Raw genomic sequence first — 57,671 nt, 5'->3', positions numbered from 1 at the left:
ATATGCTGATGTATCTTATACCATTCAAACAGGAATAAATTCTGAATTAGCTTTTGGACTAAAAGGTGGCGTTACAGCTTACAATTTAGATGCAGATTATCAGCAATCACAAGCTAACGACCCATTAATATTTGGTTTTCAAGACCGTTTAGATTTTAATGTTGGTGCTGGTGTTTATTGGCATAGCGAAAGATGGTACTTAGGTTTATCAGCTCCAAGAATATTAAATAATGATTATTCTGGAGATGGACAGTTTGAAGCTTTAGAACGTGTAAGTTATTATTTTACAGGTGGCTATGTCTTTGACTTGTCTGAAAATATAAAGTTAAAACCATCCGCTTTAGTAAAGGCTACAAATGGTGCACCTCTTTCATTTGATGTATCTGCAAATTTTCTATTTAATGAGAAATTTTGGATTGGTGGTGGATACCGAATTAACGAACAAACATCGGCTCTAGGTGGAATTATAGATTTTCAAGTTTCAAAACAATTTAGAGTTGGTTATGCTTACGAATATGAACTTAGTGATTTAAGAAATTTCAATTCTGGTACTCACGAAGTTTTAATAATATTCGAATTATGGAAAAGTCGTAGAATTAAATCACCGAGATACTTCTAAATATGCAGTTTAATATGAAAACAAGATTAGTTCTTATAGTATTTACCCTTTGTTTTTCTTCGAGCTTCGCACAGTTGAAGTTAGCAGATAAATTCTTTAAAAGTTATAGTTACATAAAAGCTATAGAGCTTTACAAAGAAGTTGTAAAAGAAGGTGACAGTTCAATGCACGTTTTAACACGTTTAGGCGATGCACATTATAACAATACACAAACAAAAGAGTCAGCGCTTTGGTATGGCTTAGCTGTAAACAAATACGAACGTAAGATAGACCCAGAGTATGTGTTTAAATATATTCAATCTCTTGTAAGTATAAAAGATTACGAAAAAGCTGAACTTTGGGCAAACAAATTAAAAGCTATGCAGGCCGAAAATCCTGCTGATACCAAATATATTGGAGATAAGTTTGATGTTTACAAAATTTCGGAAGAAGCAGACCCAAGAAGGATTGTAAAACTTAATAATTTAGATTTTAATACAAAATATTCAGATTTTGGTGCATTTGTAATAGACGATGTCATGTATTTTGCTTCCGCTAGGGACGACTCAGAGCGCATTTATGATTGGAATAAAGAACCATTCTTAGACATTTACCAAACAGAAATTATTAGAAATGGCGAAACCATTAGCTTTGATAATGTTGTAAAAATTAAGGCGAATGATGTTAACTCTAATTATCACGAATCTTCTGTAGCTATTACAAAAGATGGTAAAACTATGTATTTTACTAGAGACCATTTAACCAAGAAAAGAAGGCTAGATTACGATAAAGAAGGAACAACACACCTAGAGTTGTTTAGAGCAACTTTTAACGAAGAAAATCAGCAATGGGACGATTTAGAAGTCTTACCATTTAATGACGATGTATTTTCGACGGGTCACCCAGCTTTAAGTCCAGATGACAAACAACTTTACTTCGTATCAGATAGAAAAGGTGGGTTTGGAGAAGCAGATATTTATGTCGTAGATATCAATGACGATGGTACGTTTTCTGAACCAAGAAACCTTGGAGAAAACATCAACACTCCAGGTCGTGAGTTGTTCCCTTCAATAGATGAAGCTGGAACACTCTATTATTCCTCTGATGGATCAGTAAATTATGGACTATTAGATATTTTTAAATCAGATATTATTAATAATCCTAATGCGGTCAGTGAAAACATTGGTGAACCCTTTAACTCTAGCTATGATGATTTTGCATACATCTTTAATTCTGAAACAATGGAAGGTTATTTATCTTCTAATCGTGAAGGCGGAAAAGGAAGTGATGATATTTACAGCTTTAATACATATTTGTGTGAACAAAGCATCGAAGGTGTCGTTACAGACGAGTTGACAGCAGAACCATTGCCAGAAGCTACTGTTAGATTAATAGATGAAGATGGTAAAGTCATTTCTGAAGTAATATCAGATGCTCAAGGTCGTTACCAGTTCCCTAACCTACTTTGCGAAAAAACATTTACAGTCGTAGGAAGCAAAAAAGATTATAAAAACGACCAAAAAACGGTAACTACAACTGATGAAAACAAGAAAATAAATAATGCTGACTTGGTGCTGATTCCTTTAATTATAGATAACCAAATTGTAATTAATCCAATTTTCTTCGATTTTGATAAGTGGAACATACGTACGGATGCACAGTTTGAATTAGAAAACATTGTTGACGTTATGAGAGAACACCCTACTATGGTCATTAAAATTGAATCTCACACAGACAGTCGTGGTAGCGAAAGATACAATATGAGATTATCTGATAGACGTGCAAAATCTACAAGAGATTATATCATCTCTCGTGGTATTGAAGCAGAACGAATTGAAAGTGCTATAGGTTATGGAGAGTCTCAGTTACTAAATAGATGTTCTAATGGTGTGCCATGTACCGCAGAAGAACACCAGCTCAATAGACGATCTTACTTTTACATCCTAAAAGAGTAAATGGAATTTAATAGTATATAATATAAAAAGCTCAGCAAAAATGCTGAGCTTTTTTTTGGAATTATTTCTAAGCTTTTAAAACGAATATTAAAGCAATAACGCTTCAGTGTTTGTAGGTAAAAATCAAAAGTATTTTAATACAAAATTACTTTTAGCACATAATTGTAACCAATTTTAAATAACTGTTTTTAAAACATATGAGCAAAGAAATATCAATTCAACTAGTAATGAGAATCCTATTTATAGTGTTTGAATTATAACAATTAACAAGTTGGCTTACTTTATGCTTAAAGGATTTTATAATGTTTTATCTTAAATAGTTGAATACATCTAGCATATTATTTATGAAGTTTAAAATTATAATACAAGTTTTATAAATTTTAAACACATGCTGATTCAAAAACCTAATCAAATATTATTTAACAAAAAAAGACCGCAACAATGCGGCCTCTAATTACATAATTAAAACTCAATATAATTATCTCTTAATGAAAATGTTTGTATAGTACCAATCGCCTTCTTCGTCTTGCTCTGCTGAGATATCAAAGTGTGTATAATCTCCCTCAATATTACTTCTATGAGATGGACTATTAATCCAAGCATTAACAACAGATTGTGCAGATGTATAACCATAGGCTACATTTTCTGACACGATTTGAGCGTTTTCGTTTTCTTGTAGGCTTTGCTTTCTTACATAAAAATTATGATGAGAGACATCATTAGACTCTCTCATATAATCTGAATGTGTAAATGCTACAGCTTTTACTGTATTATTATTAGATAAAGAGTTAAGACCTTTTTCAATTCTATAGGCATTTATTAATTCTAAAACTTCAATTTCTAATGGCTTAGCCATTGGAGCTTCTCCAATTTCAGCAGTAATAATTTCGTCTTCATTGAGACTGTCTGTAGAACATGAGGTCAGTGTTAAGAATACACAAAACATAACAATTGGTGCTAATGTAGAAATTTTCATAAGTAGGTATTTTTGTTTGGGATTACTAATCTAAATACCTACGTTTAAAAACAATGTTAATAAAATGTTAAAATCGATAAAAAACATGCATTTTAACGATTTTATATACGTTTTATCTGATTTGAGTGTTAAAATATAATTTTTTACCGAACAAATATGCATTTAAACGATTATAAATTATGTATTTTTTAGGGTGCTAACCTATCTATACTCCAATCAAAATTGTTTCCTAACTTATACCGGATTCTATCATGTAAACGATTTGGTCTTCCTTGCCAAAATTCTATTTCTACAGGCTTTACAATAAATCCACCCCAATTTTTAGGTCTTGGAATTTCTTTGCCTTGAAACTGCACTTCTAAATCTTTTAATTTTTGTTCTAATACTTCTCTACTTTCAATAACTTCACTTTGGTTAGACACTATAGCTCCTAAGCGACTTCCACGTGGTCTAGATTCAAAATAGCCATCGCTTAAATTTTCAGCTATTTTTTCAGCTTTACCTTTTATAATTACTTGCCGCTCAGCAGCTGGCCAAAAAAACGATAATGATACATTAGGGTTATTTGATATTGCCTTTCCCTTTTCGCTATGGTAGTTAGTGTAAAATATAAATCCTTCTTCGTTATATTTTTTTAAAAGCACTACTCTACTCTTAGGATAGCCATCTATACCTATTGTAGAAACTGTCATTGCATTGGTTTCTCCTTGGTTAAAATGCTCGTCAACCTCTAAAAACCAATCTCTAAATAATTCTATGGGATTATCTGAAACGTTTTCTTTAAGAAGCTCTCCTTTTTCGTAAGATTGTCTGTAATTGCTTAGGTCTTTTTCCATAATAACTTTTTTGTAAAGTTACTATTTTGAAAGTACTCTTATTTTAAAATAAAGTAAAAATTAAAATTCAAAAACCTTACCGTCATCGGCGAGTTCAACATTTTCAAAAACGGTTTGTGCTTCTTTTTTAAATAACGACAAATCATCGTAACGTGTAGAATAATGTCCTAAAATTAGTGTACCTGCTTCTGCTTTTTTTGCAATGGTTGCTGCCTCAATGGCAGAACTGTGTTTTGTAGGCTCGCAAAGATTTGCATTTTTTTCTAGAAACGTAGATTCGTGATACAAGACATCTACATTTTTAATTATTGGCAACTTTGCTTCATCATACTTAGTGTCACTACAAAATGCATAGCTTTTTGGTTTATCAGGCGAGTTTGTCATTAATTCATTTTTAACGATTTCTCCTTTTTTATTGACAACATCAAAACCCTGCTTCAATTTCCTGTAATAAGCAACTTCTATGTCCTCGTTAAGAACAGCATTCATATTTAATTTACGCTCGCCTGGTTTTTCTTTAAATAAAAATCCGTTGGTATAGATACGGTGCTGAAGCGGAATTGTATGCACTTCAACTTTATCATCTTCAAAAATTAATTCGGAGGTCTTAGAGGATAATACGTGAAAATATAAATTATAATTGGTCCAAGAATCGGATAATTTTAGTTGCAACGTGATGACTTCCTTTAAACCTTTAGGACCGTAAACATGTAAATCTGTTTCGCGTTTTAATAGTCTAAAAGTTGAAATTAAACCAACCAAACCAAAATAATGGTCGCCATGCAAATGCGAAATAAAAATGTGCTTAATTCTTGAAAATTTGATTTTGTTTTTTCGCAGCTGTACCTGCGTTCCTTCACCACAATCAATTAAAAACAAATGATTTTTAATTTCTAAAACTTGAGAAGTAGGGTTTGTAAATGTACGAGGTGTTGCGCTGTAGCAACCGAGAATATTCAATTTCATATTAAAAACCTAAATCGCGCTCTATTTCTTCCATTTCAATAATATCGTATGCTTCTTCAATTGTAGGTACGACTACTATTTCATCTGGCATTTCATCAATATTTACTTGACTAGATACTACAACAAAAGACTTTTTGTCTGCTCTGTGGTTATTGCTTAAGCGTAAGAATTCAATAATATCGTGAAGTTCAAAATCTTCTAAACTAGATAATCTTACAATTATATGGTAGGCTTTGTACTTATTGTAAGCTTGCTCGATATTATTTACTAGCGTTTTTACGGATGCTTTTTCTTGAGCTATGATAACCGTATTTTCGTTTTTATCTATAATCATTTTACTGCTTTATTTTAGATGCCAATAAATATATAACTGCCATACGAATAGCAACACCATTTTCTACCTGATTAAGTATTATGGATTGATCAGAATCTGCCACCTCACTAGTAATCTCCACTCCTCTATTTATAGGACCTGGATGCATTATGGTAATTTTTTTATCCAAGCTGTCTAACAGTTGTTTTGTTACGCCATATTGCTGCGCATACTCTCTAGTTGAAGGGAAATAACTTATATCCATTCGTTCATTCTGCACGCGAAGCATATTGGCTACATCGCACCAATCTAAAGCTTTTTTGAGATTGGTTTCTACTTTAACTCCCAAATCTCCGATGTATTTTGGTAGCAATGTTTTGGGTCCGCAAACCATGACATTAGCACCTTGTAGTTTAAGCGCATAAATATTAGATAGCGCTACACGACTGTGTAATATATCGCCAACAATTACCACATTTTTACCCTTTACACTGCCTAGTGCTTCTCTTATTGAATATGAATCTAGAAGAGCTTGTGTCGGATGTTCGTGTGCACCATCGCCAGCATTGACAATACTTGCATTAATATGCTTAGATAAAAATACACCTGCGCCAGGACTTGGATGCCTCATTACTACCATATCTACTTTCATTGAAAGTATATTGTTAACAGTATCTATTAAAGTTTCTCCTTTCTTTACTGAAGATTGTGCAGCTGAAAAGTTAATAACATCCGCAGATAATCGTTTTTCGGCAAGCTCAAAAGATAATTTAGTACGTGTAGAATTCTCGAAAAATAAATTAGCAATAGTGATGTCTCTTAGTGAAGGTACTTTTTTAATAGGCCGATTAATAACTTCTTTAAACTGGTCTGCAGTTTCGAAAATAAGCTTAATGTCTGAAGTTTTCAGATATTTAATTCCTAGTAAGTGATTAACACTTAATTGACTCATGCTCTTATTATTTGCTTTACTTATTTATAAGGTAAACGGTGTCCTCGCCTTCGTTTTCTTTCCAGTTTACAATTACTTTTTCTTTATTTATGGCATCTACTTGTCTGCCTCTATAATCTGGCTGAATTGGTAAATGTCTACTAAAACGCCTGTCTATTAACGTTAATAATTCTATATGTTTTGGTCTTCCAAAAGACTGTATAGCTGTTAATGCTGCTCGTATACTTCGTCCTGTATATAAAACATCATCAACAAAAACTACATTCTTGTCTTCTACAATAAAATCTATATTCGTTTTATTAGCTTCTAACGGTTTATCGCCACGACGAAAATCATCTCTAAAAAAGGTGATATCTAAATCGCCATAATTGAGGTTATTAATATTATAATCGTCTTTAAGAATTTTAGCTAAGCGTTGAGCTAGATATTTACCTCTAGGTTGTAATCCTATTAGTGCGGTATTTGAAAAGTCGTTATGGTTTTCAATGAGTTGACAAGCCAATCGATGAAGAATGATATTTACTTCTTTAGAATTAAGTAATATTTTTTGACTCATATAACTTCCAAACGTATTTGGGATGCAAAGTTAAACTAAATAAATTAAAGATCAAATCACTCTTTAATGATTTTAATAGTAGCAATTGTTTCAAAACTATTTTTAATATTCATAAAATAAAGCCCTGATTTAGCATTTAAATGAATTTCAAATTCTGAAACATCATTATATCTTTTATTTAATAAGACTTCTCCAATAACATTAACGATAGAGACTTCTAATTCATCATAAACCTCTTGTAGTTCAACATTATAGCTATAACTAGATGGATTTGGAGAAACAAAAATATTTTGAAATCTAAAATTATTTGAAGATAAATTTGAATTAATTTCAAACGCATAGGCCGACCCAGCATTGAATACCACCGAATTATCATTCGGATTAAGACCTTCACTAGCAAATGCTCCTACTATTATTTGCCCTAAATGAAGGTCTAAATCATAACCAAATATATCATCTTCTTCTCTATCACTAGCTTCTATTGTTTCCTGAAAATTCCATTGATTTAAAGTATCTCTATTATATATGTAAACGAGTCCAGAATTTGATAGAAAATTAGTTCCATTTATATCCTTATCATCCAAATGTGAACCTATTGCAATATAATCTTGACTTACAGCCACGCTTTTCCCAAAGTCATCGGTAAGATTAGAAATATTTGGTAAAAGTTTAGAAGTTTCTGACCAATTTCCGGTAGTCAGTTTTTCAAAAACATAAGCTGCACCAGTAGCTTGGGAAGAATCGTCTGTACATCTTACACAACCTATAACAATACTACCTTCAAATATAGAAACATCATCTCCAAAACTCATATCATTAACTCTATCACTTGGGGTAAGCTTGATAATTTGGTTCCAAATATTTAACTCATCTAATTCAAATACATATACTGCTCCAGAGCCAAACAGTGTATTTGTCTCGTTTGCATCTTGATCCTCACCTCTTGCTGCTATGACAATTGTATTATTATACAAGCTTACTCTTTGTCCAAATAAATCTGCGTCAGTTCTTATATTTGAAACAAGTTTTTGTGTTTCTTCCCATTGATTAGAAACCATACTTATTTCATAAACATAAGCCGCACCAAACAAGTTGTTAGAGTTTGGACCTTGAAATGTAGCTCCAACTACTATATGATTTTCTGAAATAGCAACAGATTCTCCAAACCTATCGTTAGAAGTTGTATCAGAGCCTACCAATTCTTGAAAGCTACTCCAGTTTCCAATACCATCATTTTTAAATACATAAACTTTGTCCTTACTCAAAACACCAACTACTATATAATCGTTTTTAATATCTATAGAACTTGGTGTTTGACGTCCAGGAGTTCCATCTGCAATGGACAATTCTTGAATTAAATCCCAATCATTAGTACTGCTTTTTTTATAAATACTAATACTCCCCGTTGATGTATCATTCTTACCCGCATTAGCAGCAATAACCATATAATCTCCGTCAACAGCAACTCTTATTCCAAAATTGCTATTAATTAAAGTATTTTCTGGTACAAATAGATTGGTTTCTAACCAATTCTGGGCAGATACTGGAAGTATAATTAATAAAAGTAATAGTGTTATATTAAGTTTCATGATAAATTAAATCGAATGCAAATTAATACTTTTAATAATAAAAAAGCCTCTCAAAAATGAGAGGCTTTTAATTTTATAAAAATCTGGAAGAATTACTTCTTACCGTCCATTTTATCTTTAAGCGCTTGTAACGCGTCATTAGCATCACCTAAAGTTGGCTTTGCTTCTGCTGCTTGAGCTTCTGCTTTACGTACAGCTTGCTTTACAATTTTTGCTTCTTCTTCTCTAAATACAGCAGTATGAGATGCTACAACTCTCTTGAATTCTTTATTGAACTCAATGATTTTAAATTCAGCTTCTTCACCTTTCTTTAATTTAGAACCGTCTTCTTTTTCTAAATGACGTTGTGGTACAAATGCAACGATATCTTCGTTAAACTCAATAGTTGCACCTTTATCAACGATTTCAGAAATCGTAGCTGTGTGTACAGACTCTAAAGCAAATTCAGACTCATATTTGTCCCAAGGGTTTTCTGTAGTTTGTTTATGACCTAAAGATAATTTACGTCCTTCTACGTCTAACTCTAATACAACAACATCTAATTTGTCTCCTACGTTACAGAACTCAGATGGATGCTTAATTTTCTTAGTCCAAGATAAATCAGAGATGTAAATTAATCCGTCGATACCTTCTTCTAATTCAACAAAAACACCAAAGTTTGTAAAGTTACGCACAATACCTGTGTGTTTAGAACCTACAGGATATTTAGATGTAATATCTGTCCATGGGTCTGGCGTTAATTGCTTAATACCAAGAGACATTTTACGATCTTCTCTATCTAATGTTAAAATTACTGCTTCAATTTCATCTCCTACAGAAACAAAATCTTGAGCAGAACGTAAATGTGTAGACCAAGACATTTCAGAAACGTGTACTAAACCTTCAACACCTTCTTCAACTTCGATAAATGCACCGTAATCAGCGATTACAACAACTTTACCTTTTACTTTGTCTCCAACTTTTACGCTTTCACCTAAAGCTTCCCAAGGATGCTTAGATAATTGCTTAAGACCTAATTGAATTCTAGACTTGTTCTCATCAAAATCAAGAATTACAACATTTAATTTCTGATCTAACTCAACAATCTCGTTTGGATGGTTGATACGTGACCATGATAAATCTGTAATGTGTACTAATCCATCAACACCACCAAGATCAATAAACACACCGTAAGAAGTAATGTTTTTAACAATACCTTCTAATACTTGTCCTTTTTCTAACTGGCCAATGATTTCTTTTTTCTGCTCCTCGATATCTGCTTCGATAAGCGCTTTGTGAGATACAACAATGTTTTTAAACTCGTGGTTGATTTTTACAACCTTAAATTCCATTGTTTTGTTTACGTACTGATCGTAATCTCTAATAGGCTTCACATCGATTTGAGAACCTGGTAAGAACGCTTCAATACCAAATACATCTACAATCATTCCACCTTTAGTTCTGCATTTTACAAAACCGTTTACGATTTCGCCAGTGTCGTGTGCGTTATTTACGCGGTCCCAAGCTTTGATTACTCTTGCTTTTCTGTGAGACAATACTAATTGACCTGTCGCGTCTTCACGTACATCAATTAATACCTCAACTTTGTCACCAACTTTTAAATCTGGATTGTAACGAAACTCGTTAAGAGAAATTACACCTTCAGACTTAGCGTTGATGTCAATAATTGCATCACGGTCTGTAATAGAAATTACAGTACCTTCTACAACCTGATCATCTAAAGTATCTACAAAGTTTTCTGCTACTAATTTCTCAAATTCTTCGAGTTTAGTGTCTTCAACTTGCTCAATACCTTCTTCGTAGTTGTGCCAATCAAATTCTTTTAAGAATTTTTCTGGGTTTGCCTGAGCTTCAGATACTACAGGTGCTTGGGTTGCTTTTGCTTCAGTTGCTTCAACAGCTACTTCTGCATCTTTTGTTTTGTTTTCAGCCATTGCTGATAAAAATTTGTATTCTGTACCGCTTTAAAGTAATACGGAGAAATTGTACAGAAGTTATTAGTTATGATTTGTTTATTATCCTTTTTATACTTTTTCTACTCCGTTAAAAAGGAGCGCAAAAATACAACTTTTAATACAAATATCAAACTAATAATTACTCTCTTTAAACAAACTAATTTAAAGTATAACCTACTGAAGCCCAAAATGGTAAAAATTCTTTTAGTCTTGAGATTTATTTTGGTATATTTACAAGAAGATATTAACTATTAAAACAAATTAAAATTATGTACAAAGCAAAATATCAGCCTGTTTTAGATTTAGGCGAAAAATTAAATATTAAAGACGGCAAAGTTGAAGAAACAAACGATAAATTAAAAGTTTGGGGAACAGCTGCAAACCAATACGAAAAAGATTTAATGTGGAATAAAATTAAAGAAATTGGTGGCGAGAACCCTGATGATATCATGGCAGATATTAAAGTGGAAGACACTTCTGTTTACGCTAAACACACTGTTTCTTCAGGAGAAACTTTAGGAAAAATTGCAAAACACTACTATGGTGATGCATCTAAATACAATGCTATTTACCAAGCAAACTCTGACAAATTGAAGAGTGCGGATTTAATTTATCCTGACCAAGAATTAGTGATTCCTAATATTTAATAGGAAAGTAAATTTATAGAATGAAGCATCGCGTAAGCGGTGCTTTTTTTATGCCAACTTCTCTTTAACCAATTGTCTTATACTAGATAACTGTTCTTCAATTGACATTTCAGAGTTATCAAATTCTATGGCATCATCAGATTTTACTAATGGTGAATCTTCACGTGTAGAATCGATTTCATCTCGTGTGATTACGTTTTTTAAAACATCATCATAACTTAGATTGTGCCCGCGTTCCAGCAATTCCTTATAGCGGCGTGTCGCGCGTTTTTCAGCTGTAGCTGTCATAAAAATCTTTAATTCAGCGTCAGGAAAAACAACCGTTGCAATATCTCTTCCGTCCATAACAACGCCTTTATCTTTGCCCATTAATTGCTGTTGCTGCACCAATTTGCGACGCACTTCTGAAATTTCCGCAATATGACTAACGTGCTGAGACACTTTAAGTGTGCGGATATCGGCTTCAATATTTTCGCCGTTTAGATAAACTTCAGCAAAACCTAACTCTTCATTAAATTTGAAAGTAATATGAATGTTTTCTAATTCTGAAATCAGACCTTCTTTATCCAATTTATGTTCTGAAATAAAACCATTTTCTAAAGCAAAATAAGTCACCGCACGATACATAGCACCAGTATCTACATAGATATAGCCCAATTCTTTAGCTAATTTTCTAGCAACTGTACTTTTTCCTGTTGAGGAAAATCCATCTATGGCTATGACGATTTTTTTTGACATGTTTTGTTTATTTGCGAAAATAAGAATTATCTATTCAAATCAATCTGAAGTCCAAAAAAGCTAGCATTTGCAGAAGCTGTATATCTGGCGTGTGTGTAGCTGAATTTCATCTTATTTATCTTTAAACCAATACCAAAAGATAAGCCTGAAAAGTTTCTTTGGTCTAAAATACGGAGTTCTTCAGCACGTCTAAAATTATAACCTAATCTGATGTTAAAACCTCTGTCTGGCCACAACTCAGCACCTAAAATGGTATGACGCATGACGTTGTTTAGAAAACCTACTTTTTCTTCAGTTTGGTTACCACTTAAATCTGTGGTTGCTCTTGCTGGATTTGAAACTCCAATTGGCCATTCTTGCAAATTTTCTAAAGTTAAATGCCAACGTAGCGGAATGTACTCCAATGTTTGAGACATCCCAAAATTGACTTCAAATGGTAAACTTTCATTTAAACCGTTGTACGTTTTAAATTGTGTACCGAAATTCCGAACCGTTAACGCGGCATGAAAATCTAGCTTTTCATTAATATACATCACGCCCAAATCTAAAGCGCCACCAATAGAATTGTATTGTTCTAATTGTGACGTAATCACTTTTGCATTCGCACCGACATAAAAATCGGTAAACGGAATGTTATAATTGTAACCAAAAGATAGTGCGACTTCATTTCCTCTAAACGAACCTGTGGATACGCCGTTTAAATCGTAACCATCAAATTCGCCATAATTAATATAAGTGACACCAAAATGAAAGGTTTGTATGCGTCTGTCCCAAGTGTAAGCATACGCTGCTGTTCCGTATGTTATTCCGCCTAAATAACTCGAAAAATTGAGCGCAGCTTGATTGTGCATGTCGCCATTTATAGATGCTGGATTGTACAAAGCTTCCGTTACGTCTTTATCGAAATTGGTAATAATTTTACCACCTAAAGCCGCTTGTCTTGGAGATGAAACAAGATTAAGAAATTGATAGGTAGACTCGCCACCCAATTGGGCAAAGCAAAGCGACGCAAATCCTAAAAAAAATAGAGCCGTAAATCTCCTAATCATAGCATGCAAAATAACGGAATCTATCTTAAAACGCAGTTGTTAATCTTTTATTTTTTGAAAAGCAAAAACCTCAGTTAATTTACTGAGGTTTTTGTTATTTACAGTGTCTTAGGATTTTTAACCTTCTGCTTGGTTATAGCTAATTCTAACACTTCATCCATATCTTTTACATAATGAAAGGTCAAACCTTTTAGATATTCTGGTTTAATTTCATCAATATCTCTTTTGTTATCAGCACACAATAAAATCTCTTTAATTTTTGCACGTTTTGCAGCTAAAATTTTCTCTTTAATTCCGCCTACTGGTAATACTTTACCTCGCAAAGTAATTTCGCCTGTCATAGCAATGCTCTTCTTAACTTTACGCTGCGTAAACAAAGACACTAAAGAAGTTAACATCGTCACACCTGCACTAGGTCCGTCTTTTGGTGTTGCGCCTTCTGGTACATGGATGTGGACGTTGTATTTTTCAAACATTTCAGATTTAATCCCGAATTTATCTGCATTTGCCTTAATGTATTCCATAGCAATCGTAGCAGATTCTTTCATCACTTTACCTAAATTACCTGTTATAGACAACGCGCCTTTTCCTTTAGATAAAATAGATTCTATAAACAAAATATCACCACCAACACGTGTCCATGCTAAACCTGTTACGACACCAGCAACGTCATTATTCTCGTATTTATCGCGCTCCAGACGAGGACTACCTAAAATCTCAACAATATCATCATTTGAAATTTTGATATTATAGTCTTCTTCCATAGCAATATTTTTGGCTGCGTAGCGCACCATTTTTGCAACTTGTTTCTCAAGACCACGAACACCAGATTCTCTAGTATAACCTTCGACAATTTTTTCTAATTGTGGCTTGGCTATTTTTAAGGCCTTATCGTCTAAACCGTGCTCTTTTAATTGCTTTGGTAATAAATGACGCTTAGCTATTTCTACTTTCTCTTCAATAGTATACCCTGTAACATTTATAATTTCCATACGATCACGCAATGCTGGCTGAATGGTATTTAAACTATTAGATGTTGCAATAAACATCACCTTGGATAAATCGTAACCCATTTCTAAGAAATTATCATAGAACTCACTATTCTGTTCTGGGTCTAAAACCTCGAGCATAGCCGATGATGGGTCGCCTTGATTTCCGGTTGATAGTTTATCAATCTCATCTAAAACAAAAACAGGGTTAGAAGTTCCTGCCTTTTTCAAACTTTGGATAATTCGTCCTGGCATAGCGCCAATATATGTTTTTCTGTGCCCGCGAATTTCGGCTTCATCACGTAAACCACCTAAAGAAATACGCACGTATTCTCTACCTAAAGCTTCGGCAACAGACTTACCTAATGAAGTTTTACCAACGCCTGGTGGTCCGTAAAGACAAAGGATTGGCGACTTCATATCATTACGTAATTTTAAAACTGCTAAATATTCGATAATGCGTTTTTTAACATCATCTAGACCAAAATGGTCTCGGTCAAGCACTTTCATGGCGCGTTTTAAGTCGAACTTATCTTCACTAAACTCATTCCAAGGCAAGTCTAAAAACAAATCTAAATAGTTACGTTGAATTGAATATTCTGCAACTTGCGGATTCATTCGTTGCATTTTAGACAATTCTTTATCGAAATGCTTTTTTTGTTTTTCGTTCCATTTTTTTGCTTTTGCACGCTCGCGCATTTCTTCAATTTCTTCGCCAGATGATACACCACCACCTAGTTCTTCTTGGATGGTTTTCATTTGTTGGTGTAAGAAATATTCGCGCTGTTGCTGGTTCATATCACTTTGAACCTTAGACTGAATATCGTTTTTAAGCTCAAGTTTTTGATATTCGAGATTCATATATTTCAAGGTCGCTAGAGCACGTTCTTGCAAGTCATTAATCGTCAATAATTCTTGCTTCTCCTCTACTTTTAAGTTCATGTTTGAGGAAACAAAATTGACAAGGAAAGAATTACTCTCGATATTTTTTATGGCGAAGCTTGCTTCAGATGGAATGTTTGGACTTTCCTTTATAATCTCTAAAGACAAGTCTTTTATAGATTCTATTATTGCTTTAAACTCCTCATTGTCCTTTGCTGGTTTTGCTTCAGGAATATCTTGAATAGTCGCTGTTAGATAAGGGTTTTCAGAAACAACTTCTTTGATTTTAAAGCGTTTTTTACCTTGAATTATCACAGTTGTATTTCCATCAGGCATTTTTAACACCTTCAGAATTCTCGCGACCGTACCAATTTTATAGACATCTTTTTCTGTTGGGTTTTCGACTTCTTCATCTTTTTGAGAAACTACACCAATTACTTTTCCGCCGTTATTGGCATCGTTGATAAGTTTTATAGACGAGTCGCGTCCTGCAGTAATTGGTATAACTACACCAGGAAATAATACCGTGTTTCGTAATGGTAAAATTGGAAGAGATTCTGGTAAAATCTCATTGTTAATTAATTCTTCATCTTCGGGTGTCATTAACGGAATTAACTCAGAATTTTCATCAAAATCCTGAAATGACAAACTGTCAAGCCCCATAAATTTTCTTTTCGCCATAGTATATTATAAGCCATTCTGTCATTAAAAAAATGCAAATGGACTTTTGTTTCGTTATACAATTTCTAACTTTATGTTAGATATCAATGAATACGGCTGTTTTATAGCTATATTCATTACATAAAATTCAATAGTTGTGCCATTCAGAAATAAATATTAAAAACTTTTTTTTCTGAAACTGTAACACTTCAAATTAAAAACCATCTATAAATAAAGCAGTAATTTTTGTCATCAACCAATCAAGATACCGAACAGTTACTAAAGCTTTGTAGTACGGGCAACCAACGTGCACAACTTGAGGTTTATAACCGCTACTATAAAGCTATGTATAATACGTCTTTAAGAATTGTAAAAGATTCTTTTAAAGCAGAAGATATTATGCAAGAATCATTTTTAACGGCTTTTGGTAAACTAAATAAATTGAAAGATAAAACTGTTTTTGGCTCTTGGTTAAAACGTATTGTCATTAACAACAGCATTGCAGAATACAATCGCTTAGTAAAAGAAAATACGGTGCAATTAGATACTGTTCTTTATAAAGTTGAAGATTGTCAAGGAGTTGTAGAAAGTACTATTGCAAATCCTAAAGTAAATCAAATTTTATCAATGATAAAAGAATTAAAATCTAATTACAGTTTAGGCTTAACGTTGCATTTAATTGAAGGTTATGATTATGAAGAAATTTCTGAAATAATGAATATCTCATATGCCAATTGCAGAACATTAATCTCAAGAGCTAAAGAAAGTTTAAGACAAAAATTAAGTGTAAATGCTTAAAAAATTATGAAAGAAAAAGATGAAATAGATAATTTGTTTGATGACTTGAAAGGACAATTTGATATTAAAACTCCTGATGATAGTCATGAAGCTCGGTTTTTAAACAAACTCGAAGCGCAAACTATCTCTGATAATACTAAAAATTCCTTTTGGAAACCTTTTTTAGCTATTGCAGCAAGTGTAATGATTTGTTTAAGTGTGTTTCAGCTTTCAGATAAAACGGAAGAAAAAACAGGTTTAGCAAGTGTCTCAGAAGAAATGGCCGAAACGCAAGATTTTTTCACAGCAACCATTAATGAAGAATTAAAAAAATTAAATGCTGAGCGCTCACCACTTACTCAACAAATTATTTACGAAGCGGAGCGCCAACTTAAAGCTTTAGAAAAAGACTACGCACAGCTAAAAATAGATTTAAAACAAAGCGGAAATGACAAACGGGTTATTTACGCAATGATTTCTAATTATCAGAGTAGAATTGATATCCTTAACAACATTTTACAACAGATTGAAGATTTAAAACAAACCAAATATGAAACCCAACAAACCTTATAAATTTATCAGCTTACTACTGCTGCTACCTACTTTTATTTTTGCAAATGTCAATACAATAGCAAATGAAAAGATAACCACTAGAGAACGTATCATCGAAAAAACCTATAGTGTTAGCAATGACGCCACATTAAAAGTGGTCAATAAATTTGGAAATGTAGACATTATTACTTGGGAAGAAAACACCATTGCATTTGATATTTTAATACGCGTTAGCGGTAACGACGAGGATAAAGTTATTGACCGATTAGAGCGTATTGATGTCGATTTTTCTGCAACAAACAACTATGTTTCTGCTATTACACAAATGAATAAAAATGAAAGAAATTGGTGGAATTGGGGAAAAAAAATGAATTTGCAAATTGAAATAAATTATGTCATTAAAATACCAATAACAAACAACATAGACATCAGTAATGATTTTGGAAGCGTAACAGTAGATACATTAAAAGGTGTTGCTAAAATCAATTGCGACCACGGAAATATTAGAACTAAGGAATTGATGGCAGATGGCAACCAACTCAATTTTGACCACACAAAAGACTGCTATTTTGAATATATAAAAAGTGGAAAAATTAATGCCGATTTTAGCAGCTATACTGTTGCAAAAGCGAAGAGTCTAAGTATTAATGCAGACCACACATCTAGCCATATTGAAGCTGCAGAGAACATTACTTATAATTGCGATTTTAAGTCTCTTAAGGTAGATAACGTTAATAATATTAGCGGTAATGCAGACCATCTTTCGTTAATATTAGGCAATGTTTACAAAAAAGCAACCATCAAATCGGATTTTGGAAGCGTAAAGATCGGAAAAATTGCCTCAAACGCGCAAAATGTAAATATTACAGCAGAACATGCAGGTATTAGTCTAGGATATGCGTCTGATTTTAATTTCAATTTTGAAATTACTTTAGAACATGCATCATTACGTAATGCAGACGATTTTAATTATTCAAAACGAATTGTTGAATCTTCAGATAAATTTTACGCAGGAAATTATGGAAATCAAACCACACAGAATTTAGTAAAGATTAATTCTGAATTTGGTAGTGTAACTTTTAACAAACAATAATCATTAATCAAAAAACGGACGCTTTATGTCCTCATAAACAATCAATTATTATGAAAACTTTAAAATTAACTTTCAGTACTTTATTTTTATTAGCAATTACCTTTTCTCATGCCCAATGGTGGAGCAGCGGAAAAGGAATTAAAGGCAATGGAGACGTCACAACAATTACAAGAAATGTTGGTGGATATGATGGCGTAAAATGTTCCGGTTTTATGGATTTTAAACTAGTGCCTGGAACAGAAGGAAAAATTACAATTGAAGGTGAATCTAACTTGCTTGAATATATTATTACCGAAGTAAAGGGTGGAAACCTCGTTATAAAAGTTGAAAACGGAAAAAATTTAAGAACATCTAATAACAAGCCATTAATTATTACAATTCCTTATAAAGATATAGAGAACGTGTCTTTATCTGGCTCTGGTGATGTATGGAATGAAGGGACGATAAAATCTAGAGATTTTTCTGCGGCATTAGCAGGTTCTGGTGACTTAATCTTAAATATAGAAGCTACAGACGCTAATGCTAGTATATCTGGTTCTGGAGATTTAACTTTAAGAGGAAAGACAGAGAACCTAAAAACAAGTTTAGCTGGCTCAGGCGATTTTCATGGATTTAAATTAGACTCTAAAAACGTAAATGCGTCTTTAGCTGGTTCAGGTGATATTTCTATCAATTGTTCTGGCGCATTAAAAGCAAGAGTTGCTGGTTCTGGAGATATTGAATATAGAGGAAACCCTACGAGTACAGATACTAAGGTTGCTGGTTCTGGAAGTATTGAGAATTAATATAAAACAAAATTAAAAAAGCCGCAGAAAGCGGCTTTTTTTTTTATTGTTTGGTATAGACAAATGTTAAATCTTGTATTGTATTAACTGTTGCGTCATCTGTATTTATAACGGTAAAACCTTCAGGAATAGTTGTTGATAAAGTGTTACCCACTAAAGTCCAATCAAACGTTCCAAAAGCATCAGTTGTGGTCACAATATTTCCAGACTGTGTCCATGTAAAGGGAGTAGTTTCATCTTCAAGAATACAATCTACTGTAAAATCAAATTCTTCAGAATTATTTGGGTCAAGAAATATTTCTATATCAGCGTAAGATGTACTTATAGAATTCCCTGTGCCATCATTATTAAAGACGAAAGTTTCATTGTTATAACAATCCATTTCGTCTAAAAAATTAATACTTTCTTCTCCATCATTATTTAAATCGATTGGTTCAGTGCCATTCCAAGCTGTAAGCAGCCACGTACCTTCAATAGTTTCAGGATTTGTTGTCAATATACAATTTCCTAAACCATCTAATTGGCTTTGTAGTTCTGCCGTTGTTCCACACTCGTCAATAACTGCTTGTATGGCTAATTTTAAGGCATTACAAGTTTCAGTGTAATTAGCATCAGTCGAAGCATTAAATTGAGCCTCAGCTTCATTTTTAGCTGCAATAGCGGTTTGACAAGCCGCATCATTTGGATTATCATTGTTTACACAATCACCAAGTTCTTCGATAATAGCTTGTAAACTTCCGTCAGCATCACCACAAGCTATAATTTGAGCCTCTAACGTAGCTCTATAATTTGTACAAATTTCAGTGTAATTTTCATCGTCCGCAGCCAAAAAAGCTAATGCAGCTTCTGCAGTATTTAAACTTGCAATTTGACAAGCAGCCTCTGTATCTGTAACAAACTCGCCTTCTAGAGGTTCATCATCACATTGAAATGCAGAACACAATAAAAAGACACATAAAAGTGAAAGTATTTTTTTCATAATTATAAATTGAAATGATTTGGAATTACAAACATAACATAAATTAGCTTGTTTTATTTTCTGGTACTCTAAAAAGCATAACAATACCTATTAAGAAAAACATAAAAAGAAATAAAATAGCATATCTCATTGAACTGACTTGATCAACAATTGCAAAAATCAACATTCCTATAACGATGCCTATTTTTTCAGCAACGTCATAAAAACTAAAATAAGATGTTGTATCTTCTGTTTCTGGTAAAAATTTAGAATACGTTGAGCGACCTAAAGACTGTACGCCACCCATTACCAATCCAACAATACCTGCCGCTATGTAAAATTGGCTTGGAGTTTCCATAAAAAACGCATATATACAAACTAGCATCCAAATAGCATTTACACCAATTAAAGTTTTAATATTTCCAAATTTAGCTGATGCCTTAGATGTTAATATTGCTCCTAAAATGGCTACCAATTGAATTACGAGAATACTAACTATTAGACCTACGGTTTTTTCACTATCAGAACCCCACAAAATTTCTTTTTCACCAAAATACACAGCCATTAGCATTATAGTCTGAACAGCCATACTAAAAACAAAAAAAGCATTGAGGTATCTTTTTAGTCTTAAATTTCCTTTTAGTTCTTGCCAAACTGCTTTTAATTCTCTAAATCCATTAAATAAAACTTCCTTAGTAACTTTGTGTCCATTAGAAACACCTTTTGGAAGAACATAAAATGTATATTGACTAAACCCTATCCACCAAAGACCTACAGTTATAAAAGAAATTTTCATTGCTTTTACAGCAGCTATATTTTTAGCACTTTCTGTAGCCTGAGTAATTGCCATTTCATTACCAGAATTGGCAATGTCTTCTGAAATACTAATATCAAAACCAAAATATTCTGGAAACATAACCATTCCTAAATTCAGTATTAAAAGTAATACACTACCAATGTAACCTAAAGAAAAACCTTTAGCGCTAGCAGAATCTTGTTGTTCTTCAAAAGCAATATCTGGTAAGTACGAATTATAAAACACGAGACTACCCCAATATCCTAAAAGTCCCATAAAATAAAATAACAAACTCGTATGTATTAGGTCCAAATTAAACCAGTACAATCCCATACATCCAAGACCGCCCATATAACAAAAAAACTTCATAAAACTTTTCTTGTTACCGACATAATCTGCAATCCCAGAAAGAATAGGAGATGACACTGCTACGACTAAAAATGTAAACGCAGTAATAATAGAAATAAGAACTGTTTGCTTCATTTCAAAACCAAAAGCACTTACTAATTCATCCTTATCAACAAATAATGTCGAATAAAATATTGGAAAAATAGAAGATGCAATTGTAAGCGTATACACCGAATTTGCCCAATCGTAAAACGCCCAAGCGTTTATTAATTTTTTGCTTCCTTTTTTAAGTTCTGCCATATAAATATTAAATAAAAAAACCGCTCAAGTTTTATTTTGAACGGCTTCTAAAGTAAACAATATATTTCTAAAATTAATTTATAGGTCTAAAACTTGTGACCCCAAATTTTTCAGCTTCTGCACGAGCTGCTGGCGCCCACTTTTTTAAATTATTTATTCTGGTATCATTACTTGGGTGCGTGCTTAAAAATTCTGGTGGCGCTTGTCCGTTACTTTTTGCCTTCATACGTTTCCATAGTTCAGAGGCTTCGCTTGGATTATAGCCAGCAATTGCCATAAGACGCAATCCTATTTCATCTGCTTGCGTTTCATGAGAACGACTAAATGGTAATGTTCCCAGCACCGTTGATCCAATACCGTAAGATTGGTTAAAAATGTTTCTAGATTTTGCATCATTTGCTAATGCAATATTTCCTGCTAAAGCTATACCTTGTTGTAAGTATGCAGCACTCATACGTTGCTGACCGTGATTGGCTAGAGCATGGGCAACTTCATGACCCATAATGGCTGCAATACCAGTTTCGTTTTCTGCAATCGGTAAAATCCCAGTATAAAAAGCTATTTTTCCTCCTGGCATACACCATGCATTAACTTGGTCTGAATCTATTAAAGTGTATTCCCACTTATAATCATTTAAATATCCTTGATAGCCGTTTGCATTTAACCAGCGCTCTGAAGCAACTGCAATACGTTGACCGACACGTCTTATCATCTCGGCTTCACTTCCAGAATTTATAACTTTATTTTCACTTAAAACTTGGTTATATTGAGCAAAAGATGATGGAAATAGTTGGTCGTTAGACACAAACGCTAAAGTCTTTTTTCCTGTAAATGGATTTGTTGCACAAGCTACCATTAACAAAAACAGCGCTGCAAATGAAATGTATTTTTTAATTTTCATGATGGTTGAGTATTTGATTACTAATTTACAAATAAATTATTCAATTATATTTTTTGTAAAAGTAATACAAGACGCTGTTTTAATTTAATTCATTTCCTTTTAAATGTAGCTCCGAAAAGTTTTTATCAACGACAAGACTGTAAATTCCATCATTGCTTAATCGCTCTAAAGAAATTGTCTGGTTGTCAATTTCAATTTCTTCAATAGTAAATGGCAGACCATGAATAATTAGTCTAAAATCCTGATATTCGGTCACATATTTTCCTTCTTTAAATTGATTAATGATTAATTCGTTTTTTCGTCCCGTTAATCTAAAATTTCTTAAACTGTAACGTCCCTTGGTGTAATCATATCCATCGTTTGCATCGCTATAAAGTTCAGAATCTTCTTTTCCTTTTTTATAGTAAACGTCTAATGTAATTTCGTTGATTTCTTTTTCACCGACGTATTGCTGTATTGGGTATTTAGGTATAATAGCACCTTCTTTTACAAAAATTGGCATACTATCTATATCTGCATCTACCCACATTTCTTTTCCACCTTTTACAACTTCATCTGTCCAATAATTAAACCATTGTCCTTTGGGTACGTACATGCGTCTTCCTTTTGCATTTGGCTCTAAAACTGGACAAGCTAGAATGTGTTCTCCAAAAACAAACTCGTCTGTTCTGTAATGCGTATGAACATCTTCTTGGTCGTACAACACTAGAGATTTGAGCATAGGCGTACCATGGTCTACATAGTTCCAAAAAGCAGTATATAAGTATGGTAATAATTGATAACGGATTTCGATAAATTTTCTAACAATATCAGTAACGTCTTCATCAAAAGCCCAAGGTTCTTGGTCGCCATGGTCACCAGATGAATGCACTCTAAAGAAGGGATGAAAAATTCCTAATTGTATCCAACGTGTAAATAATTCACCTTGTGGCTGTTCAGCAAATCCACCAATATCACTTCCTGCAAAACCAAAACCAGACATTGCCATACGTTGAGCCTGAATATTGGCAATCCAGAGATGTTCCCAAGATGCAATATTATCTCCTGTCCATGTGGAAGTATAGCGCTGAGTACCGGAATAAGCTGCTCGCGTTATAACGAATGGGCGTTTTGGATATCTAAACTTTTTAAGTCCGTGGTAGGTTGCTCTGGCCATTTGCATGCCGTAAACATTATGAGCTTTTCTATGACTACATGGATTGCCATCATAATCATGCCTTACATCGTCAGGAAACGTTTTATTTGGAACTTCCATTACTGCAGGCTCATTCATATCATTCCATACGCCTTTTACTCCAATATCTTCAATAAGTTCTTTAAATAGACCAGACCACCAATCTCTAACTTCTGGCTTTGTAAAGTCTGGAAAGTAACATTCGCCTGGCCAAACTTTTCCTTTCATATGTGCACCATCAGCACGTTTACAGAAATAATCGTTTTCTAAGCCTTCTTTAAACACCCAATAGTCCTTGTCTATTTTAATACCAGGATCAATAATGACTACGGTTTTAAAACCGTCATCTTCAAGTTCTTTCACCATACGTTTTGGGTCTGGAAAATGCTCCTTGTCCCAGGTAAAACATCGAAAACCATCCATGTAATCGATATCTAAATAAATGGCATCGCATGGTATTTTAAGTTTTCTAAAGGTAGAAGTAATTTCTTTGACTTTTGCTTCAGGATAATAGCTCCATTTGCATTGATGAAACCCAAGTGCCCACATTGGTGGTAGTTGGTGTGGCTTTCCTGTTAAATCTGTATAACTTTCAACCACATCGGTCATTTTTGGACCATAGAAAAAGTAATAATTCATCTCTCCACCTTGTGCCCAAAAACTAGTGACATTGCGTCGTTCATGTGCAAAATCGAAAAAACTCTGAAACGTATTGTCAAAAAAGATACCGTAAGCTTTGTTATTATGTAAACCCGTATAAAACGGAATGTCTTTATAAATTGGGTCTGTATCTTTACCGTAGGCATATGAATCGGTTACCCAATTGGTGTAACGTTTTCCTTTTAAATTTAGATGATTTGGTTTGTCTCCAAGACCGTAATAACTTTCGCCATCTTGAGACACTTTACTCATTTTTACAATATTTCCACCGTATTCGTAGCTTTCTTCCCAATGAAAGCCAATTTCATCTTCATTAATAAGCGTATTGTCTTTTACATCGTACATGCTAACGCGCATGCCCTGTTTAAGGATTTCGCAACGTAATTTTGAAGTCGTGATGATGTATTTGTCTTCTTCGCCTTTAATTTCTAATTTATTATAACCTGTACTTGCATATTTGGTTATTGCATAAGAAAAATCATTATCAAAATTTCCGACAGTTGTATATCTAAAACGCAATACACTATCTCTTACTACTTTTAGCTGAAGAATAACATCGTTATCAGTATAAAAATAGAGCGTGTCAACGTCTTTTTTAAAGTTTAATATTTTAGTAGGAAATAAATTTCCTTTATTTTCTAATTCTGTATTCGTTATCATACAATTTTATTTGGAGTATATAAAAAAAGGTAAAAAAAAGGAGTATTAAAAGAATGAAGACTATAAGTTTATAGCAGTTTATTAACTATAACGTTTTCGTTTTAAAGATTCTGAATTTATTGGTATTTAAAGACTAAAACAGCTAATGCTGGTAAAGAAATTTCTACAGAAAAATCAAGACCGTGACTCGATGTTTTTTCGACTTTAATGGTTTTATTTTTAAAATCTCCAGTACCAAAATACGACTTGTCATTTGTATTAAAAACCTCTACTAATTTGCCTTTTCGTGGCACACCTATTTTATAAATTTCTTTAGGCACTGGTGTAAGATTTGCAATTACAATAACATCATCTTTTTGCTGAATACCTTTACGGATAAATGCTAAAACCGAATTTTCGGCATCTTGATAATCTATCCACTCAAAACCCTCGTCACTGAACTGTTTTTGGTATAACGCAGGTTCGTGCTTATAAAGTTTATTTAAATCTTTTATAATATTCTGAATGCCTTGATGCGGCTTAAATTCAAGTAAATGCCAGTCCAAACTTTTTTGAAAATTCCATTCTTCGTATTGCCCGATTTCAGCACCTTGAAATAATAAATTTGCACCTGGATGCATAAACATATAAGCATATAAACATCTTAAATTTGCAAAACGTTGCCACTCATCACCAGGCATACGACCCAAAATTGATTTTTTGCCGTAAACCACTTCGTCATGACTTAATGGTAACATAAAATTTTCGGTGAATGCGTAAGTTAAACTGAAGGTTATATCATTTTGATGATGCTTTCTGTATATAGAGTCTTTTGCAAAATACTGAAGTGTATCGTGCATCCAACCCATCATCCATTTCATACCAAATCCTAAACCTCCAATAGAAACCGGTTTTGAAATCATTGGAAACGCAGTAGACTCCTCTGCAATAGTTTGCACATCTGGATAATTGCCATAAACAGCCGAATTCATTTCTCTTAAAAAAGCCATAGCCTCTAAATTTTCTCTTCCACCGTAAATGTTTGGTTCCCATTGGCCTTCTTCTCTACTGTAATCTAAAAACAACATTGAAGCAACAGCATCGACTCTTAGACCATCTACATGATATTGGTCTAACCAAAATAATGCATTACTTATGAGAAAGGACTTAACTTCATTTCTACCATAATTAAAAATGAGACTTTTCCAATCTTGATGATAGCCTTTACGTTTATCTGGATGTTCGTAAAGGTGAGAACCATCAAAATAACCTAACCCATGTGCATCTTCTGGAAAATGCGATGGTACCCAATCTAAGATGATACCTATTCCGTTTTGATGAAGAGCATCTACTAAATATTTAAATTCTTCAGGATAGCCAAAACGTGAGGTTGGTGCAAAATATCCTGTAATTTGATAACCCCATGATGGGTCGTAAGGATATTCCATAATAGGCATAAATTCTACATGTGTAAAATTCATGTCTTTGACGTAGTTTACTAATTCTTCTGCTAATTCAAAGTATGAAAGCGACCTATTCTCTTCGGCTTTTTTTCGCCATGAAGACAAATGCACTTCGTAAACTGAATAAGGCGCATCTAGAGCGTTGTGTTTGGCTCGTGTTTTCATCCACGACGTGTCTTTCCAATTATAATCATCTTCCCAAACTACTGATGCTGTTTTTGGTGGATGTTCTGCTCTGCGTGCGTATGGATCGGCCTTTTCGGTAACAATACCGTTATGGTGACTTTCAATTTTATATTTGTAAATATGGCCTTTTCCAACATTTGGTATAAAACCTTCCCAAATACCACTTTCGTCCCAACGGACAAAAAGTTGATGTTCTTCGTCATTCCAAAAGTTGAAATCTCCAATTACAGAAACTCTTTTTGCACTTGGTGCCCAAACCGAAAAATAGGTGCCTTCAATACCATCTACGTTGCATACATGCGACCCAAAATGGTTGTATAATCTGTAATGCTTCCCAGATTTAAAAAGGTTAACATCAAATTCTGAAAAACGACTGTGTGAAATTACATCTGCCATAGATTAAAGCGTAAAGCCTTTAGGCAAAACTGCACCTTTTTTAATTACTACTATTCCTTCTTTAATAACGTATTGGTCGGTTTCCGCATCTTCAAGATGTTTTCCGCCATTGATACGCACATCATCGCCGATGCTTACATTTTTATCTAAAATGGCATTTTTTATAAAGCATCTTTCGCCAATACCAATGAGAATTTCGGTTTTGTTTTTGTCAATATCCTCTAAATTTTCATAATCATCGTTACCCATCATATAGGTGTTTATAACTGTGGAATCTTTCCCAATTCTAGAACGAATACCAATAACTGATTTTTCGATTTTTGCGGCACTAATAATACAGCCTTCGGCAATAACGGCACGGTCTAATGTTGTGCCAGAAATTTTAGATGTTGGTAGAATTCGTGCATTTGTAAATACGCGCTGCTTGCTATCGTATAAATTGAATTTTGGAATGTCGTCTGTAAGACCAAGATTGGCTTCAAAAAAAGAATCTATGTTTCCGATGTCTGTCCAGTAGCCTTCAAATTGATAACTTAACGTTTTATGAGAATCAATAGATTGCGGAATTATTTCTTTACCGAAATCTATAGTGTCTGGGTTGTCCATTAAATCAATAAGAAGCTGTCTGTTAAATATATAAATACCCATTGACGCCAAGTGATTTCTACCTTGTGCTTTCATTTCGTCACTTGTTTCAGATGTCCAATCTGGTAATAAATCTGTTGATGGCTTTTCAATGAATGAAGTAACAACGTTGCTTGAGTCCGTTTTTAAAATTCCGAAAGAGGTAGCGTCTTTTTCATTTACTGGTATTGTAGCTATTGAAATTTCGGCATTGGCTTTTATGTGCGCTTCAATCATCTCGTTGAAATCCATTTGGTATAATTGGTCACCTGAAAGAATTAAGGCATATTCAAAATCATGTCGTAAAAAATGGTGCATGCTTTGCCTTACAGCATCTGCTGTGCCTTGAAACCAAGATTTGCTTTCTGGTGTTTGCTCTGCGGCTAAAACATCCACAAATGCTGAACTAAAAAAACTAAAATGATAAGTATTTTTTATGTGTCTGTTTAAGGAAGCCGAATTAAACTGAGTTAACACAAACATGCGTTTTATATCTGAATTGATACAATTTGAAATAGGAATATCTACCAATCTATATTTTCCTGCAATTGGTACTGCAGGTTTTGAACGTTTTTCTGTAAGCGGATATAAGCGTGTACCTTGACCACCACCAAGTATAATTGATAAAACTTTATTATTAATCATTTGTTTGTGTTATTGATTGGTATAAATTTATGTATGTTTTTGCTGATGCTTCCCAAGAATGGTCAATCTGCATCATGGTTTTTCTGTTTTGTTTAAACAGTTTATTGTCTTTATAAAATTGTTCAGCTCTTTTTATGGCTTTAAAAATATCTTCAACGGTTGTTTCCTTATGTACGATGCCAAAACCGTCATCATTAATATCTGTTACGGTATCTTTTAAGCCACCTATTTCTCTAACAACTGGCACGGTTGCGTAGCGTAAAGCATACATTTGGTTTAATCCACAAGGCTCAACACGAGATGGCATCAATAAAAAGTCAGCACCTGCATAAACAATGTGAGACAGTTTTTCATCGTAGCCAATATGGCAATTATAATTGCCCGTATTCTCTTCTCGTAAATGTAGTAATTGTTTTTCGGTTTCTTCAAAACCAGAACCTAATAAAAATAACGAAACGTCCAATTCTTTTAATACCGCTTTAAAAACTTCTGGTAATAACTCTGCGCCCTTTTCGCCAACCAATCTACCAATAAATGCAATTAATGGTTTATTTGGGTCTAAATTAAAAGTTTTACAAAGCCAATCTTTATTTGCTTTTTTACCGCTAACGATTGAAGTTATATTAAAGTTTTTAACCAAATGTTGGTCCGTTTTAGGATTCCAAACTTCGGCATCAATACCATTTAAAATACCCACAAATTTTTTATTTTCAGCTAAAAGTAAATGTTCTAAACCATTTGCGTTTTGCTGTAATTCTTCCATATAACTTGGTGAAACTGTTGTTACACGCCAAGCACATTTTATAGCAGCGGCTAGCGGATTTATAACACCATTCCAATCTAACAATCCTCCATTTGATAAATTAAATTCTGGAATTTTATGTAAATGCTCATAAGGCATCCAGCCTTGATATTGAGCATTATGTATGGTTGTAATTACAGGTATTTTATTCAACAATTCATACTTATAAGATTCTTGCAACATAAAAGGGATTAATCCTGTATGATGGTCGTGGCAATGTATATAATCTGGTTTTTTATCTAGTTGCAAAATCCAATCTAAAGCCGCAATCTGAAATGCTAAAAATCGGTCTGTATCATCTGCAGAGTACACGTAATCTTTAAAAAGTAATTCTTTTACATGAACGAAGTAAGTATCAAAATCTAAAACAAGATTTTTTAGTACTTTAATTTGAAAACCGAAATCTGTTACACCTAATTTTAGTTGACCATCATGTAAGGTTTCAAATGTATTTTCATTTACAAAAGCATTATTATACATCGGCATAATTACCGAACTTTTTGCTCCAATCCTATTTTGATATTTTGGCAAAGCACCAACAACGTCTGCCAAACCACCAACTTTGGCTACTGGAAAACATTCGGCACTAACGTGAAGTATATTCATATTAATTATAATCTTGCTTTAAAATTAAACATTTAGATGGTAATAATTCCGTTTTTAATTCAACTTAACGTAAAATTAAAAAAACAACGTTTTCGTAATTAAAATATAATTAATGCGACCTAAGAATTACTCTATAATTTGTAAATTTACATTATGAAAAAGATAAGTTTATTACTGGTATTAAGTTTCATGTTTGCATGCAATGGTACCGCACAAAAAAAAGAAAATAAAGAGAAAGAAAATTTTGAAGTCACAAAAACAGATGCCGAATGGAAAGCACAACTTTCTGACAAAGAATATTATGTGCTTCGTGAAGCTGGAACAGAACGACCATTTACAAGTCCGCTAAATAAACTGTATAAAGATGGTACTTACCATTGTGCAGCGTGCAATACGCCTTTATTTAAAAGTGAAACAAAGTTTGATTCTGGTACAGGTTGGCCAAGTTTTTACAAAGAAATTGAAGGCAACGTAGCGTTTTCAACAGACTATAAATTAGGTTACGCTCGTACCGAAGAACATTGTGCTACTTGTGGCGGTCATTTAGGGCATGTTTTTAACGATGGACCAAAGCCTACAGGAAAAAGACATTGTATCAATGGTGTTGCATTAAAATTTGTTCCAGCAGATAAATAAACAACGATAAAAACTTATATAAAAGCTTCTAATTTAGAGGCTTTTTTTATAGCTTAATTTATTACTTTTGTTTTTTCAAAATTATAAAAATCTTACGCATGAGTAAATACGATATTATTGTTTTAGGAAGTGGTCCAGGTGGCTATGTTACAGCAATTAGAGCTTCTCAATTAGGCTTTAAAACTGCAGTTATTGAAAAGGAAAGTCTTGGTGGTGTTTGCCTTAATTGGGGTTGTATACCAACAAAAGCTTTATTGAAGTCTGCTCAAGTTTTTGAATATTTAAAACATGCTGAAGACTATGGACTAAAAGTTAAAGATGCTGAACATGATTTTGATGCCGTTGTTAAACGAAGCCGTGGTGTAGCCGAAGGAATGAGTAATGGCGTTAAGTTTTTGATGAAGAAAAACAAAATCGATGTCATTGAAGGCTTTGGAAAACTGAAGCCAGGAAAAAAAGTTGATGTTGATGGTACAGAGTATTCTGCAGACCACATTATCGTAGCGACAGGTGCACGTTCTCGTGAGTTACCAAGTTTACCACAAGACGGTGAAAAAGTGATTGGCTACAGAAAAGCAATGACCTTAGAAAAGCAACCTAAGAAGATGATTGTTGTTGGTTCTGGTGCCATTGGTGTTGAGTTCGCTTATTTCTACAACTCAATGGGTACAGAAGTAACCATAGTAGAATATCTCGATAAAATTGTACCTGTTGAAGATGATGAAGTCTCTAAGCAACTAGAAAGAAGCTTTAAAAAATCGGGCATTAAAATTATGACATCTTCAGAAGTAACTAAAGTTGATACTTCCGGTGCTGGCGTTAAAGCAACAGTAAAAACAAAAAAAGGAGAAGAAATTCTTGAAGCAGATATCGTTTTATCAGCTGTTGGAATAAAATCAAATATCGAAAATATAGGATTAGAAGATGTGGGTATTGCCGTAGATAGAGATAAAATCTTAGTAAATGATTATTACCAAACCAACATTCCTGGTTATTATGCCATTGGTGATGTTACGCCTGGTCAGGCTTTAGCCCACGTTGCTTCGGCGGAAGGTATTCTCTGTGTCGAAAAAATTGCAGGTCAACATGTTGAAGCACTAGACTACGGAAACATTCCCGGTTGCACATACTGCTCACCAGAAATTGCAAGTGTTGGTCTTACTGAAGCGCAAGCCAAAGAACAAGGTTTGGATGTGAAAATTGGAAAGTTTCCTTTCTCAGCATCAGGAAAAGCAAGTGCTGGCGGTAATAAAGAAGGATTTGTAAAAGTAATATTTGATGCTAAATATGGCGAATGGTTAGGTTGTCATATGATTGGCGCTGGTGTAACCGATATGATTGCTGAAGCTGTTTTAGGACGCAAACTTGAAACTACTGGTCATGAAGTTTTAAAAACTGTACACCCGCATCCAACAATGAGTGAAGCTGTTATGGAAGCCGTGGCTGATGCTTACGATGAGGTAATACATTTATAAAAGCCCATCCTAACCTTTCCAAAGGAAAGGAATTCTTACTCAGATGGCAAATTATAATACCATAAAGAGCGATAATTTTTAAAAATTATCGCTCTTTTAGATTGAAATTATTTCTTGTAAAAATTTAACTTGCCAAACGCTGGAAACTAAATACTGAATACTAAAGTCTATAACCTAGCCCGATAAATAATACATTAGGCGATATCTCTTGAAAACCGATAGTATATTTTAAGTTAATATCTAAGTCACTAGTAATATCATAAGCTATACTAACATCTGCTCGAATTTTAAATTTATTATTGAAAAAATTAAAAAAGTAGTTGAGACTTGGACCAGCTAAAATATGAAAGTTGTTATCTACATCGTATTTTAAATAAATTGGCACATTTAAAAATTCAAAATCCCCAATACCTTTATAAACTAATTCTGGTTGAATATGAAATCCTTTATCGATAACAATATCTAAAAAAATACCTCCAAAATAACCAACTTCTGTTTCTGGATTTTCACCAAAAACACCATTATCTTCATTAAAAAAGGTCAAACTAGTGCCACCTTTGATTCCAAAATCTGTCTGACTTTGAATTGTAGCTAAAAAAGTAAATGAAAATAAAAAAGATAAAAACAACCTCATAACCAAAGAATTAGTATTATCGAAGATACAATTATTCTTTGGTTTTAAATTAATTTATTAACTAAGCAAAACTTTTTAAAGCAAGGTCGTAACTCTGTAATCCAAAGCCTATAATAATGCCTTTTGCATTTGGAGCTATAAAAGATTTATGTCTAAACTCTTCACGTGAGTACGTGTTAGAAATATGCACTTCAATTACTGGTGTTTCGATTCCTGCAATAGCATCTGCAATACCAACAGACGTATGTGTGTAAGCTCCAGCATTAAGAATTATGCCATCGTAACTAAAACCAACTTCGTGTAGTTTGTTAATGATTTCGCCTTCAATATTGCTTTGATAATAGTCTATTTTATATGTATCGTATTTTGATTTAAGCGCTTCAAAATATTCCTCAAAAGAAGAATTACCATAAACCTCAGGTTCTCGTTTACCTAATAAATTTAAATTAGGGCCATTAATAATCATCAGTTTCTTCATGAAGTAATTTTTTATAAGTCGTAATTCTACTTTATTTTATATTAAATATTAATTTATTATAATTTTAAAATATCTATTTGCGTGGTCTCGCCTTTTTTAAGATTAGTCATAGCCTTAATCGTATTTTTGCCATCTAAAACCTCAATAATTGCGGTATTTGAGCCAATGCTTCCTACCGATTCTGATAAAATTTTAATTTTTGTAATTTTATTTATTACAGGAATTTCTATCGTTTTTCTTGCTTCTGTAATTCTGTACTTTGTTAATATTGGTTTATTGTCTTGGTAAACGGTAATGATATCATCATCAATCTGGCCACCATCGTAAATTAATAACTTTAATATTTTTGAAGCCGTTGGTATAGATGTAATCTCGTTTTTCTTAAGCACATTTAAATTTAAAGTATCAATAATCTTTATGTTTTGAACCTTTTTTTTGATACTATCTGCAATACGTTTTGACTTGGTGACTTTTTTAGAAAATTTGGCCACGCGCTTCTGTATTTTGGCAACTGAACTCATAGCTATTTCGCCATTTAAGCATTTAGTGCCATCACTAAATGTACCTTGAAAATCACCATCTAATTTATCTGAGCCTATTTTAAATCTATTAGAAGTAAAATTAACATTACAAAAATCAAAATCGTCTAAAGACACTGGAGATTTTGTATAAATGAGACCAACCTCTTTAAAAGATATTTGTTTTGCATCTTCATTATAAACACCTTCAATTTTAGATTTCGTTTCGTGTTCTCCTCCAAAATCAGTTAAGCTATAACCAGAAATTAATCCACCATTTTCGGTGAAATCTACTTTATATTTAATAAAGAGTGAATCTTGAAGTTTTATAAATCCATCAAATTGATTTTCTTTCTGTGTATGTGCATATTGACTAAGCAGAACAAAAATCAAAATAAATTTTAAATATTTCATTGATAAAGAGATTGTTATATAATTTTAAGAAATAAATTAAATAAGATACGTTGTTGTATAATTATTATTTTTAATTTTAAGGTAAACTTAAACCAATTTTTATGAAAATTAAACTTTTACTTTCGGCTTTTGCAATCATGCTAAGCTTAAGCGCTGCTTATGCATCTTTCCCTGTGAAAAGAGCAGCAGTTTCTATTGAAAACAATGTTATTAATGAAACATCATCAGAAGATGTTATGATGGCTGTACCTGCTGCAAGAGCAGGAAAAGATAAATGGGTGGCTGCTGCACTTTGGTTAGTGCTTGGTGGTTTTGCTGCGCATAGATGGTATATTGGTAGCCCATGGTATTGGAACGTGCTATACATTATCACATTTGGTTTCTTTATAGTTGGTCACATAATAGATATTGTCCAAATTTTAACGGACTCTTATCCTGGACTTTAATAGAAAAAAGTAATAACAAAAAAAAGTCACCAATTTAAAATTGGTGACTTTTTTTTTATTTAAATTTTAAATTAATTTCCTATAAATATATAGAGATACCAACTCCACCTCCAAAATTAGAGTTCTTAGTTTCTAAATCACTGTTACCTTTATTAATAAAGGAAGTAACACCTGTTTCTTCACGAAGTGCAAAACTGCTAGATTTTTCTGAATCTTCACGACCTGAGCTTGTTGATACCAAATCAACACCTAGACCTAAAAATGGTCTAAAACTACTTTCTGGGCTAAAAAAGTACGTTACATCTAGAATAAAAGCAAAAGCATTTGACGTATTCTCAAAACTACTTTCTTCTTGTTTTTTATAAGTAAAAGAAAAGTTAACTCCTAGAGATAAGTTAACTCCTAGAGATAAATTATCAGCAACAAAATAAGCAACATTTGGCGTTACAGTAAAAATACTAGATTCAAAATCTTCAGAAACGAATTGTCTGTCAAAGTCAAATTTTGAGTTAGTAGAACTGAAAGACAATATTGAATTGTCTCGAAATGTCCATGTTCCCTTTCAGTTTGAATATCTACTTCAGCAATCATCAAAAATAGAGTAACTATAAAAAAATTGATTTTATTAAAAAGTCGAAAAATCTAATACTTTTCTTTAAAATTAATTTAATGACAAAAGTTCAGACATAAAAAAACCGAGGCGCTTGCCTCGGTTTTATTGTTTTTATCTATACTATATTAAAAGAATAATGTAAAGCCAATATTGAATTGAAATACACCTTCATCAGTAAAATCTTCGTTTAAAGATAAGTTGTAACGAAGACCTGGCTCAATAGCAATGTTATCTGCAACAAACCAAGCGTAACCACCTTGAAGACCTAACCATAGAGGAGTTTCTCCTGCACCATTTTCTACTGCATCACCAGAAGCACCAGTTAAATCTACTCCAAGTGGGAATTCACCACCTAAATAATACTTCGCACCTAATCTGTAAGAAAAAGAAGTTTCATTATCTCCTACATCAGGATTAAAACCACCAAAACCTAAACCAGCTTTAATAGCTAAGTTGTCAGATATGAAATATCCTCCATCTAAACCTAAGTTGTACTGAGAAGTTCCATCTGAAGATGCAAACATAAAAGAAGTAGAACCTAGCATCGCATTACCAGTATTAGCCTCAATTAACCATGTACCTTCTGAAGTTGCAGAACCAGCTTCATCTTGAGCATTAGAAAAACTAAACGCACATACTGCTAAAGCAGCAATAAATAATTTTTTCATAATTAAAAGTTTTTAAATTGATAATGCAAACTAAATACTTTTTTGCTTAAGTATTTATAAATGTTTAGACATTATTAACATCTTTATTAACAAAATGAAAAATACAAACTGATTATCAGGTATTTGCGTTTTTCATTATTAACAATCTTGGAAAAAAAAGTTCTTACTTCACCCTTAAAAAAAAGAAAAATAACCATCTATTATAACTAAATTTACATATGAAATGGCGTGAAGCAATAAACGATTATGAAACTTTTTTAAAAATTGAGCGTGGACTACTACAAAACTCAATTGATAGCTATGTATATGATATATTGCGAATTCAGAAATTTCTTAACGAAAATGATATAAAAGAATCTCCTATTGAAATCTCACAAGAGACCGTACAAAATTTTGTTTATCAAATTTCAAAGGAATTAAATCCGCGTTCTCAAGCCAGAATCATTTCTGGTTTACGTAATTTCTTTGATTATTTAGTGTTTGAAAAGTACCGTGAAGCCAATCCTGTAGACCAAATAGAATCACCACGTTTAGGTCTAAAACTCCCAGATACATTATCTATTGCTGATATCGACCTTATCATTTCTGCAATTGATTTAAATTATCAGTTTAGAGGCGTAAATCTTGGTCATCGTAATAAAGCTATTTTAGAAACCTTATACAGTTGTGGACTTCGTGTAAGCGAGCTTACCAACCTTAAAATTTCAGATTTATTTTTTGAAGAAGGCTTTATAAAAGTAAAAGGTAAAGGAAATAAAGAGCGCTTTGTACCTATTGGAAAAAACACACAAAAACTGATTGATATTTGGTTAGACATCAGAAAACATATTGATGTAAAACAAGAATCAAAGGATGTTTTATTCTTAAATTACAAAGGTAATCAGCTAACTCGTGCTATGGTGTTTACCATTATAAAGAAATTGGTTGAGAAAGTTGGTCTACAAAAAACAGTCTCTCCGCATACCTTTAGACATTCATTTGCAACGCATCTTCTAGAAAATGGTGCCGATTTGCGTTCTATACAAATGATGTTAGGCCATGAAAGTATCACTACTACAGAAATTTATACCCACATTGATAAATCGCAATTAAATAAGGTAATTAATACGTATCATCCGAGGAAATAGTAAACAGTTCTCAGTAGCTAATAGTTAGTTGCAATCTAAACTTCCAACTGCGTACTTCAAACTTCAAGCTTGAGCAAAAAAAAACCTCAAACTCCAAAGAATTTAAGGCTTTAAGCATGTTTTTAACTATAGACTATTTCGCAATGTTTACTGCTCTAGTTTCTCTAATTACTGTTACTTTAACTTGTCCCGGATATGTCATATCCGTTTGAATTTTCTGAGAAATTTCAAAAGATAAGCTTGCTGCTTTATCATCTGTCACTTTTTCACTTTCTACGATAACACGTAATTCTCTACCTGCTTGTATAGCGTATGCTTTCTTTACACCAGGAAAACCAAATGCCACAGCTTCTAAATCTTTTAAACGCTGAATGTAAGAGTCTAATACTTGACGTCTTGCACCTGGTCTCGCACCAGAAATAGCATCACAAACTTGAATAATTGGCGACAGTAAAGTTGTCATTTCAATTTCATCATGGTGAGCACCAATAGCATTACAAACCTCTGGTTTTTCGCCATGTTTTTCAGCCCATTTCATACCTAAAATAGCGTGTGGTGTTTCTACATCTGCTTCAGCATCTGGTACTTTTCCTATATCGTGGAGTAATCCTGCACGTTTGGCAAGTTTTGGATTTAACCCTAATTCTGCAGCCATTACACCGCAAAGTTTTGCAACTTCACGAGAATGTTGTAGTAAATTTTGTCCGTAAGACGAACGGTATTTCATACGACCAACCATCTTTATTAATTCTGGATGTAAACCGTGAATACCTAAATCGATAACCGTACGCTTACCAACCTCAATTATTTCTTGTTCTATTTGTTTCTGGGTTTTCTTCACGACTTCTTCAATACGCGCTGGGTGAATACGTCCGTCAGTTACCAATTTGTGTAAAGATAATCGTGCTATTTCACGTCTTACAGAGTCAAAACACGATAAGATAATAGCTTCTGGTGTATCATCAACGATAATTTCGACACCTGTTGCTGCTTCGATGGCGCGAATATTTCGACCTTCGCGGCCAATAATCCTACCTTTTACATCGTCAGATTCAATATTAAATACGGAAACACAATTATCAACTGCTTCTTCTGTACCAATACGCTGAATGGTATTAATAATAATCTTCTTAGCTTCTTGCTGCGCGGTTAATTTTGCCTCTTCTACTCTATCTTGAACAAATGCCATGGCATCTGTTTTTGCCTCTTCTTTTAAGGATTCTACTAATTGATGCTTTGCATCATCAGCAGATAAACCTGAGATTACCTCTAGCTGTTTAATCTGACTTTTATGAGCCTTTTCGACTTCTTCAGCCTTTTTTTCAAGAAATTCTAATCTGTAATCGTAATCTTTAATTTTATCGTCTAAGGATTGATTTGATTTTTTAGCTTTTGATAACTCACTAGAAATTTGAGATTCTTTGTCTCTAATACGCTTTTCGGCTTCTGCCATTTTTTTATCACGCGATAAGATGACTTTTTCGTGTTCTGCCTTGAGTTCTATGAATTTTTCTTTAGCCTGAAGTATTTTATCTTTCTTAATTGATTCACCTTCAGATTTGGCGTCTTTTAAGATAGATTTGGCTTCTCTTTCTGCTTCGCCAATTATTTTAGATGCCTTTCCTTTTTCTAACGATTTAGCAATGATAAAACCAATTATCAATCCTAAAACCGCAGCGCCGGCAATGTATAGTATGTTAGTATCCATATATTTAGTTTAGTTGATGTATTTATATAAAAAAAGCCTACACCAGTTCTGTGTTTTGTATAAACTCCTTAAAAACAAGTTTAGGGCTAACAAGCTGCTCAAAAATCTGCCTAGAATTAATACTGAAACAAGTTCAGTACAAAACAGCAGCACGGTTTTACAACTTCAACTCACCCTTTTTAAAGAATTAATCGTTGAGTTTATCAAAAAATATAACTAATGTAGGCAGTAACCTTATTTTATTTTAAAGAACGTACGAGTTAAATATGTGATTGTAAAAGTTCATTTAAAGCTTCTAACTTCTCTTGTACTTCTTCATTCACATACTCTTTATCTATCGACTTTTGCTCTACTTGAGCAGCAAATTGTAAGGCACACATTGCCAAAACATCTTGCTTATCTCTAACAGAGTAACTTTGCTCAAATTGCCCAATCATTGCCTCTATCTTCTTTGCGGCTTTACGCAACCCTTCTTCTTGGCTTGGGTTTATGGTTAACGGATAAACTCTGTTAGCTATTGATAATTTAATTTTAAGCTGATTAGACATCCGTTAATTTTCTTTTCGCTACTCAGACAATTGCGCAATACAATGGTCAATATCTCTTATTAGCGAATTTATTTTGAGTTTTGTTTCTCGTTTATTTTCGTCACTACCAAGCATTGCATTTGCAGTTTTGAGCGTTTCATATTTGTCTGACCAATCGCTAATTTGCTCTTGATAATTTAAGACTTGTTTTTGATATTCTGCTAGTTGTTCCGAGAGTTTTGCATTTGTTTGTTTTAGCACTTCTTGCTTATGCAAAACCTTTGAAATTCGGTTCTCTAACGTATCAACAATATCTTCAATTTTACTCATTTGCGTTATACAACACTATGTAACAAATTTAAGATATCTAATGGATAAAGCCAATAGTTTTATGATTATTTTTGATTGAGTTAATTATAATGAAATTAATTTGTTACCAAAAATTATACAGTTTTAGCGTTTGTAAATCACATTCAAAATTCTATTTTAGCTACTATATAATTGCAAATGAAAAAAATAATCCTTCTTTTTTTAATTTCTAATACGCTTTATGCTCAAACCGAATATCCGCAAGATTACTTTAGAGACCCTTTAGATATTACTTTAATACTTTCTGGAACTTTTGCAGAACTACGCTCTAACCATTTTCATTCCGGTTTAGATATAAAAACACAACGAAAAACAGGCTTAAAAGTTTATACCGCTGCGGAAGGTTATGTTAGCCGAATTAAGGTTTCTCATTACGGATACGGAAAGGCTTTATACATTACACATCCAAACGGGTATACTACAGTTTACGGACATTTAAAAAAGTTTTCGCCTAAAATTGAAGCCTACATTAAAAACTGCCAATACGAAAAGGAAAGTTATGAAGTGGAAATGTTTCCTAATAAAATAGAATTACCTGTTTCCACTGATGAAGTCGTCGCTTTTTCAGGTAATACCGGCGGTTCTGGTGGACCACATTTACATTTCGAAATTAGAGATAATGCCGAAAGGCCAATAAATCCAATGCTTTTCGGAATTAATATTAAAGATTCAAAAAAACCTTTTATAACATCAGTCTATGCGTATCCTAAAGATAAAAATGCATTTATTAATGTTAAGAATGAGCGCATTCCTCTTCGATTAATCCCGCAACAAGACGGTAATTATAAAGTTGAAAAAATTAAAGCCTATGGCAATATTGGTTTTGGTATCGTGAGTTATGATAAGCAAGATTTGGCTCCAAACAATAATGGTGTAAGTAATATTTCATCCTATTACAATGGAAACAAAATTTATGAAATGGATTTTAAACGTTTCAGTTTTAGCGAAACCAAACACCTAAATCGTTTTATAGATTTTGAATTGTGGAAAACAAAGAAAACACGCAGTCAACAACTATTTGTTAAAGAAAATAACCCATTAAGTATGTTTAAAAACATTGTAGATAATGGTTATATTAAAGTTGAAGATAGTACCTCAACGCTTTATAAAGTTGAAATAAAAGACTACGCAGATAACACTACAACACTTTCTATTCCTATCATTGGTGCTCCAAAACCTATAGTTGAATTTGAAGATGTTAACGAGGAAGATAAATACCTTGTGAAAAACCAAGAAACTACCGTTTTAAAAGATGGGTTGGCATCTGTAACAATTTATCCAAATACAGTTTATGAAGATGTATTGATTGATTTTAAAGTCAGCTCGGACAGCATATATTTACATAAAGATGTGCTTCCGCTTCAGAAAAATTTCGTGGTTAATTATGATATTAGCAATTATAAAGATGTTGATAAAAGCAAATTATTTATTGCACGACTTTATGGATATTACAAAAAACCTAGTTATGTCGGCACAAAACGAAAAGGTGATACATTAACCGCTCGTAGTAAAACCTTTGGCATTTATACACTTGAAGCTGATACAATTCCCCCAAAAATTGAGCCCATTAACTTTACCAATAAAAAGTGGCTAAGTAAATACAGATATCTAAAAGTTAAAATTTCTGACGACTTATCTGGAATTTCAAAATATAGAGCTACCGTTAATGGAAAATGGATTTTAATGGAATACGATTATAAAACCAATACCTTAACACACGATTTTAACGATGACGTCGTTACAGATACAGAAAATAATTTGAAAATTATTGTCACAGATAATGTTGGAAATAGTTCTACATTTGAAGCAACATTTTTTAGAAAATAAAACCCATACTTTTGAAGACCGCTAAACCGTTACTCACAGGACTACTTCTTCTTATTTCGCTAAGCATTTTTGCCCAAACCGCGGTTTTACGAGGTGTAATTTTAGGCGAAAATAATTTACCAATTGAAAATGTAAATATTACCGCAAGCACTGGCGAAGGTGCAACGACTAATAAAAATGGATTTTATAAAATTAGAATTCCGTCAGAAACTGAAGTAACATTAACCTTTAGTCACGTGTCTCACAAGCGTGTGGAACAAAAATTCAATTTAAAAAACGGTAGTGAACTAGAATACAATCCGGTGTTGAAAGTTAGTGTTGTCCAAATCGCGGAAGTTGTTATTACACCAGAAACTAAAATTGAAAATTCGGATGTCACTACTATTCCCGCTCAAGTTTTAAGACGTATTAAAGGCGCACAACCTGGTGTAGAAAATATTCTGAAAACCTTACCTGGAGTAAATATTTCAAACGAGTTAAGTACGCAATATTCCGTTCGTGGTGGAAATTTTGATGAAAACCTTGTTTACGTCAACGAGATTGAAGTCTATCGTCCATTTCTCATTCGCTCTGGTAATCAAGAAGGCTTGAGTTTTGTAAACACTGACATGGTAGCCAATGTCGATTTCTCTGCTGGTGGTTTCCAAGCACGTTATGGCGATAAATTGTCTTCGGTTTTAGATATTACTTATAAAAAGCCTTCAAAATTTGGTGTAAGTGCAGATTTAAGTTTGCTAGGCGGAAGTGTTGCAGTTGAAACCGCTTCAACCGACGGAAAATTTTCTAGTATTTCTGGAATTCGTTACCGCGACAATAGTCTGGTGCTTAACAGTCTTGAAACTAACGGAAATGTGGAACCTGTTTTTGCGGATGCACAAACTTATCTAACGTATCGCTTTTCAGATAAATTTCATCTAAATTTCCTCGGAAACATTTCTCTTAATCAGTATAATTTTCAACCAGAAAACAGACAAACCAATTTTGGTACTGTTGACGAACCTGTAGCGCTTTTAGTGTTTTACGAAGGCCAAGAACAAACCGAATACCAAACCTATTTTGGTGCATTTAAAGCAAATTATTTTCTGAATGATAAAACAACCTTAAAACTTATTGGTTCTGCTTATCACGCCACAGAACAGGAATACTTCGACATTTTAGCACAATACCGCTTAGGCGAAGTCAACACTAATATTGGTGATGAAAATTTGGGTGAAGTTGAATTTAGTGAAGGTATCGGTTCTCAATTTACAAGAGCAAGAAATGATTTGGATGCACTTATTTTTAATTTGGAGCATCGAGGTGATTATAACATGGATGACGATAGTAACCTTGAATGGTCTGTAAAATATACACGTGAAGATATACGCGACCGTTTGGTAGAGTCTGAAGTTATTGATTCGGCTGGATTTTCCATTCGTCCGCCAGGATTAACTGGACCAAATTTTCAACCAGACGTACCATTTAATGGTCCGTTGACAGCTTTTCAAAATATTAGAGCGTTTAACGAAGTGCAAATCAATAGACTTCAAGCTTTCGTTCAGTATAAAAAAACAACGCAGATTGGAGAACACGAAGCCTATTACAATATTGGTGTACGTGCACATAATTGGTCTGTAAATGGTAGCGGAATTGAGGGCAATAACCAAACTGTTATTAGTCCACGAGCGCAATTTGCTATTAAGCCAAATTGGGATAAAGACATGCTTTTTAGAATTGCTGGTGGTTTGTATTACCAACCGCCGTTTTATCGCGAATTACGAGATTCTTCTGGTGTTGTGCAACCTAACGTAAAAGCGCAGAAATCGTTTCATGTGGTTTTAGGAAATGAGTATAGTTTTAAACTTTGGGACAGACCTTTTAAATTAGTGACTGAAGCGTATTACAAAGGTTTATCCGACGTAAATCCTTACACACTAGAAAATGTCCGTATTCGTTATCGTGCCAATAATAGTGCAAAAGCTTATGCTTACGGTTTAGATTTGAGATTGAATGGTGAGTTTGTGCCAGGAACAGAATCTTGGTTTAGTTTCGGTTATTTAAAAACCGAAGAAAACATTAATAATCGTGGCTATATTTCTAGACCAACAGACCAACGTTTAAAGTTTGGTGTATTATTTCAAGATTATGTACCTAACATGCCAGATTTAAAGATGTATCTCAATTTGGTGTATAATACAGGATTGCCTGGCGGTTCGCCGAGTTATGCTGACCCTTATGATTTTCAATTTAGATTACGAGATTACAGACGTGCAGATTTAGGTATTTCTTACGAAATAGTAAATCCTGAAAAAACTTATACGTCTAACTGGAAAAAACCATTCAGAAGTTTGTCGCTTGGCATTGAAATTTACAATATGTTTAACAACCAAAACGCCATCACTAATACTTGGGTACGTGATGTAAATAGTCAGAGACAATTTGCGATTCCTAACTTTTTAACGCCACGAGTTTTTAATGTGAGATTGTCGGCGAGATTGTAACATGCATATGAAATATTTGGTTTTCGTTTTGTCAGTTTGGTTTTCGTTTTTGGCTTTTGGACAGAAGAAAAAGCCTATTTATTATTGGGATGTTGACAATAGTATAATGACAAAACGTAATTTTCTGAAAAAAAAGACAGATGGAATAAAAAATGGCACGTATTATTTATCACTTGCTTTTGAAAATGATACTTGTTACATCCGGAAACTAGAATCAAGAAAAAATTATGGCAAATTAAATAAAGATGAGCTAATCGTCCTAAATAAATATTTGAACGAGCTAGAGTTCAAGCCGTCTGCTCGCTTAAGTATCATACAATTTCATCCAGGAAAAGATAGATGCAACAGCGGAAGACTTTATTTTAAAGGACAAAACAGTTCTTACGGAAATTCTTATCTAAAAAATTTAAAGAACAAAATTAGCCTTAATAACTACAGAATATATAAGAAAGATTCGACATTAGATTATTCTGGTTTCAATAGGTTTAAATGGAATTTCGATGAGAAAAGACTAATTGAGAATATGTTTTTCAAGTATCATTATCCTTGCGGAAGCTTTGTTGTTATAGATAATTTAACACATAAATACATTTCAATTTACGGAGAATATGGATCATCTTCTGTTACTAAGATTGTTGAAGAAATAGCCGGCAAAAACTAATTCCTAGCAAACTCACAAATTGTCTCCACGACATAATCAATCTCTTCTTTGGTATTAAATTTACTAAACGAAAAACGCACAGAAGGTTTCTGTAATAAATCGTCATTTAAAATCTGAGACAAGACATGTGATGCAGATGTGCTTCCACTTTGGCAAGCACTACCTTTAGAGCAAGCGATACCTTTTAAATCTAACTGAAATTGAAGCATTGCCGCTTTTTCTGGTGGTAATGGCAAGCACACATTGACTAACGTGTATGTGCTTTTATCAGGATTACAGCATTCGCCATTAAAATGAACATCTGGTAATTTTTCTAATAAACTATCTATAAAATATTGCTTTATTTTTTTTACGTATTGGCTTTCTTTTTCAAGATTTTCGTAAGAAATCCTCAAAGCCTCATCTAAACCAACGATATTGTGCAAACTTTCTGTACCAGCGCGATAGCCTCGCTCCTGCTCGCCCCCAAAAATTAAAGGTTTTAGTCCTGATGCTGCTCTAACAAAACAAAAACCAACTCCTTTTGGTCCATGAAATTTATGTGCGCTTGCTGCTAAAAAGTCGACTTTAATGTCTTGTAAATCTAACTTAAAATGTCCAACAGATTGTACCGTATCTGAGTGAAATAAAGCACCATAAACTTTGCACAAATCAGCAACTCGTTTAATATCTAAAATGTTACCAATCTCGTTGTTAATATGCATTAAGCTTACAAGTTTTTTTGTGTCAGATTTTAGTAATTCTTCAAAATGCTTGAAATCGACAGTACCTTTTTCGTCTAGTTGTACGTAAGTGACATCAATATTGTATTCGGCTTGTAACTGTGCTGCAGTATGTAATACAGCGTGGTGCTCAATACGAGACGTGATAATTTCTGTAACACCTAAATCTCTAACGGCGCTTCGCATTGCGAGATTATCGGCTTCTGTTCCACCAGATGTAAAAATAATTTCAGCAGCAGATACATTAAAATAAGAGGCAATATTTTTACGGCATTTTTCCATAATGGATTTTGCCGAACGCCCAAAACTATGAGTTGATGAAGGATTACCAAAATTCTGATTTAAAACTTCAGTCATTTTTTCCACAACTTCTGGTCGTAATTGTGTTGTCGCTGCGCTATCGAAATACATATTTGTCATGCTGCAAAAATAAAGTATAAAATTATTCTTTCGAAGCGACGTTATAATTTTATAAATGATTTATTTTTGTTGAAAACAAACGACCTTATGCGTAATATTTTCTTGGTTTTAGTAGCATGTGTTTTATTTTTTGCTTGTGACGATGGTGATGTGATTACTGCCGAATTGGATTTTAGTGAAACACTTTCGCGTTGTGATGATAATAATTCCTCTTACCTCATCTATACAACAAGAGTTGACCCAAGCGAATCGCTCACTATTTTAATTCCTAGAAACGCAACAACTGAAGGTATTTTTACAGAAGGAAATCCAGAAACTTTGGAAACAAATTCGAGCACTATTCGCTTTAATTATAGAACTTACAACAGAACTATTGTTGGTGATGAATTGTGCAATATTGTGCCACCAGCAGATTTGATTCTGCAAGAAGATTATGAAGCTGAAGAAGGTGCTGAAATAATCTTTACGTCAATCGTTATTGATGATGATTTGGATGGTATTCCGTCTGAAGATGAAGGTCGTGGCCAGATTGATGCCGATGGCAATTATCCTGATGCGCAAGATTTTGATGGTGACGGCATACCCGATTATTTAGATCAAGATGATGATAATGATAATGTTTTGACCATTGATGAGTTAGATAGTGAAAATGCTGATGGTGACGATAATCCATTGACAAATCCGCTAAATACTGATGGCGATGAGTTTCCAAATTATTTAGATACAGACGATGATGGTGACATGATTCCTACTATTGAAGAGGATGAAAACCAAGATATGAGACCAGAAAATGATACTGTTCCAGTAAATGGCACATCAGTTGCTTTTTATCTTTTACCAGCAGAAAATACATCCTACGGAAATCCTGGTGTTAGAACTGATAATACTTATGAGCGTACTGTTTTTACAAATGTTGAAATACGAAATTTTAATATCGAAATTCTTAGACAAGATATTTACAATATGGGTGTTTTTGAAAACACTTTTATGGTAGAATCTTTTAATTAAGGCTCAACATTCTGAAATATCTTAACTTCAGTCGCACCTAATCCAAATTCCCTGTAATCGGCATCATAAAACGTTACATTATTGTAACGTCTTAAAACAGTGTACAATTCTTGCCGCAATACACCTTCACCAACACCGTGAATAAAAACCATTTTAGGCATGCGCTGTTTTATTGCAAAATCTAATTGACGACGCGCGGTATCGAGTTGTAAATTAAGCATATCAAAATTTGTCATACCACGTGTAGAATCTGTTAAATGATGAATGTGCAAATCAACAATAAATGTAGGTTGATGACGTTTTTTGGCTTTCGGTTTATGGTAATTTGGCTTTTTTCCGCTTTCTTTTTCTCGGGTAATTTCAGAAATTGATGAATTGGCTAATGAACCTAAATTGATATTATCTTCTGAGTCGAGGATAATCAGTTCGTTTGCTGAAAATTCAAACTCAAATCCATCTTCAGATTCAACAAAAATAGAATCGCCACTAATTTTAAGAACTTTTCCTTTTATAGCATCATCGATAGTTTCAACTGTATCTCCTACTTTAATCATTGTCATTTTCTGTCTTTACAAAAGTTTCTTCTTCTCGATTTTCAAACTTACTCGGTACATTTCGAGATAATCGATACAATCCAAACATCAAAAGTACGATTCCGCCAATAAGCAAATATTCATTCTGCTGCTTTTCGGCTTGAGAATATATGGCAATTGCACCACCTGTGACAATGCAAAGAATATTTATAAAACGAGATAATTTCATATTTACAAAAGTAATCTATTCTCTAAAACATTTATATTTGACTCATGAAATTGCTGAAAATTCAACTCGACGATTATATGTTACCATGTCTTTGGAAAAAGAACTTTGGCATTGATTGTATGGGTTGCGGTATGCAACGCTCGCTTAACTTTTTAATTCAGGGCGAATTTGTTGCCGCATTTAAAATGTATCCTGCGATATATACGCTTATCATCATGTTTGCATTTTTAATTTTACATTTAAAATTTAAATTTGAACAAGGTCACAAAATAATATTAGGCCTTTTTATTTTAAATATTAGTATTATTGTAATCAGCTTTTTATTAAAAACCTTTTAAACCAACAAAAAAATGGAACAAAGACAATTACCAAACGCAACCCTTGTTTTAGTAATGGGTATTTTATCAATCGTAGGTTGTTGCTGCTATGGCGCGCCAGGATTAATTTTTGGAATTATAGCTATAGTATTAGCAGGCAAAGCCACTAAAGTTTACCAAACTGAACCAGAAATGTATACAGGCTACGGAAACGTAAAAGCAGGAAAAATTATGGGTATAATCGGTGTTGTACTTAGTATTTTAATGGTTGCATACCTTGTTTGGATTGTATCTTACTTTGGATGGGAAACTTTACAAGACCAAGAGGAATTACAGCGTAAGATTCAAGAAATGATGGGTCAATAAAAATTTAACTAATCAACTATATTTAATATGACTGAACACAAGCCTATAGAAACGGGCAACCTTCAACAGCGACCAAATAATTATTTGGTATTAGCAATTATTACCACTTTTTTATGTTGCCAAATTACAGGCGTTGTGAGTATTGTTTACGCAGCTAGAGTAAATGCAAAATGGGATGGCGGCGACCATCAAGGTGCTATTGCAGATTCTAAAAATGCAAAACTTTGGGGACTTATTGGTCTTATTGGCGGATTTGTAATTATAGCGTTAATGATGTTGTTTTACGGAGCAGCAATGTTTGCAGCTTTAGGCTCTGGAGGTTATAATTATTAAGATTTTGCTTAAACATAAATATTTAAGATATGGGTATCTCCTTTTATTGATACCCATATTTTTTTTAGTAAAATACTACTACTTTAACGACCCAGAAGTGTCTAAGGGCGAAGGTATTTTTCCCAAATGTCCTTTTTATGTCGTTACCGATTTTCACTGCCCAGGTTGTGGCAGTCAGCGTGCTATTCATGATTTACTTCATCTAAGAGTTCTAGATGCGCTTAAACATAATGTCACTTTAATCATAGTGGTTATTGTTTTGCTGGCAAAATTATATGCAATCATTACAACCCGATACAAAAAAAAATACCATTACAACTTAACGTATAAACCTTGGTTTACTTACGCTATAATTGTAATAGTATTTCTCTACTGGATATTACGAAATATTCCTATTTATCCATTTACAGAATTGGCGCCTTAGGCTTCAAATTCTTTAAGTGTCTTAGTAATAATAGATACACAATCCAAAAGCTGTTCTTTGGTCATAACCAAAGGTGGTGCAAAACGAATTATGTTTCCGTGTGTTGGTTTTGCTAACAACCCGTTGTCTCTAAGTTTTAAACAAATATTCCAAGCCGTATCGCTATCTTCGCTATCGTTTATTAAAATGGCATTTAATAAACCTTTTCCTCTGACTGCATTAACGATATTACTATTCTCTATATATTTTGAAAGTTCCGCTCTAAAAACTTCACCCAATTCTTGCGCGTTATTAGCTAATTTTTCGTCTTTAATAACTTCTAATGCAGCAATGCCAATAGCTGCAGCAACAGGATTTCCACCAAATGTACTTCCGTGATTTCCTGGTCTTATGACGTTCATAATAGAATCGTTAGCTAAAACCGCAGAAACAGGATAGGCTCCACCAGATAAAGCTTTACCCAAAATTAAAATATCTGGTTTAACTTCTGGTGTGCCAGAACAATGTTTGTCATTACAAGAACAATTACCACAAGTTGCTAGAAGTCTACCTGTACGTGCAATCCCTGTTTGCACTTCATCAGCAATAAACAGAACGTTATGCTTTTCGCACAAAGCTTTTGCTGCTGCCAAGTAACCTTCAGATGGTACATAAACTCCTGCTTCGCCTTGAATTGGTTCTACCAAAAATCCTGCAACATTCTTATTATTCTCTAAAGTATCTTCTAGAGCTTTAATATTATCGTATTCAATTTTAATGAATCCATCTGTATATGGACCAAAGTTTTTACGTGCTACTGGGTCGTTTGAGAATGAAATGATAGTTGTTGTACGTCCGTGAAAATTATTTTCGCAAACAATAATTTCTGCATTATTTTCATTAATACCTTTTACTTCGTATGCCCATTTTCTACAAATTTTTAACGCCGTTTCAACTGCTTCAGCGCCTGTATTCATAGGTAGCAACTTATCAAAGTTAAAAGTTTTAGTTGCATACTTTTCAAAACTGCCAAGCATGTCATTATAAAAAGCTCGTGAAGTTAATGTCAAGGTTTTAGCTTGTTCGGTCATTGCGCTAACAATCTTTGGATGGCAGTGTCCTTGGTTTACAGCAGAGTAAGCCGATAAAAAATCATAATATTTTTTTCCTTCAACGTCCCACACATAAACACCTTCGCCCTTACTTAAAACTACAGGTAAAGGATGGTAATTATGCGCTCCGTATTTGTCTTCTAATGCAATCGCTTGTTGCGATGTTAATTGGTCTAAAACAGCCATTCTAAAAATTTTAGTTAAAAATTAAACATTAGCCAAGCGAAAAAATGAGTGTTTTTAGATTTCGCTTAGCGAATTCCTGTTCTACCTTTATCCTTTCGTGTCTCGATAAGTATCGGGACGAAAATTCAGCGTGGGAAAGAAATCATCCTTAGAGCTTGCAAATTAAGGATTACTGTCAAATTAAAAAAATTGAAGTGTTGTAAATAAACATAAATTTGTTTTGTCCTCAAACCCAATTTCAATCTTGCAAGAGCCCACAAATAAAGTATCTTTGCATTCTAATTATTACGCCAATGCCAAGAAGAGAACGAAACAAGTTTGTAAAACGTGGACAAATCCTAGAACTAAAGATTGAGGATTACGCTTTCGGCGGAAAAGGAATTGGAAGAATAAGAAACGAACATGGAGAATTTGTAGTTTTTGTACCTAACACTTTACCTGGACAATTAGTAAAAGCACAAGTAAAAAAATCGAGTAAAAAGTACGCAGAATGCAAATTGTTTGAAGTTTTAGAACCGTCTGAAGATGAAGTTGAAGTGCCGTTTCAAGAAATTCCTGGTGCACCTTATATAAAATTACCAATTGAAAAGCAGCATGCTTATAAAAAGCAAAGCACGATTGAGTTGTTTAAGCGCATTGGAAAAGTCACAGATATCGAAGCTAAATTTGATGAATTTGTCACTTCGCCAAACACCTTTCATTACCGAAACAAAATGGAGTATGGTTTCTCAGCCATTGGTTACAATCACGAACTTAAAACCGATGTAGACGAATTTACACTTGGCTTTAAAAAGCGTGGCACTTGGTGGTGCGGCGATGATTTAAAAAAAGACTCTGGATTATTTGATAAAGAGTTTGAAGATAATTTAACCCAGATTAAAGCTTATTGTCAAGACACAGGTTTAGCACCTTGGCATGCTCCAAAACGTGAAGGTTTTTTCCGTTATTTCGTTGTTAGAAAATCGTTTAAAACCAACCAATTACTCTTTAATTTAGTCACTACATCTTACGATCTATCAAAATTTGATTTAAATAAATTTGCTGAATTTTTAGTTGAATTGTTTGGCACTCGCGTAGCTGGATTATTGCACACTGTTAATGATGAAATAGGTGACAGAACCATTGCTACAACTGGCAAGATTGATTTGGTTTATGGCGACGATAAAATTGTTGAAGCGCTTTTAGGCTTAAATTTTGAAATTAGTATGAAAAGCTTTTTTCAAACCAATCCAAAATCGGCTGAAAAGTTATATTCTAAAGTAATTGATTATGCCTTAGAGGATAAATCTGCCATTGATAATACTGTAGTTATGGACTTATTTTGTGGTACCGGAACTATTGGACAAATATTAGCATCTCGAAGCAAAAATGCTAAAATAGTTGGTGTAGATATTGTAGCCTCTGCAATTGAAGATGCCAAAGAAAATGCCAAGCGAAACCACATTGAAGATCTTAGATTTTACGCTGCAGATGTTGGTAAATTCTTAAACGAACATCCTGAATATACCAACAAAATAAAAACCATTATTCTTGATCCAGCTCGTGCAGGTATTGCTCCAAAAACGCTTAAAAAAATAATAAACCTTAATGCAGACCGTTTGGTTTATGTATCTTGTAATCCTGCAACGCAAGCAAGAGATACTGAGCAATTAATGCAAGCTGGGTATGCAATTAAAAAAATGAGTTTAGTAGACCAGTTTCCACACACGGCGCATATAGAAACTGTTGTTTTATTTGAGAAAAATAATGAAAAATAACAAATACATTTTAGTAGTTTTAGCACTAATTTTATGGACTTGCGAACGCGATGATATCTGTGCGGAAGGTACACCAACTACACCACGAATTTTAGTGGAATTCTTTGACGTTACAGATACAGATGAATTAAAAAATGTACCAAGACTATCGGTTTACGCTGCAGAACTTATTACGGATGAAACGACAGGCGAAATAATATTTCCCGAAACTGTTACAGAAGCTACACTTCGATTTAATGAAAACAGCAATTCAGTAGAATTACCTTTAAAAGTTACAGAAGAATTACAGGAAACTACGATTAGATATTATTTTGAAACCAATACCAATTTGCGTTTAGATGAGAATGCCGCAACAAATTCTAATATCGATATTATTGATGTTACCTATACGCCAGAATTTGTTTACGTATCACGAGCTTGCGGTTTTAAAAGTATTTTTAATAGCGTAAGTGTTATTGGTAATGCTGGTGACGATTCTATAGATTGGATACAAAACATTACGTTTACAACATCAATTGAAAACGAAGACACGACACATGTACAGATATTTCACTAAAATTTTAGTCGGTTTTATACTTTGTACTTCTTCTGTATTTTCTCAGTCCGAAGAGCAAGAAACAGCAACAGACACTATTGTTTACAAACAAAAATACGGAATCCGCTTAGGTGCTGATATTTCTAAAATTGCACGTAGTTTTTTTGATGATAATTATCAAGGGTTCGAAATAAATGGCGATTACAGGTTAACACAGACGTTGTACTTAGCTGGCGAATTAGGAAATGAAGAACGCACTTTAGAAAATGAAGTACTAAATACGACATCAAAAGGAAGCTATTTTAAAGCAGGTGTAGACATTAATCTTTACAAAAACTGGCTAGATATGGAAAACATGATTTTTGCTGGTTTTAGAGTTGGTGCAAGTACGTTTAGCCAAACCTTAAACAGCTACACCATATATGATGTAAATAACCAATATTTTGGAGAACAATTTACCGTAACAAATCCTGAAGAAACCACTGGACTTTCTGCTATCTGGGGCGAATTAATTTTTGGGGCAAAAGCTGAAGTATTTACAAATTTATATATGGGCTTAAACGTACAATTAAAGTTTTTGGTTACAGATACGAGTCCAGATAATTTTGAAAACCTTTATATTCCTGGTTTTAATAGAACGTATGATAGCGGCAATATAGGCGCAGGTTTTGGGTATAATGTTTCATATTTAATTCCTATTTATAAAAAGACGAAAAAAATAAAGGAAACTGAATCCGAGGAGGAAACTGAAAATAATTAGTAAAAATTATCATCCAAAAATCTTAACCAAAAGCTCCTTCAACAAATCACCTTGAGGTGTTGCATTAGCGCCGACACCTTTTCCTTTAACATCAAATTCTCTACAAAGGGCAACTGCTCTACTCACATTTTTCATTGGGAAATTTCTTGCTGCTTCAGAATATTCACTTACAAAATAAGGATTGACTTTTAAAGCCGAAGCGACACTGCGTGGTGACTTATCGTTTAGCCCGTGATAATGCAATAACTGCGAAAAAAAGTTAAATAACAAAGATACCGTAACCACCATTGGGTTGTCTTTTGGGTTATCTCCAAAATATTTTACAATTCTAAACGCCTTGGCCATATTGCGTTCACCAACTGCTTTTCGTAACTCAAAATTGTTGAAGTCTTTGCTTATGCCAATGTTTTCTTCAATCGCTTCGGGTGTAATTTGAGAGCCTTTTGGCAAAACAATCTTTAATTTATTTAGCTCATTTTCAATTTTAGACAAGTCAGTACCTAAAAATTCAACCAGCATTTGTGCTGCTTTAGGTGTTATTTTATAACCTTGACCAGCAAGCACGCGACGAATCCAATCTGGTACCTGATTATCATAGAGTTTTTTGCTCTCTAGGACAATTCCGTTTTTCTTTAACGCTTTGTACAACGCTTTACGCTTGTCTATTTTCTTGTATTTATAATTAATTACCAACACAGTTGTTGGTTGCGGATTATTAACGTAATCGGCTAATTTTTCGATATGTCGACTTAAATCTTGAGCCTCTTTTACAATAACCACCTGGCGTTCTGCCATCATAGGATACCGTTTAGCATTACTCACAATATCATCAATAGCCACATCACGACCATAAAGCACCATTTGATTAAAACCTTTTTCAGATTCATCTAAAATATTGTCCTCAATATACTCAGAAATTTTATCGATATAATAGGCTTCTTCTCCCATTAAAAAATAAATGGGACTAATTTGACCATTTCTAATGTCTGTGACTATTTTTTTTGCTTCGTCCAAGTGTTTGTAAAATTTCAAATATCAGAATCTAAATTCCAAAAGAATGAATTTGAGATTTGGTATTTGAATATTGAAAATTACCTTTGTGGTGTGCAAAACCTTAATTTTCCAAAGTTCGACTACCGTTTCAAAAGTACAGAAAATAAAGTTTCTATTTTTGATATAATACGCAAAAAATTTGTGGTTTTACAACCCGAAGAATGGGTACGGCAACATTGTGTGCATTATTTAATATCAGTAAAAAAATTTCCTAAGTCATTGATAAATGTTGAAAAAGAATTGACTGTTAACGGCTTAAAAAAACGTTATGATATCGTGATTTTTAATTCTGATGGTTCTATTTTTTTAATTGTAGAATGCAAAGCACCAAAAATAAGTATCAATCAAACGACTTTCGACCAAATTGCGCGTTACAACATGGCTTTAAATGCTACGTTTTTAATGGTTACCAACGGATTAAATCACTATTATTGTCAGATGGATTTTGAAAATGAAAAATATAGTTTTCTTCAAGATATTCCAGATTATAAATTATGAATTTTGAAACAAAAGATATTGCCGTTGTTATTCTTAATTGGAATGGAAAAGCACTTTTAGAGCAATTTTTACCTTCGGTAGTAAGCTTTTCAAAAGATGCAAATATATATGTCGCAGATAATGCATCTACCGATGATTCTATAGGTTTTTTAAAAACTAATTATTCTGAAATTAAAATCATTCAGAACTTAGAAAATGGTGGCTATGCCAAAGGTTATAACGAAGCGCTTCAACAAGTAAATGAACCTATATTATGCTTATTAAATAGTGATATTGAAGTTACAGAGAATTGGCTTCAACCTATTTTAAATACTTATAATTCTGATATTTCAATAGGAATTATTCAGCCTAAAATTTTAGACTTCAAACAAAAAACACATTTTGAATATGCTGGCGCTGCTGGTGGGTTTATTGATAAATATGGTTATCCGTATTGTCGAGGACGTATTTTTAACGCGATTGAAGAAGATAATAATCAATACAATCAAAATTCGGAGATTTTCTGGGCATCTGGCGCTTGCTTATTTATAAAAAACGAGAATTTTAAGTCTTTAAATGGATTTGATGAGCATTTTTTTGCCCATATGGAAGAGATAGATTTATGCTGGCGAGCATTTAATAATGGGATAATGTGCTTTTTTGTTTCGGATTCAACCATTTATCATGTTGGTGGAGCTACTTTGAGTAATACCAACTCAAAAAAAACATTGTTAAACTTTAGAAATAGCCTATTTACGTTAGTAAAAAATACAAACAAAAATTTACTAGGTCGCGTTATAATTAGGATGTCTTTGGATGGCGCGGCGGCACTAAGATTTTTATTCTCAGGAAAATCTTCACACTTTTTTGCTATTCTAAAAGCGCATTTTCAATTTTACAAGGCATTACCTCGTTTAATAAACCAACGGAAAGCAATTTTACACTCTAAAGATTATTGGCATACAAATTCTATAGTTTGGTCGTATTTCGTTCAAAAAAAGAAAACCTTTGACCAATTATAATAGTGTTAAAATTTGTGTTAATCGAGTTATGATTAGGCTTGGTTTTGTATAGCTTTGTAACGACTATTTAAAACTATAATAAAAATTATGAAAAAATCAATCATTCTAGGTTTAGGAGCATTGTTAATCTTAACAGCATGTGTTTCTAAAAAAGATTATTTAGCATTACAAGAAAAACAAAAAGAAACTCAAGATTTATTAAATAGCGCAACTGTAAAATTAAATGCGTGTTTAACGGATAAAACTGCGGCACAAGCACGTTTAGAAGGTTTAAAAGAGCAATTAGCAGACATGCGTCGTAGCAACGAAGCTTTAATAAAAAGCTCTCAAGATTTGACTGAATTAACAAGCAAAGGTGCACAAAATCTTGAAAAATCTTTAGAGTCTTTACAAGAACGAGATTTAAAAATTACGCGTTTGCAAGATGCTTTAAACAGAAAAGATAGCGTAACATTGGCAATAGTAACTAGCTTAAAGAAAGAAGTTGGTATTAACGACCCAGATATCGAGGTTAACGTAGAAAAAGGTGTTGTTTTTATTTCTATTGCTGATAAATTATTATTTCAAAGCGGTAGCTATAATGTAACTACAAGAGCAAAAGAAGTTTTAGCTAAGGTTGCAAAAGTTATTAATAGCAAACCAAACTTTGAAGCCATGGTTGAGTCTCATACAGACAATGTACCATATAACAAGCCACCATTAGTAGATAACTGGGATTTAAGTGTAAAGCGCGCAACATCTGTTGTTAGAGTTTTAGAAGACTTAAAAGTTAATCCACAACAATTAATTGCAGCTGGTAGAAGTTACCACGTACCTTTAGTTGAAAATGATACTGCCGAAAATAGAGCAAAAAACAGACGAACAAGAATTGTAGTTTTACCTAAAATTGACCAATTTTACGAAATGGTTGAAGAAGAGATGAAAAATCTTTCTGCTGGAAACTAATATTTTTAAGAAGTATAAAAAAACCCGATGCGATTGCATCGGGTTTTTTTTTGTTAGATGATTAATGTCTTAGCTTCAATATTGCCTTCTTTGTCTGTAAGTCTATAAACTTTGACTTCTTTAGTTTCGTTGGGTTTGCCGTAGTTTCTAAAAACTGTAACCTTGAGACTTGTTGGGCCAATAATTTTCTGAACATCATCCGAAAAGTAAACCACACTAATCTCATACTTGCCTTTGGTAGCTTTTTTAAGCTTAAAGGTTTCAGGACCATATCCATCAGTAAAATCATCAGATATTATGCCTCCAAATTTTGATGTCTTTTTTCCATAGTACAACTCGTCTCCGTTTGGATTTTTGATATGTAAGTCTAAGTCTGTATTATTGTGATTCCAATCGATAACGACTCTTATGTCCGAATCTAGCTTTGCTATTTCATCACGATATTTACTTAATTCTGATTTAGTATGTACCAATCTACTCATCTCTGTATAAGCAATCTTTTCTATTCCGCTGAATCTGTTTCTTTGGTCTTTTTCAAGTAACTCACCTTCTACAATAGCATTGAACATATCATAAGCACTTTTGTAATCTCCTGCAGCTTCATAAGCTAAAGCTAAATCTCTGTAAGATTGTGGCTCTTCTGGTCTTAAATTGAGGACTTCTTTATAGACATGAACAGCCAAATCAAATTCTTTATAAGCCTCTAATTTATATGCTAATGCTCTAATTAATTCGTGATTATCTAATTCAATTTCAATTAAATTAGAAACAATACGTAATGCATATTCTTTGTTGTTTTTTGTTTCAAAATATTCAGCAACATCAACAAAAAATGATGGCATGTTATGGTATTCTGCTCTTAATTCTAAATACAAATCGTAAGCCGTATCTATATTTGTTTGCTCATTTAACAATGCCAAATAAGGTGCGTTTTTTTGCCAAGATTTAAGTTTAGTTTGTTCTCCAATTTTTTTCTCTAATTGTGAAATGGCTTCTGCATTATTTTCAGCTCCTTCTTTTGTACTAATTACTATTACTCCATTTGCACCTCGACTACCATAAATTGCAGTTGCTCCTGCATCTTTCAAAACTGATATACTTTTTATTTCATCTGGACTTAAATTTCTAAAATTATCTTCCGAAACTGGAACACCATCTACAACGAACAATGGTTGTATATTACCACTTATGGAACCAACACCTCTTAATTGCACTAAACTACTTCCACCAGGTTGACCACTAGATTTTGTTATATTCAACCCAGGAACTTGACCAGAAAGTGTTTGTACAAAACTAGCATTTGGTCTATTTTGGATAGTCTCCGATGATACCCTAACCGAAGATACAGAAGATTTTGCCTTCGTTGTTGTAGAATAACCTGTTATTACAACTTCATCCAAAGACGCTGAATCTTCTTTCATGCTTACATTTATAGAATTAAGATTTGTAAGTTTCATTTCTAAAGTCTCCATACTTACAAATGAAAAAACAATAGTTTCACCAGTTTCTGCATTAATCTGGTATTTACCATCAAAATCTGTCTGAG

Annotated in this window: 57 protein-coding genes and 1 other RNA gene (2 of these 58 cut by a window edge); 25 read left to right on the top strand and 33 right to left on the bottom strand. The window is 33.3% G+C overall.

Going from position 1 to position 57,671, the window contains the following annotated elements; translation table 11 throughout:
- Both ACFQ1Q_RS11085 and ACFQ1Q_RS11080 read left to right on the top strand, forming a co-directional pair.
- On the top strand, nucleotides 1–619 hold the 3' portion of the coding sequence (locus ACFQ1Q_RS11085) for a PorP/SprF family type IX secretion system membrane protein (protein ID WP_386131299.1). Its footprint begins 299 nt before the window's first position; 619 of the gene's 918 nt are visible here — the last part of the coding sequence; the start codon falls outside the window, past its left edge; its stop codon occupies nucleotides 617–619.
- Nucleotides 620–633: 14 nt separating this feature from the next.
- Nucleotides 634–2,553, top strand: a complete 1,920-nt coding sequence (locus ACFQ1Q_RS11080; protein ID WP_386131296.1) for an OmpA family protein — start codon at nucleotides 634–636, stop codon at nucleotides 2,551–2,553.
- A gap of 478 nt (nucleotides 2,554–3,031) precedes the next feature.
- Here the strand turns inward: ACFQ1Q_RS11080 and ACFQ1Q_RS11075 are convergent, their stop codons facing one another.
- The 8 genes from ACFQ1Q_RS11075 to rpsA all read right to left on the bottom strand — a co-directional run bounded on the left by ACFQ1Q_RS11075 (nucleotide 3,032) and on the right by rpsA (nucleotide 10,675).
- The gene (locus tag ACFQ1Q_RS11075; RefSeq protein WP_386131293.1) at nucleotides 3,032–3,529 is read right to left on the bottom strand and encodes a CAP domain-containing protein; all 498 of its coding nucleotides are present in this window, start codon (nucleotides 3,527–3,529) and stop codon (nucleotides 3,032–3,034) included.
- Between the two features lie 188 nt (nucleotides 3,530–3,717).
- A complete protein-coding gene (gene pdxH / locus ACFQ1Q_RS11070) occupies nucleotides 3,718–4,365 on the bottom strand; it encodes a pyridoxamine 5'-phosphate oxidase (RefSeq protein WP_386131290.1) in 648 nt (215 codons plus the stop codon).
- Nucleotides 4,366–4,425: 60 nt separating this feature from the next.
- Nucleotides 4,426–5,331, bottom strand: coding sequence for a ribonuclease Z (locus ACFQ1Q_RS11065; RefSeq protein ID WP_386131287.1), 906 nt, complete (start codon nucleotides 5,329–5,331; stop codon nucleotides 4,426–4,428).
- 1 nt (nucleotide 5,332) lies between these two features.
- Nucleotides 5,333–5,665, bottom strand: a complete 333-nt coding sequence (locus ACFQ1Q_RS11060; protein WP_386131284.1) for a ribonuclease Z — start codon at nucleotides 5,663–5,665, stop codon at nucleotides 5,333–5,335.
- 1 nt (nucleotide 5,666) lies between these two features.
- Nucleotides 5,667–6,596: an aspartate carbamoyltransferase catalytic subunit gene (locus ACFQ1Q_RS11055; protein ID WP_386131281.1), complete on the bottom strand. Its 930-nt coding sequence runs from the start codon at nucleotides 6,594–6,596 to the stop codon at nucleotides 5,667–5,669.
- A 16-nt stretch (nucleotides 6,597–6,612) separates the two neighbouring features.
- Complete coding sequence (gene pyrR, locus ACFQ1Q_RS11050; protein WP_386131278.1) at nucleotides 6,613–7,152, bottom strand: bifunctional pyr operon transcriptional regulator/uracil phosphoribosyltransferase PyrR; 540 nt, start codon at nucleotides 7,150–7,152, stop codon at nucleotides 6,613–6,615.
- A 56-nt stretch (nucleotides 7,153–7,208) separates the two neighbouring features.
- Nucleotides 7,209–8,741 carry a T9SS type A sorting domain-containing protein gene (locus tag ACFQ1Q_RS11045; protein WP_073086337.1) on the bottom strand — a complete coding sequence of 511 codons (1,533 nt, stop codon included), beginning with the start codon at nucleotides 8,739–8,741 and terminating at the stop codon, nucleotides 7,209–7,211.
- A 92-nt stretch (nucleotides 8,742–8,833) separates the two neighbouring features.
- Complete coding sequence (gene rpsA / locus ACFQ1Q_RS11040; RefSeq protein ID WP_386131275.1) at nucleotides 8,834–10,675, bottom strand: 30S ribosomal protein S1; 1,842 nt, start codon at nucleotides 10,673–10,675, stop codon at nucleotides 8,834–8,836.
- A 290-nt stretch (nucleotides 10,676–10,965) separates the two neighbouring features.
- On the opposite strand from rpsA, the gene ACFQ1Q_RS11035 reads away from it, so the two are divergent.
- Entirely contained in the window at nucleotides 10,966–11,343 is a 378-nt protein-coding gene (locus tag ACFQ1Q_RS11035) for a LysM peptidoglycan-binding domain-containing protein (RefSeq protein WP_386131272.1), read from the top strand.
- A 48-nt stretch (nucleotides 11,344–11,391) separates the two neighbouring features.
- Here the strand turns inward: ACFQ1Q_RS11035 and cmk are convergent, their stop codons facing one another.
- The 3 genes from cmk to lon all read right to left on the bottom strand — a co-directional run bounded on the left by cmk (nucleotide 11,392) and on the right by lon (nucleotide 15,682).
- The gene (gene cmk, locus ACFQ1Q_RS11030) at nucleotides 11,392–12,081 is read right to left on the bottom strand and encodes a (d)CMP kinase (protein WP_386131269.1); all 690 of its coding nucleotides are present in this window, start codon (nucleotides 12,079–12,081) and stop codon (nucleotides 11,392–11,394) included.
- A gap of 26 nt (nucleotides 12,082–12,107) precedes the next feature.
- The gene (porQ, locus tag ACFQ1Q_RS11025; protein ID WP_386131266.1) at nucleotides 12,108–13,130 is read right to left on the bottom strand and encodes a type IX secretion system protein PorQ; all 1,023 of its coding nucleotides are present in this window, start codon (nucleotides 13,128–13,130) and stop codon (nucleotides 12,108–12,110) included.
- A gap of 98 nt (nucleotides 13,131–13,228) precedes the next feature.
- A complete protein-coding gene (lon, locus tag ACFQ1Q_RS11020; protein WP_386131263.1) occupies nucleotides 13,229–15,682 on the bottom strand; it encodes an endopeptidase La in 2,454 nt (817 codons plus the stop codon).
- Between the two features lie 225 nt (nucleotides 15,683–15,907).
- On the opposite strand from lon, the gene ACFQ1Q_RS11015 reads away from it, so the two are divergent.
- Genes ACFQ1Q_RS11015 through ACFQ1Q_RS11000 form a run of 4 tightly spaced genes read left to right on the top strand, consistent with a single transcriptional unit; the run spans nucleotide 15,908 to nucleotide 18,868 of the window.
- Nucleotides 15,908–16,459 carry an RNA polymerase sigma factor gene (locus ACFQ1Q_RS11015; protein ID WP_386131260.1) on the top strand — a complete coding sequence of 184 codons (552 nt, stop codon included), beginning with the start codon at nucleotides 15,908–15,910 and terminating at the stop codon, nucleotides 16,457–16,459.
- A gap of 6 nt (nucleotides 16,460–16,465) precedes the next feature.
- Nucleotides 16,466–17,011: a hypothetical protein gene (locus ACFQ1Q_RS11010; RefSeq protein ID WP_386131257.1), complete on the top strand. Its 546-nt coding sequence runs from the start codon at nucleotides 16,466–16,468 to the stop codon at nucleotides 17,009–17,011.
- Nucleotides 16,989–18,083, top strand: a complete 1,095-nt coding sequence (locus ACFQ1Q_RS11005; protein WP_386131254.1) for a hypothetical protein — start codon at nucleotides 16,989–16,991, stop codon at nucleotides 18,081–18,083. Before ACFQ1Q_RS11010 ends, ACFQ1Q_RS11005 begins: the two co-directional genes overlap by 23 nt.
- A 50-nt stretch (nucleotides 18,084–18,133) precedes the next feature.
- On the top strand, nucleotides 18,134–18,868 hold the full coding sequence (locus tag ACFQ1Q_RS11000; RefSeq protein WP_386131251.1) for a head GIN domain-containing protein: 735 nt from the start codon (nucleotides 18,134–18,136) through the stop codon (nucleotides 18,866–18,868).
- A 43-nt stretch (nucleotides 18,869–18,911) separates the two neighbouring features.
- Here ACFQ1Q_RS11000 and ACFQ1Q_RS10995 read toward each other — a convergent pair whose 3' ends face one another.
- The 7 genes from ACFQ1Q_RS10995 to ACFQ1Q_RS10965 form a co-directional block, all read right to left on the bottom strand.
- On the bottom strand, nucleotides 18,912–19,847 hold the full coding sequence (locus tag ACFQ1Q_RS10995; RefSeq protein WP_386131248.1) for a hypothetical protein: 936 nt from the start codon (nucleotides 19,845–19,847) through the stop codon (nucleotides 18,912–18,914).
- 43 nt (nucleotides 19,848–19,890) lie between these two features.
- Nucleotides 19,891–21,270, bottom strand: a complete 1,380-nt coding sequence (locus tag ACFQ1Q_RS10990) for an MFS transporter (protein WP_386131245.1) — start codon at nucleotides 21,268–21,270, stop codon at nucleotides 19,891–19,893.
- A gap of 73 nt (nucleotides 21,271–21,343) precedes the next feature.
- Nucleotides 21,344–22,171 carry a M48 family metallopeptidase gene (locus ACFQ1Q_RS10985; protein WP_386131243.1) on the bottom strand — a complete coding sequence of 276 codons (828 nt, stop codon included), beginning with the start codon at nucleotides 22,169–22,171 and terminating at the stop codon, nucleotides 21,344–21,346.
- Nucleotides 22,172–22,250: 79 nt separating this feature from the next.
- On the bottom strand, nucleotides 22,251–24,665 hold the full coding sequence (locus ACFQ1Q_RS10980) for a glycoside hydrolase family 31 protein (RefSeq protein ID WP_386131240.1): 2,415 nt from the start codon (nucleotides 24,663–24,665) through the stop codon (nucleotides 22,251–22,253).
- 116 nt (nucleotides 24,666–24,781) lie between these two features.
- Entirely contained in the window at nucleotides 24,782–26,689 is a 1,908-nt protein-coding gene (gene glgB / locus ACFQ1Q_RS10975) for a 1,4-alpha-glucan branching protein GlgB (protein WP_386131237.1), read from the bottom strand.
- Between the two features lie 3 nt (nucleotides 26,690–26,692).
- On the bottom strand, nucleotides 26,693–27,958 hold the full coding sequence (locus ACFQ1Q_RS10970) for a glucose-1-phosphate adenylyltransferase (protein WP_386131234.1): 1,266 nt from the start codon (nucleotides 27,956–27,958) through the stop codon (nucleotides 26,693–26,695).
- Nucleotides 27,951–29,366, bottom strand: coding sequence for a glycogen synthase (locus tag ACFQ1Q_RS10965; RefSeq protein ID WP_386131231.1), 1,416 nt, complete (start codon nucleotides 29,364–29,366; stop codon nucleotides 27,951–27,953). Before ACFQ1Q_RS10965 ends, ACFQ1Q_RS10970 begins: the two co-directional genes overlap by 8 nt.
- Nucleotides 29,367–29,519: 153 nt before the next feature.
- Here ACFQ1Q_RS10965 and msrB point away from each other — a divergent pair, with 153 nt between their 5' ends.
- Nucleotides 29,520–30,002, top strand: a complete 483-nt coding sequence (msrB, locus tag ACFQ1Q_RS10960) for a peptide-methionine (R)-S-oxide reductase MsrB (protein ID WP_386131228.1) — start codon at nucleotides 29,520–29,522, stop codon at nucleotides 30,000–30,002.
- 98 nt (nucleotides 30,003–30,100) lie between these two features.
- Nucleotides 30,101–31,477, top strand: coding sequence for a dihydrolipoyl dehydrogenase (gene lpdA, locus ACFQ1Q_RS10955; RefSeq protein WP_386131225.1), 1,377 nt, complete (start codon nucleotides 30,101–30,103; stop codon nucleotides 31,475–31,477).
- A 160-nt stretch (nucleotides 31,478–31,637) separates the two neighbouring features.
- Here lpdA and ACFQ1Q_RS10950 read toward each other — a convergent pair whose 3' ends face one another.
- From ACFQ1Q_RS10950 to ACFQ1Q_RS10940, 3 genes are all read right to left on the bottom strand, one after another.
- Nucleotides 31,638–32,111 carry a hypothetical protein gene (locus ACFQ1Q_RS10950; RefSeq protein ID WP_386131222.1) on the bottom strand — a complete coding sequence of 158 codons (474 nt, stop codon included), beginning with the start codon at nucleotides 32,109–32,111 and terminating at the stop codon, nucleotides 31,638–31,640.
- A 61-nt stretch (nucleotides 32,112–32,172) separates the two neighbouring features.
- Nucleotides 32,173–32,589, bottom strand: a complete 417-nt coding sequence (gene aroQ, locus ACFQ1Q_RS10945) for a type II 3-dehydroquinate dehydratase (RefSeq protein ID WP_386131220.1) — start codon at nucleotides 32,587–32,589, stop codon at nucleotides 32,173–32,175.
- Between the two features lie 56 nt (nucleotides 32,590–32,645).
- Complete coding sequence (locus ACFQ1Q_RS10940; RefSeq protein WP_386131218.1) at nucleotides 32,646–33,521, bottom strand: hypothetical protein; 876 nt, start codon at nucleotides 33,519–33,521, stop codon at nucleotides 32,646–32,648.
- Between the two features lie 101 nt (nucleotides 33,522–33,622).
- On the opposite strand from ACFQ1Q_RS10940, the gene ACFQ1Q_RS10935 reads away from it, so the two are divergent.
- Nucleotides 33,623–33,967, top strand: a complete 345-nt coding sequence (locus ACFQ1Q_RS10935; protein ID WP_386131216.1) for a TM2 domain-containing protein — start codon at nucleotides 33,623–33,625, stop codon at nucleotides 33,965–33,967.
- 79 nt (nucleotides 33,968–34,046) lie between these two features.
- Here ACFQ1Q_RS10935 and ACFQ1Q_RS10930 read toward each other — a convergent pair whose 3' ends face one another.
- Both ACFQ1Q_RS10930 and ACFQ1Q_RS10925 read right to left on the bottom strand, forming a co-directional pair.
- The gene (locus ACFQ1Q_RS10930; protein WP_386131213.1) at nucleotides 34,047–34,496 is read right to left on the bottom strand and encodes a hypothetical protein; all 450 of its coding nucleotides are present in this window, start codon (nucleotides 34,494–34,496) and stop codon (nucleotides 34,047–34,049) included.
- Nucleotides 34,497–34,705: 209 nt separating this feature from the next.
- Nucleotides 34,706–35,248 (bottom strand): hypothetical protein, encoded by a 543-nt coding sequence (locus tag ACFQ1Q_RS10925; RefSeq protein ID WP_386131211.1) that lies wholly within the window; start codon nucleotides 35,246–35,248, stop codon nucleotides 34,706–34,708.
- A gap of 218 nt (nucleotides 35,249–35,466) precedes the next feature.
- Between ACFQ1Q_RS10925 and ACFQ1Q_RS10920 the strand changes: the two genes are divergently transcribed.
- Nucleotides 35,467–36,375, top strand: a complete 909-nt coding sequence (locus ACFQ1Q_RS10920; protein ID WP_386131209.1) for a site-specific tyrosine recombinase — start codon at nucleotides 35,467–35,469, stop codon at nucleotides 36,373–36,375.
- Between the two features lie 133 nt (nucleotides 36,376–36,508).
- On the opposite strand, the gene rny is transcribed toward ACFQ1Q_RS10920, so the two are convergent.
- From rny to ACFQ1Q_RS10900, 4 genes are all read right to left on the bottom strand, one after another.
- The gene (rny, locus tag ACFQ1Q_RS10915; RefSeq protein ID WP_386131206.1) at nucleotides 36,509–38,083 is read right to left on the bottom strand and encodes a ribonuclease Y; all 1,575 of its coding nucleotides are present in this window, start codon (nucleotides 38,081–38,083) and stop codon (nucleotides 36,509–36,511) included.
- Nucleotides 38,084–38,144: 61 nt separating this feature from the next.
- A non-coding RNA gene (ssrS, locus tag ACFQ1Q_RS10910) (6S RNA) lies at nucleotides 38,145–38,283 on the bottom strand.
- A gap of 60 nt (nucleotides 38,284–38,343) precedes the next feature.
- Nucleotides 38,344–38,631, bottom strand: a complete 288-nt coding sequence (locus tag ACFQ1Q_RS10905; protein ID WP_386131204.1) for a cell division protein ZapA — start codon at nucleotides 38,629–38,631, stop codon at nucleotides 38,344–38,346.
- 18 nt (nucleotides 38,632–38,649) lie between these two features.
- A complete protein-coding gene (locus tag ACFQ1Q_RS10900; protein ID WP_386131202.1) occupies nucleotides 38,650–38,940 on the bottom strand; it encodes a hypothetical protein in 291 nt (96 codons plus the stop codon).
- Nucleotides 38,941–39,117: 177 nt separating this feature from the next.
- Between ACFQ1Q_RS10900 and ACFQ1Q_RS10895 the strand changes: the two genes are divergently transcribed.
- Genes ACFQ1Q_RS10895 through ACFQ1Q_RS10885 form a run of 3 tightly spaced genes read left to right on the top strand, consistent with a single transcriptional unit; the run spans nucleotide 39,118 to nucleotide 43,947 of the window.
- Nucleotides 39,118–40,806: a M23 family metallopeptidase gene (locus tag ACFQ1Q_RS10895; protein WP_386131199.1), complete on the top strand. Its 1,689-nt coding sequence runs from the start codon at nucleotides 39,118–39,120 to the stop codon at nucleotides 40,804–40,806.
- Between the two features lie 11 nt (nucleotides 40,807–40,817).
- Nucleotides 40,818–43,286 (top strand): TonB-dependent receptor, encoded by a 2,469-nt coding sequence (locus tag ACFQ1Q_RS10890; RefSeq protein WP_386131196.1) that lies wholly within the window; start codon nucleotides 40,818–40,820, stop codon nucleotides 43,284–43,286.
- Nucleotides 43,287–43,293: 7 nt separating this feature from the next.
- Nucleotides 43,294–43,947 carry a hypothetical protein gene (locus tag ACFQ1Q_RS10885; RefSeq protein ID WP_386131193.1) on the top strand — a complete coding sequence of 218 codons (654 nt, stop codon included), beginning with the start codon at nucleotides 43,294–43,296 and terminating at the stop codon, nucleotides 43,945–43,947.
- Here the strand turns inward: ACFQ1Q_RS10885 and ACFQ1Q_RS10880 are convergent.
- Nucleotides 43,944–45,089 carry a cysteine desulfurase family protein gene (locus ACFQ1Q_RS10880; RefSeq protein WP_386131191.1) on the bottom strand — a complete coding sequence of 382 codons (1,146 nt, stop codon included), beginning with the start codon at nucleotides 45,087–45,089 and terminating at the stop codon, nucleotides 43,944–43,946. The genes ACFQ1Q_RS10885 and ACFQ1Q_RS10880 overlap by 4 nt on opposite strands.
- 87 nt (nucleotides 45,090–45,176) lie before the next feature.
- On the opposite strand from ACFQ1Q_RS10880, the gene ACFQ1Q_RS10875 reads away from it, so the two are divergent.
- Nucleotides 45,177–46,097: a hypothetical protein gene (locus ACFQ1Q_RS10875; protein WP_386131188.1), complete on the top strand. Its 921-nt coding sequence runs from the start codon at nucleotides 45,177–45,179 to the stop codon at nucleotides 46,095–46,097.
- Here the strand turns inward: ACFQ1Q_RS10875 and ACFQ1Q_RS10870 are convergent.
- Entirely contained in the window at nucleotides 46,094–46,651 is a 558-nt protein-coding gene (locus ACFQ1Q_RS10870) for a Smr/MutS family protein (protein ID WP_386131185.1), read from the bottom strand. The two genes, ACFQ1Q_RS10875 and ACFQ1Q_RS10870, sit on opposite strands and share 4 nt — an antisense overlap.
- Nucleotides 46,644–46,859 (bottom strand): hypothetical protein, encoded by a 216-nt coding sequence (locus ACFQ1Q_RS10865; protein ID WP_386131182.1) that lies wholly within the window; start codon nucleotides 46,857–46,859, stop codon nucleotides 46,644–46,646. The genes ACFQ1Q_RS10870 and ACFQ1Q_RS10865 overlap by 8 nt, the downstream gene beginning before the upstream one ends.
- 44 nt (nucleotides 46,860–46,903) lie before the next feature.
- Between ACFQ1Q_RS10865 and ACFQ1Q_RS10860 the strand changes: the two genes are divergently transcribed.
- From ACFQ1Q_RS10860 to ACFQ1Q_RS10845, 4 genes are read left to right on the top strand one after another with little or no spacing between them, the layout of a single operon-like run.
- Complete coding sequence (locus ACFQ1Q_RS10860) at nucleotides 46,904–47,197, top strand: DUF2752 domain-containing protein (protein ID WP_386131179.1); 294 nt, start codon at nucleotides 46,904–46,906, stop codon at nucleotides 47,195–47,197.
- 12 nt (nucleotides 47,198–47,209) lie between these two features.
- Nucleotides 47,210–47,542, top strand: coding sequence for a CCC motif membrane protein (locus tag ACFQ1Q_RS10855; protein ID WP_386131177.1), 333 nt, complete (start codon nucleotides 47,210–47,212; stop codon nucleotides 47,540–47,542).
- A 27-nt stretch (nucleotides 47,543–47,569) separates the two neighbouring features.
- Complete coding sequence (locus ACFQ1Q_RS10850) at nucleotides 47,570–47,875, top strand: CD225/dispanin family protein (RefSeq protein WP_386131174.1); 306 nt, start codon at nucleotides 47,570–47,572, stop codon at nucleotides 47,873–47,875.
- 46 nt (nucleotides 47,876–47,921) lie between these two features.
- Complete coding sequence (locus tag ACFQ1Q_RS10845) at nucleotides 47,922–48,299, top strand: DUF2752 domain-containing protein (RefSeq protein WP_386131171.1); 378 nt, start codon at nucleotides 47,922–47,924, stop codon at nucleotides 48,297–48,299.
- Here ACFQ1Q_RS10845 and rocD read toward each other — a convergent pair.
- Nucleotides 48,296–49,576, bottom strand: coding sequence for an ornithine--oxo-acid transaminase (gene rocD / locus ACFQ1Q_RS10840; protein WP_386131168.1), 1,281 nt, complete (start codon nucleotides 49,574–49,576; stop codon nucleotides 48,296–48,298). The two genes, ACFQ1Q_RS10845 and rocD, sit on opposite strands and share 4 nt — an antisense overlap.
- Nucleotides 49,577–49,869: 293 nt before the next feature.
- On the opposite strand from rocD, the gene rlmD reads away from it, so the two are divergent.
- From rlmD to ACFQ1Q_RS10825, 3 genes are read left to right on the top strand one after another with little or no spacing between them, the layout of a single operon-like run.
- The gene (gene rlmD, locus ACFQ1Q_RS10835; RefSeq protein WP_386131166.1) at nucleotides 49,870–51,333 is read left to right on the top strand and encodes a 23S rRNA (uracil(1939)-C(5))-methyltransferase RlmD; all 1,464 of its coding nucleotides are present in this window, start codon (nucleotides 49,870–49,872) and stop codon (nucleotides 51,331–51,333) included.
- Entirely contained in the window at nucleotides 51,323–51,889 is a 567-nt protein-coding gene (locus tag ACFQ1Q_RS10830) for a DUF6452 family protein (protein WP_386131163.1), read from the top strand. Before rlmD ends, ACFQ1Q_RS10830 begins: the two co-directional genes overlap by 11 nt.
- Entirely contained in the window at nucleotides 51,870–52,628 is a 759-nt protein-coding gene (locus ACFQ1Q_RS10825; protein ID WP_386131160.1) for a DUF6048 family protein, read from the top strand. The genes ACFQ1Q_RS10830 and ACFQ1Q_RS10825 overlap by 20 nt, the downstream gene beginning before the upstream one ends.
- A gap of 9 nt (nucleotides 52,629–52,637) precedes the next feature.
- On the opposite strand, the gene holA is transcribed toward ACFQ1Q_RS10825, so the two are convergent.
- Complete coding sequence (gene holA, locus ACFQ1Q_RS10820) at nucleotides 52,638–53,642, bottom strand: DNA polymerase III subunit delta (RefSeq protein ID WP_386131157.1); 1,005 nt, start codon at nucleotides 53,640–53,642, stop codon at nucleotides 52,638–52,640.
- Nucleotides 53,643–53,732: 90 nt separating this feature from the next.
- Here holA and ACFQ1Q_RS10815 point away from each other — a divergent pair, with 90 nt between their 5' ends.
- The 3 genes from ACFQ1Q_RS10815 (at nucleotide 53,733) to ACFQ1Q_RS10805 (ending at nucleotide 56,125) form a co-directional block, all read left to right on the top strand.
- Complete coding sequence (locus ACFQ1Q_RS10815) at nucleotides 53,733–54,179, top strand: type I restriction enzyme HsdR N-terminal domain-containing protein (protein ID WP_386131154.1); 447 nt, start codon at nucleotides 53,733–53,735, stop codon at nucleotides 54,177–54,179.
- Nucleotides 54,176–55,180 (top strand): glycosyltransferase family 2 protein, encoded by a 1,005-nt coding sequence (locus ACFQ1Q_RS10810; protein ID WP_386131151.1) that lies wholly within the window; start codon nucleotides 54,176–54,178, stop codon nucleotides 55,178–55,180. The genes ACFQ1Q_RS10815 and ACFQ1Q_RS10810 overlap by 4 nt, the downstream gene beginning before the upstream one ends.
- Nucleotides 55,181–55,267: 87 nt before the next feature.
- Complete coding sequence (locus tag ACFQ1Q_RS10805) at nucleotides 55,268–56,125, top strand: OmpA/MotB family protein (protein ID WP_386131149.1); 858 nt, start codon at nucleotides 55,268–55,270, stop codon at nucleotides 56,123–56,125.
- Nucleotides 56,126–56,178: 53 nt separating this feature from the next.
- On the opposite strand, the gene ACFQ1Q_RS10800 is transcribed toward ACFQ1Q_RS10805, so the two are convergent.
- Nucleotides 56,179–57,671, bottom strand: the final stretch of a protein-coding gene (locus ACFQ1Q_RS10800) for a carboxypeptidase-like regulatory domain-containing protein (RefSeq protein WP_386131146.1). It continues 1,930 nt past the right edge of the window; the window shows 1,493 of its 3,423 coding nt (coding positions 1,931–3,423); its start codon lies beyond the right edge, outside the window — the gene reads right to left on this strand; the stop codon is at nucleotides 56,179–56,181.

This window comes from Winogradskyella litorisediminis (assembly GCF_042675765.1).
Classification (GTDB): Bacteria; Bacteroidota; Bacteroidia; order Flavobacteriales; family Flavobacteriaceae; genus Winogradskyella; species Winogradskyella litorisediminis.
This window is presented reverse-complemented; position numbering and strand designations above follow the sequence as displayed.

Bases quoted from the DNA above. Each gene is read 5' to 3' on its own strand.
- ACFQ1Q_RS11080 (WP_386131296.1), top strand. From the start codon at position 634: ATGAAAACAAGATTAGTTCTTATAGTATTTACCCTTTGTTTTTCTTCG.
- ACFQ1Q_RS11075 (WP_386131293.1), bottom strand. From the start codon at position 3,529: ATGAAAATTTCTACATTAGCACCAATTGTTATGTTTTGTGTATTCTTA.
- pdxH (WP_386131290.1), bottom strand. From the start codon at position 4,365: ATGGAAAAAGACCTAAGCAATTACAGACAATCTTACGAAAAAGGAGAG.
- ACFQ1Q_RS11065 (WP_386131287.1), bottom strand. From the start codon at position 5,331: ATGAAATTGAATATTCTCGGTTGCTACAGCGCAACACCTCGTACATTT.
- ACFQ1Q_RS11060 (WP_386131284.1), bottom strand. From the start codon at position 5,665: ATGATTATAGATAAAAACGAAAATACGGTTATCATAGCTCAAGAAAAA.
- ACFQ1Q_RS11055 (WP_386131281.1), bottom strand. From the start codon at position 6,596: ATGAGTCAATTAAGTGTTAATCACTTACTAGGAATTAAATATCTGAAA.
- pyrR (WP_386131278.1), bottom strand. From the start codon at position 7,152: ATGAGTCAAAAAATATTACTTAATTCTAAAGAAGTAAATATCATTCTT.
- ACFQ1Q_RS11045 (WP_073086337.1), bottom strand. From the start codon at position 8,741: ATGAAACTTAATATAACACTATTACTTTTATTAATTATACTTCCAGTA.
- rpsA (WP_386131275.1), bottom strand. From the start codon at position 10,675: ATGGCTGAAAACAAAACAAAAGATGCAGAAGTAGCTGTTGAAGCAACT.
- ACFQ1Q_RS11035 (WP_386131272.1), top strand. From the start codon at position 10,966: ATGTACAAAGCAAAATATCAGCCTGTTTTAGATTTAGGCGAAAAATTA.
- cmk (WP_386131269.1), bottom strand. From the start codon at position 12,081: ATGTCAAAAAAAATCGTCATAGCCATAGATGGATTTTCCTCAACAGGA.
- porQ (WP_386131266.1), bottom strand. From the start codon at position 13,130: ATGATTAGGAGATTTACGGCTCTATTTTTTTTAGGATTTGCGTCGCTT.
- lon (WP_386131263.1), bottom strand. From the start codon at position 15,682: ATGGCGAAAAGAAAATTTATGGGGCTTGACAGTTTGTCATTTCAGGAT.
- ACFQ1Q_RS11010 (WP_386131257.1), top strand. From the start codon at position 16,466: ATGAAAGAAAAAGATGAAATAGATAATTTGTTTGATGACTTGAAAGGA.
- ACFQ1Q_RS11005 (WP_386131254.1), top strand. From the start codon at position 16,989: ATGAAACCCAACAAACCTTATAAATTTATCAGCTTACTACTGCTGCTA.
- ACFQ1Q_RS11000 (WP_386131251.1), top strand. From the start codon at position 18,134: ATGAAAACTTTAAAATTAACTTTCAGTACTTTATTTTTATTAGCAATT.
- ACFQ1Q_RS10995 (WP_386131248.1), bottom strand. From the start codon at position 19,847: ATGAAAAAAATACTTTCACTTTTATGTGTCTTTTTATTGTGTTCTGCA.
- ACFQ1Q_RS10990 (WP_386131245.1), bottom strand. From the start codon at position 21,270: ATGGCAGAACTTAAAAAAGGAAGCAAAAAATTAATAAACGCTTGGGCG.
- ACFQ1Q_RS10985 (WP_386131243.1), bottom strand. From the start codon at position 22,171: ATGAAAATTAAAAAATACATTTCATTTGCAGCGCTGTTTTTGTTAATG.
- ACFQ1Q_RS10980 (WP_386131240.1), bottom strand. From the start codon at position 24,665: ATGATAACGAATACAGAATTAGAAAATAAAGGAAATTTATTTCCTACT.
- glgB (WP_386131237.1), bottom strand. From the start codon at position 26,689: ATGGCAGATGTAATTTCACACAGTCGTTTTTCAGAATTTGATGTTAAC.
- ACFQ1Q_RS10970 (WP_386131234.1), bottom strand. From the start codon at position 27,958: ATGATTAATAATAAAGTTTTATCAATTATACTTGGTGGTGGTCAAGGT.
- ACFQ1Q_RS10965 (WP_386131231.1), bottom strand. From the start codon at position 29,366: ATGAATATACTTCACGTTAGTGCCGAATGTTTTCCAGTAGCCAAAGTT.
- msrB (WP_386131228.1), top strand. From the start codon at position 29,520: ATGAAAAAGATAAGTTTATTACTGGTATTAAGTTTCATGTTTGCATGC.
- lpdA (WP_386131225.1), top strand. From the start codon at position 30,101: ATGAGTAAATACGATATTATTGTTTTAGGAAGTGGTCCAGGTGGCTAT.
- ACFQ1Q_RS10950 (WP_386131222.1), bottom strand. From the start codon at position 32,111: ATGAGGTTGTTTTTATCTTTTTTATTTTCATTTACTTTTTTAGCTACA.
- aroQ (WP_386131220.1), bottom strand. From the start codon at position 32,589: ATGAAGAAACTGATGATTATTAATGGCCCTAATTTAAATTTATTAGGT.
- ACFQ1Q_RS10940 (WP_386131218.1), bottom strand. From the start codon at position 33,521: ATGAAATATTTAAAATTTATTTTGATTTTTGTTCTGCTTAGTCAATAT.
- ACFQ1Q_RS10935 (WP_386131216.1), top strand. From the start codon at position 33,623: ATGAAAATTAAACTTTTACTTTCGGCTTTTGCAATCATGCTAAGCTTA.
- ACFQ1Q_RS10925 (WP_386131211.1), bottom strand. From the start codon at position 35,248: ATGAAAAAATTATTTATTGCTGCTTTAGCAGTATGTGCGTTTAGTTTT.
- ACFQ1Q_RS10920 (WP_386131209.1), top strand. From the start codon at position 35,467: ATGAAATGGCGTGAAGCAATAAACGATTATGAAACTTTTTTAAAAATT.
- rny (WP_386131206.1), bottom strand. From the start codon at position 38,083: ATGGATACTAACATACTATACATTGCCGGCGCTGCGGTTTTAGGATTG.
- ACFQ1Q_RS10905 (WP_386131204.1), bottom strand. From the start codon at position 38,631: ATGTCTAATCAGCTTAAAATTAAATTATCAATAGCTAACAGAGTTTAT.
- ACFQ1Q_RS10900 (WP_386131202.1), bottom strand. From the start codon at position 38,940: ATGAGTAAAATTGAAGATATTGTTGATACGTTAGAGAACCGAATTTCA.
- ACFQ1Q_RS10895 (WP_386131199.1), top strand. From the start codon at position 39,118: ATGAAAAAAATAATCCTTCTTTTTTTAATTTCTAATACGCTTTATGCT.
- ACFQ1Q_RS10885 (WP_386131193.1), top strand. From the start codon at position 43,294: ATGAAATATTTGGTTTTCGTTTTGTCAGTTTGGTTTTCGTTTTTGGCT.
- ACFQ1Q_RS10880 (WP_386131191.1), bottom strand. From the start codon at position 45,089: ATGACAAATATGTATTTCGATAGCGCAGCGACAACACAATTACGACCA.
- ACFQ1Q_RS10875 (WP_386131188.1), top strand. From the start codon at position 45,177: ATGCGTAATATTTTCTTGGTTTTAGTAGCATGTGTTTTATTTTTTGCT.
- ACFQ1Q_RS10870 (WP_386131185.1), bottom strand. From the start codon at position 46,651: ATGATTAAAGTAGGAGATACAGTTGAAACTATCGATGATGCTATAAAA.
- ACFQ1Q_RS10865 (WP_386131182.1), bottom strand. From the start codon at position 46,859: ATGAAATTATCTCGTTTTATAAATATTCTTTGCATTGTCACAGGTGGT.
- ACFQ1Q_RS10860 (WP_386131179.1), top strand. From the start codon at position 46,904: ATGAAATTGCTGAAAATTCAACTCGACGATTATATGTTACCATGTCTT.
- ACFQ1Q_RS10855 (WP_386131177.1), top strand. From the start codon at position 47,210: ATGGAACAAAGACAATTACCAAACGCAACCCTTGTTTTAGTAATGGGT.
- ACFQ1Q_RS10850 (WP_386131174.1), top strand. From the start codon at position 47,570: ATGACTGAACACAAGCCTATAGAAACGGGCAACCTTCAACAGCGACCA.
- rocD (WP_386131168.1), bottom strand. From the start codon at position 49,576: ATGGCTGTTTTAGACCAATTAACATCGCAACAAGCGATTGCATTAGAA.
- rlmD (WP_386131166.1), top strand. From the start codon at position 49,870: ATGCCAAGAAGAGAACGAAACAAGTTTGTAAAACGTGGACAAATCCTA.
- ACFQ1Q_RS10830 (WP_386131163.1), top strand. From the start codon at position 51,323: ATGAAAAATAACAAATACATTTTAGTAGTTTTAGCACTAATTTTATGG.
- ACFQ1Q_RS10825 (WP_386131160.1), top strand. From the start codon at position 51,870: ATGTACAGATATTTCACTAAAATTTTAGTCGGTTTTATACTTTGTACT.
- ACFQ1Q_RS10810 (WP_386131151.1), top strand. From the start codon at position 54,176: ATGAATTTTGAAACAAAAGATATTGCCGTTGTTATTCTTAATTGGAAT.
- ACFQ1Q_RS10805 (WP_386131149.1), top strand. From the start codon at position 55,268: ATGAAAAAATCAATCATTCTAGGTTTAGGAGCATTGTTAATCTTAACA.